The sequence below is a fragment of the Curtobacterium guangdongense genome (genome assembly GCF_049341845.1).
Classification (GTDB): Bacteria; Actinomycetota; Actinomycetes; order Actinomycetales; family Microbacteriaceae; genus Curtobacterium; species Curtobacterium guangdongense.
In genome coordinates this window covers 1-55,714 of the sequence record NZ_JBMPIT010000011.1, presented here as the reverse complement: position 1 = coordinate 55,714, position 55,714 = coordinate 1, and the positions used below count along the sequence as shown (strand labels likewise).

General features: G+C 68.0%; 56 protein-coding genes (1 of these 56 cut by a window edge). 31 read left to right on the top strand and 25 right to left on the bottom strand.

The annotated features are described in order from the left end of the window. Positions 1–17, bottom strand: partial view of a DUF6892 domain-containing protein gene (locus tag ACO0E1_RS16555; RefSeq protein ID WP_422875174.1) — the beginning only. The gene continues 412 nt to the left of window position 1, outside the view; the window shows 17 of its 429 coding nt (coding positions 1–17); its start codon is at positions 15–17; its stop codon lies beyond the left edge, outside the window. 125 nt (positions 18–142) lie between these two features. On the opposite strand from ACO0E1_RS16555, the gene ACO0E1_RS16550 reads away from it, so the two are divergent. After that, the gene (locus ACO0E1_RS16550; protein ID WP_422875173.1) at positions 143–1,615 is read left to right on the top strand and encodes an APC family permease; all 1,473 of its coding nucleotides are present in this window, start codon (positions 143–145) and stop codon (positions 1,613–1,615) included. 84 nt (positions 1,616–1,699) lie between these two features. Beyond that, positions 1,700–2,320, top strand: coding sequence for a hypothetical protein (locus ACO0E1_RS16545; protein ID WP_422875172.1), 621 nt, complete (start codon positions 1,700–1,702; stop codon positions 2,318–2,320). Between the two features lie 38 nt (positions 2,321–2,358). On the opposite strand, the gene ACO0E1_RS16540 is transcribed toward ACO0E1_RS16545, so the two are convergent. The 3 genes from ACO0E1_RS16540 to ACO0E1_RS16530 all read right to left on the bottom strand — a co-directional run bounded on the left by ACO0E1_RS16540 (position 2,359) and on the right by ACO0E1_RS16530 (position 3,692). Then, a complete protein-coding gene (locus ACO0E1_RS16540; RefSeq protein ID WP_422875171.1) occupies positions 2,359–2,796 on the bottom strand; it encodes a hypothetical protein in 438 nt (145 codons plus the stop codon). Between the two features lie 93 nt (positions 2,797–2,889). Further along, positions 2,890–3,210 (bottom strand): hypothetical protein, encoded by a 321-nt coding sequence (locus ACO0E1_RS16535; protein ID WP_422875170.1) that lies wholly within the window; start codon positions 3,208–3,210, stop codon positions 2,890–2,892. 95 nt (positions 3,211–3,305) lie between these two features. Next, the gene (locus ACO0E1_RS16530; RefSeq protein ID WP_420364303.1) at positions 3,306–3,692 is read right to left on the bottom strand and encodes a DoxX family protein; all 387 of its coding nucleotides are present in this window, start codon (positions 3,690–3,692) and stop codon (positions 3,306–3,308) included. A 94-nt stretch (positions 3,693–3,786) separates the two neighbouring features. Here ACO0E1_RS16530 and ACO0E1_RS16525 point away from each other — a divergent pair, with 94 nt between their 5' ends. The 3 genes from ACO0E1_RS16525 to ACO0E1_RS16515 all read left to right on the top strand — a co-directional run bounded on the left by ACO0E1_RS16525 (position 3,787) and on the right by ACO0E1_RS16515 (position 6,145). Next, positions 3,787–4,119: a hypothetical protein gene (locus ACO0E1_RS16525; protein ID WP_422875169.1), complete on the top strand. Its 333-nt coding sequence runs from the start codon at positions 3,787–3,789 to the stop codon at positions 4,117–4,119. Positions 4,120–4,244: 125 nt separating this feature from the next. After that, a complete protein-coding gene (locus ACO0E1_RS16520; RefSeq protein ID WP_422875168.1) occupies positions 4,245–5,669 on the top strand; it encodes an amino acid permease in 1,425 nt (474 codons plus the stop codon). 119 nt (positions 5,670–5,788) lie between these two features. After that, positions 5,789–6,145, top strand: coding sequence for a hypothetical protein (locus tag ACO0E1_RS16515; RefSeq protein WP_422875167.1), 357 nt, complete (start codon positions 5,789–5,791; stop codon positions 6,143–6,145). 97 nt (positions 6,146–6,242) lie between these two features. Here the strand turns inward: ACO0E1_RS16515 and ACO0E1_RS16510 are convergent, their stop codons facing one another. After that, entirely contained in the window at positions 6,243–6,683 is a 441-nt protein-coding gene (locus ACO0E1_RS16510) for a BLUF domain-containing protein (RefSeq protein ID WP_422875166.1), read from the bottom strand. 110 nt (positions 6,684–6,793) lie between these two features. Between ACO0E1_RS16510 and ACO0E1_RS16505 the strand changes: the two genes are divergently transcribed. After that, on the top strand, positions 6,794–10,066 hold the full coding sequence (locus ACO0E1_RS16505) for a DEAD/DEAH box helicase (protein ID WP_422875165.1): 3,273 nt from the start codon (positions 6,794–6,796) through the stop codon (positions 10,064–10,066). A gap of 15 nt (positions 10,067–10,081) precedes the next feature. On the opposite strand, the gene ACO0E1_RS16500 is transcribed toward ACO0E1_RS16505, so the two are convergent. After that, positions 10,082–10,630 (bottom strand): cysteine hydrolase family protein, encoded by a 549-nt coding sequence (locus ACO0E1_RS16500; protein ID WP_422875164.1) that lies wholly within the window; start codon positions 10,628–10,630, stop codon positions 10,082–10,084. A 10-nt stretch (positions 10,631–10,640) separates the two neighbouring features. Continuing rightward, positions 10,641–11,420, bottom strand: coding sequence for an aldo/keto reductase (locus ACO0E1_RS16495; RefSeq protein ID WP_422875163.1), 780 nt, complete (start codon positions 11,418–11,420; stop codon positions 10,641–10,643). Between the two features lie 85 nt (positions 11,421–11,505). Here ACO0E1_RS16495 and ACO0E1_RS16490 point away from each other — a divergent pair, with 85 nt between their 5' ends. The 3 genes from ACO0E1_RS16490 (at position 11,506) to ACO0E1_RS16480 (ending at position 13,870) form a co-directional block, all read left to right on the top strand. Beyond that, positions 11,506–12,285: an HNH endonuclease family protein gene (locus tag ACO0E1_RS16490; RefSeq protein ID WP_422875162.1), complete on the top strand. Its 780-nt coding sequence runs from the start codon at positions 11,506–11,508 to the stop codon at positions 12,283–12,285. Positions 12,286–12,367: 82 nt separating this feature from the next. Further along, positions 12,368–13,153 carry an SDR family oxidoreductase gene (locus tag ACO0E1_RS16485; protein WP_422875161.1) on the top strand — a complete coding sequence of 262 codons (786 nt, stop codon included), beginning with the start codon at positions 12,368–12,370 and terminating at the stop codon, positions 13,151–13,153. A gap of 57 nt (positions 13,154–13,210) precedes the next feature. After that, positions 13,211–13,870 carry a GOLPH3/VPS74 family protein gene (locus tag ACO0E1_RS16480; RefSeq protein WP_422875160.1) on the top strand — a complete coding sequence of 220 codons (660 nt, stop codon included), beginning with the start codon at positions 13,211–13,213 and terminating at the stop codon, positions 13,868–13,870. Positions 13,871–13,934: 64 nt separating this feature from the next. Here the strand turns inward: ACO0E1_RS16480 and ACO0E1_RS16475 are convergent, their stop codons facing one another. The 4 genes from ACO0E1_RS16475 to ACO0E1_RS16460 are packed head-to-tail and all read right to left on the bottom strand — an operon-like array spanning position 13,935 to position 18,152. Beyond that, positions 13,935–14,933, bottom strand: coding sequence for a phosphotransferase family protein (locus ACO0E1_RS16475; RefSeq protein ID WP_422875159.1), 999 nt, complete (start codon positions 14,931–14,933; stop codon positions 13,935–13,937). A gap of 44 nt (positions 14,934–14,977) precedes the next feature. Further along, on the bottom strand, positions 14,978–15,847 hold the full coding sequence (locus tag ACO0E1_RS16470; protein WP_422875158.1) for a carbohydrate ABC transporter permease: 870 nt from the start codon (positions 15,845–15,847) through the stop codon (positions 14,978–14,980). Then, on the bottom strand, positions 15,847–16,806 hold the full coding sequence (locus tag ACO0E1_RS16465) for a carbohydrate ABC transporter permease (RefSeq protein ID WP_422875157.1): 960 nt from the start codon (positions 16,804–16,806) through the stop codon (positions 15,847–15,849). Before ACO0E1_RS16465 ends, ACO0E1_RS16470 begins: the two co-directional genes overlap by 1 nt. Further along, entirely contained in the window at positions 16,803–18,152 is a 1,350-nt protein-coding gene (locus ACO0E1_RS16460; protein ID WP_422875156.1) for an ABC transporter substrate-binding protein, read from the bottom strand. The genes ACO0E1_RS16465 and ACO0E1_RS16460 overlap by 4 nt, the downstream gene beginning before the upstream one ends. Positions 18,153–18,297: 145 nt before the next feature. On the opposite strand from ACO0E1_RS16460, the gene ACO0E1_RS16455 reads away from it, so the two are divergent. Next, on the top strand, positions 18,298–18,726 hold the full coding sequence (locus ACO0E1_RS16455; protein ID WP_422875155.1) for an SseB family protein: 429 nt from the start codon (positions 18,298–18,300) through the stop codon (positions 18,724–18,726). A 323-nt stretch (positions 18,727–19,049) separates the two neighbouring features. Here the strand turns inward: ACO0E1_RS16455 and ACO0E1_RS16450 are convergent, their stop codons facing one another. From ACO0E1_RS16450 to ACO0E1_RS16435, 4 genes are all read right to left on the bottom strand, one after another. Then, entirely contained in the window at positions 19,050–19,817 is a 768-nt protein-coding gene (locus ACO0E1_RS16450) for a nuclease-related domain-containing protein (RefSeq protein ID WP_422875154.1), read from the bottom strand. A gap of 82 nt (positions 19,818–19,899) precedes the next feature. Continuing rightward, positions 19,900–20,256, bottom strand: a complete 357-nt coding sequence (locus ACO0E1_RS16445; RefSeq protein ID WP_422875153.1) for a DUF4190 domain-containing protein — start codon at positions 20,254–20,256, stop codon at positions 19,900–19,902. A 131-nt stretch (positions 20,257–20,387) separates the two neighbouring features. Then, positions 20,388–20,762, bottom strand: a complete 375-nt coding sequence (locus ACO0E1_RS16440; protein WP_422875152.1) for a PH domain-containing protein — start codon at positions 20,760–20,762, stop codon at positions 20,388–20,390. A 50-nt stretch (positions 20,763–20,812) separates the two neighbouring features. Then, positions 20,813–24,268 (bottom strand): TM0106 family RecB-like putative nuclease, encoded by a 3,456-nt coding sequence (locus ACO0E1_RS16435; protein ID WP_422875151.1) that lies wholly within the window; start codon positions 24,266–24,268, stop codon positions 20,813–20,815. Between the two features lie 82 nt (positions 24,269–24,350). Between ACO0E1_RS16435 and ACO0E1_RS16430 the strand changes: the two genes are divergently transcribed. The 6 genes from ACO0E1_RS16430 to ACO0E1_RS16405 all read left to right on the top strand — a co-directional run bounded on the left by ACO0E1_RS16430 (position 24,351) and on the right by ACO0E1_RS16405 (position 28,865). Beyond that, entirely contained in the window at positions 24,351–24,629 is a 279-nt protein-coding gene (locus ACO0E1_RS16430; RefSeq protein WP_422875150.1) for a hypothetical protein, read from the top strand. Then, entirely contained in the window at positions 24,626–26,431 is a 1,806-nt protein-coding gene (locus ACO0E1_RS16425; RefSeq protein ID WP_422875149.1) for an alpha/beta hydrolase, read from the top strand. Before ACO0E1_RS16430 ends, ACO0E1_RS16425 begins: the two co-directional genes overlap by 4 nt. Positions 26,432–26,435: 4 nt before the next feature. Further along, on the top strand, positions 26,436–26,930 hold the full coding sequence (locus tag ACO0E1_RS16420; RefSeq protein WP_422875148.1) for a hypothetical protein: 495 nt from the start codon (positions 26,436–26,438) through the stop codon (positions 26,928–26,930). Between the two features lie 385 nt (positions 26,931–27,315). Continuing rightward, a complete protein-coding gene (locus ACO0E1_RS16415; protein WP_422875147.1) occupies positions 27,316–27,789 on the top strand; it encodes a hypothetical protein in 474 nt (157 codons plus the stop codon). Positions 27,790–27,843: 54 nt separating this feature from the next. Next, entirely contained in the window at positions 27,844–28,344 is a 501-nt protein-coding gene (locus ACO0E1_RS16410) for a hypothetical protein (protein ID WP_422875146.1), read from the top strand. Positions 28,345–28,400: 56 nt separating this feature from the next. Continuing rightward, positions 28,401–28,865 carry a hypothetical protein gene (locus tag ACO0E1_RS16405; protein ID WP_422875145.1) on the top strand — a complete coding sequence of 155 codons (465 nt, stop codon included), beginning with the start codon at positions 28,401–28,403 and terminating at the stop codon, positions 28,863–28,865. Between the two features lie 515 nt (positions 28,866–29,380). Here ACO0E1_RS16405 and ACO0E1_RS16400 read toward each other — a convergent pair. From ACO0E1_RS16400 to ACO0E1_RS16390, 3 genes are all read right to left on the bottom strand, one after another. After that, positions 29,381–30,181 carry a hypothetical protein gene (locus tag ACO0E1_RS16400; protein WP_422875144.1) on the bottom strand — a complete coding sequence of 267 codons (801 nt, stop codon included), beginning with the start codon at positions 30,179–30,181 and terminating at the stop codon, positions 29,381–29,383. Positions 30,182–30,221: 40 nt separating this feature from the next. After that, positions 30,222–30,746: a GrpB family protein gene (locus ACO0E1_RS16395; protein WP_422875143.1), complete on the bottom strand. Its 525-nt coding sequence runs from the start codon at positions 30,744–30,746 to the stop codon at positions 30,222–30,224. Positions 30,747–30,829: 83 nt separating this feature from the next. Next, entirely contained in the window at positions 30,830–31,774 is a 945-nt protein-coding gene (locus ACO0E1_RS16390) for an ADP-ribosylglycohydrolase family protein (protein WP_422875142.1), read from the bottom strand. A gap of 83 nt (positions 31,775–31,857) precedes the next feature. Between ACO0E1_RS16390 and ACO0E1_RS16385 the strand changes: the two genes are divergently transcribed. Further along, positions 31,858–32,493 carry an NUDIX hydrolase gene (locus tag ACO0E1_RS16385; RefSeq protein ID WP_422875141.1) on the top strand — a complete coding sequence of 212 codons (636 nt, stop codon included), beginning with the start codon at positions 31,858–31,860 and terminating at the stop codon, positions 32,491–32,493. Between the two features lie 118 nt (positions 32,494–32,611). Here the strand turns inward: ACO0E1_RS16385 and ACO0E1_RS16380 are convergent, their stop codons facing one another. After that, positions 32,612–33,304: an SDR family oxidoreductase gene (locus tag ACO0E1_RS16380; RefSeq protein ID WP_422875140.1), complete on the bottom strand. Its 693-nt coding sequence runs from the start codon at positions 33,302–33,304 to the stop codon at positions 32,612–32,614. Positions 33,305–33,422: 118 nt separating this feature from the next. Here ACO0E1_RS16380 and ACO0E1_RS16375 point away from each other — a divergent pair, with 118 nt between their 5' ends. Next, positions 33,423–34,235 carry a LysR family transcriptional regulator gene (locus ACO0E1_RS16375; RefSeq protein WP_422875139.1) on the top strand — a complete coding sequence of 271 codons (813 nt, stop codon included), beginning with the start codon at positions 33,423–33,425 and terminating at the stop codon, positions 34,233–34,235. A 44-nt stretch (positions 34,236–34,279) separates the two neighbouring features. Here ACO0E1_RS16375 and ACO0E1_RS16370 read toward each other — a convergent pair whose 3' ends face one another. Next, on the bottom strand, positions 34,280–34,504 hold the full coding sequence (locus ACO0E1_RS16370) for a DUF1653 domain-containing protein (protein WP_422875138.1): 225 nt from the start codon (positions 34,502–34,504) through the stop codon (positions 34,280–34,282). A gap of 128 nt (positions 34,505–34,632) precedes the next feature. Between ACO0E1_RS16370 and ACO0E1_RS16365 the strand changes: the two genes are divergently transcribed. The 7 genes from ACO0E1_RS16365 (at position 34,633) to ACO0E1_RS16335 (ending at position 42,848) form a co-directional block, all read left to right on the top strand. After that, positions 34,633–34,758: a hypothetical protein gene (locus ACO0E1_RS16365; RefSeq protein ID WP_422875137.1), complete on the top strand. Its 126-nt coding sequence runs from the start codon at positions 34,633–34,635 to the stop codon at positions 34,756–34,758. Positions 34,759–34,817: 59 nt separating this feature from the next. Further along, positions 34,818–35,771, top strand: coding sequence for a radical SAM protein (locus ACO0E1_RS16360; protein WP_422875136.1), 954 nt, complete (start codon positions 34,818–34,820; stop codon positions 35,769–35,771). After that, positions 35,758–36,507: a hypothetical protein gene (locus ACO0E1_RS16355; protein WP_422875135.1), complete on the top strand. Its 750-nt coding sequence runs from the start codon at positions 35,758–35,760 to the stop codon at positions 36,505–36,507. Before ACO0E1_RS16360 ends, ACO0E1_RS16355 begins: the two co-directional genes overlap by 14 nt. Positions 36,508–36,509: 2 nt before the next feature. Then, entirely contained in the window at positions 36,510–37,175 is a 666-nt protein-coding gene (locus tag ACO0E1_RS16350) for an ATP-binding cassette domain-containing protein (protein ID WP_422875134.1), read from the top strand. Beyond that, a complete protein-coding gene (locus ACO0E1_RS16345; RefSeq protein ID WP_422875133.1) occupies positions 37,175–37,930 on the top strand; it encodes a hypothetical protein in 756 nt (251 codons plus the stop codon). The genes ACO0E1_RS16350 and ACO0E1_RS16345 overlap by 1 nt, the downstream gene beginning before the upstream one ends. Positions 37,931–38,060: 130 nt before the next feature. Then, positions 38,061–39,314, top strand: coding sequence for an exonuclease domain-containing protein (locus tag ACO0E1_RS16340; RefSeq protein ID WP_422875132.1), 1,254 nt, complete (start codon positions 38,061–38,063; stop codon positions 39,312–39,314). Between the two features lie 273 nt (positions 39,315–39,587). After that, positions 39,588–42,848: an Eco57I restriction-modification methylase domain-containing protein gene (locus tag ACO0E1_RS16335; RefSeq protein WP_422875131.1), complete on the top strand. Its 3,261-nt coding sequence runs from the start codon at positions 39,588–39,590 to the stop codon at positions 42,846–42,848. Between the two features lie 319 nt (positions 42,849–43,167). Here the strand turns inward: ACO0E1_RS16335 and ACO0E1_RS16330 are convergent, their stop codons facing one another. Further along, complete coding sequence (locus tag ACO0E1_RS16330; RefSeq protein ID WP_422875130.1) at positions 43,168–44,112, bottom strand: AraC family transcriptional regulator; 945 nt, start codon at positions 44,110–44,112, stop codon at positions 43,168–43,170. 113 nt (positions 44,113–44,225) lie between these two features. Between ACO0E1_RS16330 and ACO0E1_RS16325 the strand changes: the two genes are divergently transcribed. Beyond that, entirely contained in the window at positions 44,226–44,993 is a 768-nt protein-coding gene (locus ACO0E1_RS16325; RefSeq protein WP_422875129.1) for an SDR family NAD(P)-dependent oxidoreductase, read from the top strand. Positions 44,994–45,159: 166 nt separating this feature from the next. Here ACO0E1_RS16325 and ACO0E1_RS16320 read toward each other — a convergent pair whose 3' ends face one another. From ACO0E1_RS16320 to ACO0E1_RS16305, 4 genes are read right to left on the bottom strand one after another with little or no spacing between them, the layout of a single operon-like run. Then, positions 45,160–46,437, bottom strand: a complete 1,278-nt coding sequence (locus ACO0E1_RS16320; RefSeq protein ID WP_422875128.1) for an MFS transporter — start codon at positions 46,435–46,437, stop codon at positions 45,160–45,162. Further along, complete coding sequence (locus ACO0E1_RS16315; protein ID WP_422875127.1) at positions 46,430–47,155, bottom strand: 2OG-Fe(II) oxygenase; 726 nt, start codon at positions 47,153–47,155, stop codon at positions 46,430–46,432. The genes ACO0E1_RS16320 and ACO0E1_RS16315 overlap by 8 nt, the downstream gene beginning before the upstream one ends. Continuing rightward, positions 47,152–48,336 carry a hypothetical protein gene (locus ACO0E1_RS16310; protein ID WP_422875126.1) on the bottom strand — a complete coding sequence of 395 codons (1,185 nt, stop codon included), beginning with the start codon at positions 48,334–48,336 and terminating at the stop codon, positions 47,152–47,154. The genes ACO0E1_RS16315 and ACO0E1_RS16310 overlap by 4 nt, the downstream gene beginning before the upstream one ends. Continuing rightward, on the bottom strand, positions 48,329–49,261 hold the full coding sequence (locus ACO0E1_RS16305; RefSeq protein WP_422875125.1) for a ThiF family adenylyltransferase: 933 nt from the start codon (positions 49,259–49,261) through the stop codon (positions 48,329–48,331). The genes ACO0E1_RS16310 and ACO0E1_RS16305 overlap by 8 nt, the downstream gene beginning before the upstream one ends. 365 nt (positions 49,262–49,626) lie before the next feature. On the opposite strand from ACO0E1_RS16305, the gene ACO0E1_RS16300 reads away from it, so the two are divergent. From ACO0E1_RS16300 to ACO0E1_RS16280, 5 genes are read left to right on the top strand one after another with little or no spacing between them, the layout of a single operon-like run. Beyond that, positions 49,627–50,463 (top strand): ABC transporter ATP-binding protein, encoded by an 837-nt coding sequence (locus ACO0E1_RS16300; RefSeq protein WP_422875124.1) that lies wholly within the window; start codon positions 49,627–49,629, stop codon positions 50,461–50,463. After that, positions 50,460–51,248 carry an ABC transporter permease gene (locus tag ACO0E1_RS16295; protein WP_422875123.1) on the top strand — a complete coding sequence of 263 codons (789 nt, stop codon included), beginning with the start codon at positions 50,460–50,462 and terminating at the stop codon, positions 51,246–51,248. Before ACO0E1_RS16300 ends, ACO0E1_RS16295 begins: the two co-directional genes overlap by 4 nt. Positions 51,249–51,277: 29 nt before the next feature. After that, the gene (locus ACO0E1_RS16290; protein WP_422875122.1) at positions 51,278–52,492 is read left to right on the top strand and encodes a sensor histidine kinase; all 1,215 of its coding nucleotides are present in this window, start codon (positions 51,278–51,280) and stop codon (positions 52,490–52,492) included. Beyond that, the gene (locus ACO0E1_RS16285; RefSeq protein WP_422875121.1) at positions 52,489–53,112 is read left to right on the top strand and encodes a response regulator transcription factor; all 624 of its coding nucleotides are present in this window, start codon (positions 52,489–52,491) and stop codon (positions 53,110–53,112) included. Before ACO0E1_RS16290 ends, ACO0E1_RS16285 begins: the two co-directional genes overlap by 4 nt. Before the next feature lie 37 nt (positions 53,113–53,149). Continuing rightward, entirely contained in the window at positions 53,150–55,567 is a 2,418-nt protein-coding gene (locus tag ACO0E1_RS16280; RefSeq protein WP_422875120.1) for an excinuclease ABC subunit UvrA, read from the top strand. Positions 55,568–55,714: the final 147 nt, after the last annotated feature.

Here is a 55,714-nt window from a genome sequence, read left to right as displayed (position 1 = left end):
TTCGACTCCTCGTACATGGTGCGCAGCGTATCCGTGCGGTCCACTCGCTGCCCGGTTTCGAGCAGGACACGTTCGTGTTGCGATCGGCGGGGAGAACCCTGTGAAGCCGGACAGGATGCTGTCCTCCAGAAGAGGGTGGTGCATGACCACCACGAACACCGAGACCCCGAAGCAGGAGCAGCCTGAGCTCCGTCGGGTCATCGGCCCCAAACTCCTGCTGTTGTTCATCGTCGGGGACATCCTCGGCACGGGCGTCTACGCCCTCACCGGTCAGGTCGCGGCCGAGGTCGGCGGAGCAGCGTGGCTCCCCTTCCTCATCGCGTTCGCCGTCGCCCTGCTCACCGCGTTCTCGTACCTGGAGCTCGTGACGAAGTACCCGCAGACCGCGGGAGCCGCGCTGTACGTGCACAAGGCGTTCGGCATCCACTTCGTCACGTTCATCGTCACCTTCATCGTGATGTGCTCGGGGATCACCTCGGCGTCGACGGCATCCCGCGCGTTCGCGGCGAACCTCGGTGCCGGCTTCGGGCTCGAACTGCCGAACGTGGTCGTGATGCTCATCGGCATGGGCTTCATGCTGCTGGTGATGGCGGTCAACTTCCGCGGTGTCAGCGAGAGCGTGAAGACCAACGTGGTGCTGACGCTCGTCGAGCTCAGCGGTCTCGTCATGGTGATCATGATCGGGTTCTGGGCCATCGCCGGGGGCAACGCGGACTTCTCGCGCGTGGTCATGTTCGACACCCCCGAGGACAAGGGCCTGCTGCTGTCGGTGTCGACCGCGACGTCGTTGGCCTTCTTCGCCATGGTCGGGTTCGAGGACTCCGTGAACATGGCCGAGGAGACGAAGGACCCGTCCCGGATCTTCCCGAAGGTGATGTTGACCGGCCTCGGGATCACCGCCGTGATCTACGTGCTCGTGTCGATCTGCGCCGTCGCGGTCGTGCCGATCGGGCAGCTCGCCGGCAACGAGACGCCCCTCGTCACCGTCGTCCAGACCGCCGCGCCGGACTTCCCGATCGCGGACCTGCTGCCCTTCATCTCGATGTTCGCCGTCGCCAACACCGCCCTGATCAACATGATGATGGCGTCCCGGTTGCTGTACGGCATGAGCAAGCAGGGCGTCCTGCCCGGCTTCCTGTCGAAGGTCTCCCCGACCCGTCGCACCCCGTCCACCGCGATCGTCTTCACGACGCTCATCTCGCTGGCACTGATCGGCTGGGTCTCGCTCAGCCCGGACTCCCCCATCGTCGTCGTGCTCGGCGGCACCACGTCCCTGTTGCTGCTCTCGGTGTTCGCCGTCGTGAACCTGTCCGTGCTGGTGCTGCGCCGCGACAAGGTCGGGCACAAGCACTTCCGAGCCGGTGTCGTGATCCCGGTCATCGGTGTCGTCACGTGTCTGTGGCTCGTCCTGCCGTTCTCGTCCGGACGTGACATCGAGCAGTACCAGATCGCCGGTGCGCTGCTGGCGCTCGGGATCCTGCTGTGGATCGTGACGTGGTTCACGCACGGCAGGAAGCAGGCGGACAAGGCGCCGACGGGCCTCGTCACGGAGCCGACGAGCGTGGTCCGCGACGGAGCGCAGGGCGGCTCGCACGAGGGAGACCACCGGAACTGACCCGAATTGGGGCGGGCACGAGGGCGGCGCTTCCCAGGTCGCCCTCGTACCCTTGTTCAGGCACCCGGACGAGAGGACCCCCGCATGCACCGCGTCGGCATCACCCTGGCGTCCGTGTTCGGTGCTGGGATCGTCGCCGTCGGGATCGGTGTCGTCGTGCTCGTGGTCATCGCGGTGAACTCCCTGTCCGGCATCGGTGGCTCGTCGTCCACGCCGCGAGCCGTCACCTGCCCGGCCGCCGCCACGAAGACCGTCGGCGGCATCGCGGTGCCCGAGGGACCGGTCGCCGGCTACTGCCAGGACCGGCTCGTCAACGCCGCGTCCGTGATCGAGGCCGCACGCGCGCTCGGCATCGGCCCGCACACGCAGGCTGTCGGCGTGATGACCGCGATCGGCGAGTCCGGGCTGCAGAACCTGGACCACGGCGACGCCGTCGGGCCCGACAGCCGCGGACTGTTCCAGCAGCGGGACAACGGCGCATGGGGCACGTACGAGCAGCGGATGGACCCGTACACCGCGGCGTCGATGTTCTACGCGAAGCTCGTGAAGGTCCCGGGCTGGAAGACGATGACGCCGACCCAGATGGCGCACGCGGTGCAGGTGAACGCCGACCCGGACCACTACGCGAAGTTCTGGCCGACGGCGAAGCAGGTCGTCGAGGGTCTGACGGGCGAGACCGTCCCCGACACCGCACCGCAGGGCTGACCCAGGGCGCAGCACCGGGACCGCCGGCACCACCGCTGTCACGCGGCGGCCTCGGTCACCTCGTCCTCGTCGAGCTCCACGAACGCCGCGCCGCCGTCGTGCACCACGACCTGCCCGCGGACCCGGACACGGTGTTCGTCGAGCGTGCACGCCATCGCGTCGACCCACTCCCAGTCGACCGGGTACAGGTGCAGGGCACCCGGCCGTTCCCAGGCCAGGACCACCTCGGCCGCGCCGACCTGTTCGACGATGTCCGCAACGAGGGCGCCGAAGTCCTCGACGTGGTCGTCCGGTTGGTACGGCAGGTCCCCGATGGGGATGACGAATCGGATCGGCACGGCATCGGCGCCGAGGAACAGCACCCAGCACTGTCGGCGGTGCGGGCGTTCGAGGAGCGCGACGACGAGGTCGACGACGTCGTCATCGGTACGGACTGCGGTTCGCTCGAGTCGGTCGAGCACGTCGGTGTCTGGCATGGCTCAACGCTCGCGGAACGAGCCCCGTGCAGGGCGCCAGGATCGGACCCGGTGGACGGACCGAGCAGAACGACCCCCTGTGGAGGAACCGGTTCAGATCCCGTGGGAGATGGCGCTGTCCACCAGCAGCAGCGCCGCGAAGAACGCCGCGACGACCGCCGCCAAGCCGATCACCGCGATCGGCCACGCCAACCGTCGGCGAACCATCCGCAGCACCGAGAAGACGATCGCGAGCACCAGGACCAACGCGACCGCGACCGGCCCGGCGTAGACCACGACCCCGCCGAGCGTCTCGTCACACCGGTTCCCCGGTGCGGTGCACGAGTGGAACGCGAGCGAGAGGAACACGATCCCCCACCCCGCGACCACCGCAGCCGCCGTCGCGATGGTGAGGACGGCGATGGTGGCGACCATGTCCGCGACGCGGCGCCCACCCGTCAACCGGTGCCGAGCCTCCAGTCCGGACGGGAGTCCGGGCGGAACCGCACCGGACTGCACGCGCGCAGCCATCACGACCGCTGACGCGACCCGCCGCGCGTGGACCACAGCGCGGCGGCGACCAGCAGCGGCTGGCCGAAGAGACGGGCGATGCGCTTCTCGTCGGAGTCGAGGCCGAAGCCGTCCCGACGGTTCAGCCACTGCGCGATGTTCCCCGGGAAGACCGCGACGAAGAAGAGCGCGACGACCGTCCCGACGAGCCGACGACGGCGCGAGGCCAGCACCAGCGCCGAACCCAGACCGATCTCCGCGACGCCGGATGCCAGGACGGTGGTGTCCTCGTCGATCGGCACGAACTCGGGGACCTGCGCGCGGAACTCCTGCCGGGCGAAGGTGAGGTGGGACGTGCCGGCGAACACCAGCGCGAGACCGAGCAGGACACGGACGAACGAACGCATGCACCCAGCATGCCCGTGTCGGTGGCCGGACGCCCGGTGCTGCCCCCTGAACCGGCGTCTCCCGGACATCCGCGAGCCCGGGTACGGTCAGCACATGGCTGCACGCACCCGCGATCAGGAGCCACCAGCCGCCCCGGCGTTCGTCGCCGTGGTCCTCGGCCTCGTCACCGCCTACCTCGGCGTCGTCATCCCCGCCGAGTCGATGGTCCGTCACGTGGTGCTGTGCGCCGTGTTCGGCATCGTGGCGGTCCTCAGCGGGTGGCGGGCGATCGCCATCGCCGGCAGGCGGATCGGCCCACGCGTCTGGGCGTGGGTCGGCATCGTGATCGGTGGCGCCGGTCTCGTCTCCCTCGTCTGGCAGATGCTGGCCATGGCCACCAACGGCGCAGTCCCGCCGCCACCCTGGGCTCCGTACCTGGCCGGCTGACGGCCTGGAGGCTCGTGGCGGGCCCGCGAGGAGCCTCCCGTCCGCCGTCCGCGCACCGTGACCGCCCCCGGCGGGCCGGGCGCGCAGTGCGCGCGCAGGAGCGCCGCAGGGTGCAGAGTGGCCGGGTGACAACGACGCCGCAGCCCTCGCTCTTCCGCCGCAAGCCGATCGACCAGATCGACGACGAAACAGGGGGCGAGGACGGCCTGAAACGCCACCTCGGCCTCTGGCAGCTCACCGCCATCGGCATCGGCGGCATCATCGGCGCGGGCATCTTCACCCTCGCCGGCACCGTCGCGCACGGCATCGCGGGTCCGGCGGTGCTCATCTCGTTCCTCGTCGCGGGGGTCGCGAGCGCCGCCGCGGCGCTGTCGTACGCGGAGTTCGCGGGGATGATCCCGAAGGCCGGCAGCGCCTACACCTACGGGTACGCCGTCCTCGGCGAGATCGTCGGGTGGTTCATCGGCTGGGACCTGCTGCTCGAGTACACCGCGATCGTGGCGGTGGTCGCGATCGGCATCTCCGGCTACGTCGGGTTCCTGGTCGGACAGTTCGGCATCGACCTGCCCGCGTGGATGCTCGGCGCACCGGGCACCGGAGACGGCCACGTGATCGACGTGTTCGCGATCATCCTCTGCCTGCTCACCGCGTTCGTGCTGACCCGCGGCATCCGGAGCGCCGCCCGGTTCGAGTTCGTCGCCGTCGGCATCAAGGTCCTGCTCGTGGTGCTCATCGTCGTGCTCGGCGTGTTCCACATCAACAGCGCCAACTACTCGCCCTACTTCCCGTTCGGCTTCGGCGGCGTGATGACCGGCGCCGCGACGGTGTTCTTCGCGGTGTTCGGCTACGACGCGATGTCCACCGCCGCCGAGGAGTCGAAGGACGCCCGCAAGCACATGCCGAAGGCGATCCTGCTGTCCCTGGCGATCTCGATGGTGCTCTACGTGCTCGCGACCCTGGTGCTCACCGGCATGCAGAAGTACACGGACATCGACCCCGCCTCCGGGTTCTCGTCGGCGTTCGCATCCGTCGGGCTCGGCGGCGTCGCGAACATCATCGCCATCGGCGCGATCGTCGGCATCGTGACGGTGCTCGTGACGTTCATGCTCGGCGCCTCACGCGTGTGGTTCTCGATGAGCCGCGACGGCCTGATGCCGAAGTGGTTCTCGAAGACCGACCCGAAGCGCCACGTCCCGACCCGCGTCACGTGGATCCTCGGCATCGCGTCGGCGGTCCTCGCCGGGGTCCTGCCGATCGGCGTCGTCGCGGAGCTGACGAACATCGGCATCCTGCTCGCCTTCGTCGTGGTCTGCACCGCCGTCGTCGTGCTCCGCTACACCCAGCCGGACCTGCCGCGGCAGTTCACGCTGCCGCTGATGCCGATCGTCCCGATCATCGGCGTCATCGCGTCACTGTGGCTCGTCACGTTCCTGCAGTGGGAGACCTGGGTGCGGTTCGCGGTGTGGTTCGCGATCGGGCTGGGGGTGTACTTCGGCTACAGCCGCAAGCACAGCAAGCTCGCGGGATCCGAGGCTCCCACGAGCCGGTAGTCCGCAATTCGTCCGCAGGATCCGCCAACCGACCCAAACGGTCGGTGTCCCGGTGACTGTTGCCGCTGACGACGCGGTTGCAGTTGACGACTCCGACGCCAACGCGGTCAACTGATCGCATGTCCTCAGCCGCGAACGTCGATCTCGCGTACACGAACGAGTTCCTCGAACGGACGCACGAACGGTTCGACCGTGATGAGTTGTTCGGTGGTCGTTTCGGATGGGTCGCTGGGCGGGCGTACCGGGAGGATGTTGCGATCCTGCTGTTCCGTGACACTCGTGACGGAGTTGTTCACGGGATGCGGTGGAACTTGGCAGAATTCAGCCCGCTGTTCGATCCGAACTCACCGGCAGACCTCGCGGAGACTGTCTGGGTGAATGAGATCAACGACCCCTCCGGGCCCGGAGAGGTCCGACACGTCGATTGGGCGAACGGACTGATCGATGACCCGGAGAGCGTGCGCTGGCTCGACTAGCTCGGCGCCTGCGCTCGGAGCAGGAACAGACCCTCATCGGCGACATCGCTGGTCAGCTGGTCGCGAATCGCAAGCCGAGCTCGCGCAGCGGTAGCCGTCAGCGTCGGTGCTTGCCCGCCGCTGCCGTCGGATCGGCCAGCGGGTGGTTCCGGAACCAACGGAGCAGCTCGCGCGCTCGGCTCTGGTCGGCGCTCGAGTCCCCCGCGCCGAGGAACGAGCTGAACCCATCCGGCAACGCTGACGACTCGTCGCGGTCGAACGCCATGGTCCACTCCGGGAAGCGCCGCGTGTGGATCGACTCCTCGACGAGCAGGGAGACGTCGTGGTGCCGATCGTCCTCGAGGATCCGCCGGTACGTCGCCATCACGGCGTCGTACGGCCCCTCGAGGAGCTGCATGAACCGACCGGCGCGGTAGACCAGGAGGCCGGAGAGACCGTCGCCGGTGTTCCGCTCCCGCGCGTACGACAGGACCGCCCCCAGCTCGTCGTCGTCGAAGCGCTCGCGAGCAGAGCTCATGTAGACCAGTGAATGCAGCATCGTGCCTCCGAGCATGCCCTGCCGACGCCGCCGTTGACAGCCCCTGTCCGGGTGGCTGTGCGCCATCGGCTCCGACCGCGGGAGTCAGTGGTAGCTGGCACGATGGACCCGTGCCAGCCGCCCCGATGATCGACGCCGTCGACGTCATCCGATTCGTCGGGCCGCAGACCTTCGGTCGCGCGCGGGACATCGTCCGCCGCGGGCTCGTCGACGACGCCACCTGGCACGACGACGGCACGATCACCGGGGTCGTGGCCGGCTCCGCCGACGAACCGTACGAGGTCCACGTCGACACCACCGCCGCACGCGGCGAATTCGTCCGCCCCGTCCGGTCCCGCTGCGCGTGCCCGATCGGCGGCGAGTGCAAGCACGTCGCCGCCGCGCTCCTCACCATCAACGCCCGTGCCGTGGCCGCGCACGCCGGCCCACGACCGGAAGAACCGGCTCCGCCGGCCCCGGACTGGAGGCACGAGGTCGCCCGCCTCGCCGGCGACACCCCGCCACCGGTCACGTCCACCACCTCGACCCCGCTGGGGCTGCAGTTCGAGCTCCGCGACGCGGTGCCCGCCCGCATGGCTGCGCGCGCTCGATCGGCCGGTCGGGCGCTCCCGACGGCGTCCCGGTCGGTACGCCTCGGCGTCCGACCCGTGACCCGCAGCGATGCCGGCAACTGGGTGCGTGGGCAGCTCACCTGGGGCACGCTCCCGTACTCGATGAACCGGCTCGGCCTCGGCGCCGAACAACACGCGTGGTTCCTGCAGTTCGCCGCCCTGCACCGTGCGGGAGCCCTCGCCGGGCTCCCCGGGGAGAGCGACTGGATCCACCTCGACGACTTCCAGAGCCCGCTCCTCTGGCCATTGCTGCGACAAGCTCCGTCGCTCGGCGTCGCGTTCGTGACCGGGAAGCGCGAGGGGGGCGCCATGCTCGGCACCGAAGCCCGCGTCCTGCTCGACGTCGCTCGCTCGGACGCCGGGCTCGTGATCGGCACCAGCGCCGTGCTCGACGGCCGCCCCGTGGTGGACGGCGCCGCTCGGCTCATCGGCGACCACGGGCTCTACGTCTTCCGCGAGTCTCCGGAGTTCCGCGTCGAGCTCGCTCCGACGCCGGAGCCCGTGCCCGAGGACCAGCGGCGCATGCTCGTCGAGGGCACCCGGATCCAGGTCCCCGCGGCCGAGGTCTCCGAGTTCCTGGCGGACTGGTCACCACGACTCCGTGGCGCACTCGGGCTGGTCAGCTCGGACGGCTCGATCGAGCTCCCCGAGCGGACTCCCCCGGAACTCGTGCTCACCGTCACGTTCGAACCGGCCCGCGCGCCGCGGACCGACGACGTCGCACACCTGCAGTGGCGCTGGCACGTCGACGGCCGGAAGGACCCGGTGTCGATGCACGGGCCGCTGCCGGACCTGACCGGTGTCCGCGCCGCCGACGACGCGGCGGAGTCGCTGGACTGGTTCGTCGACGGCACGGTCGAGGGCGCAGACGTCGCGGTGCTCGCGAACGAGCTCCTCCCCGCGCTCCCCGACCACGGCGTGCGGGTCGTCGTGCAGGGCGAGCGCCTCGACTACGAACGGCTGACCGGCAAGCCGAACATCCGCGTCACGACGATGCCGTCCGACAAGCACGACTGGTTCGACCTCGGGATCATCGTCAGCGTCAAGGGCAAGGAGATCCCGTTCACGCCGCTCCTGACCGCGCTCGCGAGCAGGCAGCGGCGGCTCAAGCTCGTCGACAACTCGTACCTGTCGCTCGCGGACCCGGCGTTCGACCGGCTGAAGGAGCTCATCGACGAAGCCCGGGACCAGAACGAGTGGGAGCCGTCGCAGCCGATGACGGTCACGCCCCTGCAGGCCGGGCTGTGGTCCGAGTTCGACCAGCTCGCCGACGAGACCGACCACGACGAACGGTGGACGGCCATGGCGTCGCGGCTCCTCGACGCGTCTCCGCCCGGCGACGTCGCCGTGCCGGACACCGTCCACGCCGATCTGCGGCCGTACCAGCTGTCCGGGTACGCCTGGCTGTCGTTCCTCGTGTCGAACGGCATCGGCGGGGTGCTCGCCGACGACATGGGACTCGGCAAGACCCTGCAGGCGCTCGCGATGATCGCCGCACGCAGGGGTACCGAGCCCGACGCCCCACCGTTCCTCGTCGTCGCACCGACCTCGGTCGTCGGGAACTGGGCGGGGGAGGCAGCACGGTTCGTCCCGTCACTGCGGGTCGCCACGATCGAGACGACCTCGTTGAAGGACCCCGCACTCGTCGCCAGGACCGCGGCGGCATCGGACGTCGTCGTGACCTCCTACGCGCTGCTCCGACTCGACGCCCGTGCCTACACGGACCTGCCGTGGTCGGCGCTGCTCCTCGACGAGGCGCAGTTCGTGAAGAACCCGCAGTCGCAGACGCACCGGGCGGCCGCCGAACTGCAGGCTCCCGTGAAGATCGCGATCACCGGCACCCCGCTCGAGAACGGGCTGACCGACCTGTGGGCGCTGTTCTCGATCGTCGCGCCCGGGCTGCTGTCGTCGTGGACGCGGTTCGGCGACGACTACGTGAAGCCCCTCGCCTCCCCCGACCTCCGTGGCGCCGCGCGGCAGGAGCTCACCGCACGCCTGCGCCGTCGTATCCGTCCGCTCATGCTGCGGCGGACGAAGGAGAGCGTCGCCGCCGATCTCCCGCCGAAGCAGGAGCAGGTCGTCCGGGTCACGCTCGACCCGGCGCACCGGGACGTCTACGAACGCACGCTCAACCGGGAGCGCCTCAAGGTGCTCGACCTCATCGACGACCTCGACCGCAACCGGATGATCGTGTTCCGGTCCCTCACACTGCTCCGGATGCTCGCGCTCTCGCCCGCGCTGGTGTCCGGGGAGTCCGAGGACATCCCGTCCGCCAAGCTCGAGCTGCTGCTCGACGAACTGGAGCAGCTCGCGGCAGAGGGCCGTCGGGCACTCGTGTTCAGCCAGTTCACGTCGTTCCTCCGCATGGTGTCCACGGCCCTCGACGACCGCGGCATCGGGTACGAGTACCTCGACGGCTCGACGCGGGCCCGCACGAAGGTGATCGACCGCTTCCGGAACGGCACCGCCCCGGCGTTCCTCATCTCGCTCAAGGCCGGCGGCTTCGGGCTGACCCTCACCGAGGCGGACACCGTGTTCGTCCTCGACCCGTGGTGGAACCCCGCTGCCGAATCACAGGCCGTCGACCGGACCCACCGCATCGGGCAGACCCGGTCGGTGAACGTCAACCGCCTCATCGCCGAGGACACCATCGAGGAGAAGGTCCTCGCACTCGCGGCCCGCAAGGCCCAGCTGTTCGCCACGATGATCGACGACGACGCCCTGTTCGCCGACGACCTGACGGCCGAGGACATCCGCTCGCTCCTCACCTGATCGGACGTGGCACGGTCAGCCGAGTGACGCGGTCCACTCAGCCGTGGTGACCACGTCGGCCTGGCGCGGGAATACCTTCTCGAGCAGCACCCGGTGCACCTCCGGGTCGGAGTCGATGCACGCATCCGACAGCACCGTCAGCCCGAAGTCCAGGTCGGCCGCCTGCCGCACCGTCGACAGCACGACGCCGCTCGTGGCGATGCCGCAGAGCACCAGGTCCCGGACGTCGAGGCCGCGCAGGAGCACGTCGAGGTCGGAACCCGCGAACGCACTCACGCGCAACTTCGTCACCACGATGTCGTCGCCGCCGACCCCGAACGCCGGGTGGATCTCGGTCGCGTCCGGTGATTGCTGCGCCATCCGCGACGCCATGCTCCCGAACATCTTGTTCGTCGCCGCGGCCTCTGGCGCACCGGGTCGGAACGCGACGCGGACGAACAGCACCGGGATCTTCCGCTCCCGCGCCGCCGACACCGCGGCGGTCGCGGCGGCGAGTCCCTCGTCGGTGCCGAGGCGCTCGACGATGCCGTTCTGGTAGTCCATGACGAGGAGTGCGGTGTTCACTCCGCCGACGCTACCTCCCGAGTCCGTCGATGCGGTCGACCTCGTCGTCGGTGAGCTCGACGCGGGCGCCGGCGGCGTTCGAGGCGATGCGCTCCGGCTGGGAGGACTTCGGGATGACGACGAAGCCGTGTGCCACGTGCCAGGCCACGATGACCTGCGCCGTGTCGACGTCGTGCGCCTCGGCGATGGAGACCAGCGTCGGGTCCTGCAGGTTGCTCGCCTTGAAGGGGCTGTACCCCTCGAGCACCACGCCGCGGTCGCGCAGCCCGTCGGCCACGGTCCGGTCGAACTCGGCCGGGCTCCACTTGATCTGGTTCACGGCCGGGGTGACACCGGTCGCCTCGGTGAGCTCGTCGATCTGGGCGAGCGAGTAGTTGCTCACCCCGACGGCCCTCGTCAGGCCGTCCTGTTGCGCCTGCACGACCTGCTCCCAGACGTCCGGTCGCGCCTCGCCGTTCGGCGGCCAGTGCACGAGCCAGAGGTCGAGGTGGTCGAGTCCGAGCTGGTCGAGGCTCTCCTCGATCGTCGCGCGGACACGGTCGGCGTTGTCCGGCGGGAGCTTCGTCGTGACGAAGACGTCATCGCGGGCGAGCCCGGAGGCCGCGACGGCCTTCCCCACACCACGCTGGTTGCTGTAGCCGGTCGCCGTGTCGATGTGCCGGTAGCCGGCCTCGAGTGCTGCGTGTACCGCGGCGGGAGCGTCGGCGTCGGCGATCTGCCAGGTCCCGAAGCCGAGGAGCGGCATCGCTCCGCCGGTCACCGGTACGGACGGTTCTGCGAAATCGGTCATGCCATCGTGTCTACGCGGCGATGTCGGACGCTGCCACCAGGATCGAGGGACACACCACCGAGCACCACCTGGAGCACCACCCACCATGCCGTCACGTCGACGCCGCAGGACCCGCCTGACCCTGACCTCCGCACTGATCGCCCTCGGCATCGCCGTCGTCGGGTACGCCCTCCACACCACGGACGTCCGGCCGACCGAGGCGGACGCGGCACCCACGGCCACCGCGTCCGTCGGCGCGAGCCCGGTCGGCGGACCGACGAACTCGCCGACCGCAGCGAGCGCGCCGGAGCCGAGCCGAGCCTCCAGTCCGGCCGACGTGGCGCGTTCGCGCGCCCTGCTGGCGGCCCTCCCCGTCAAGGGGAAGGCTCCGGCGACCGGGTACGACCGCACGGCGGACTTCGGCACCGCCTGGCTGGACGTCGACCACAACGGGTGCGACACCCGGAACGACGTCCTCGCACGCGACCTGACCGCGATCACCAAGCGCGGCCCGTGCACGGTCACGAGCGGCGAACTCGTCTCCCCGTACACGGGCGGGACGATCGACTTCGTGCGCGGCGACGCCACCTCGACCGCGGTCCAGATCGACCACGTCGTCGCGCTCGAGAACGCGTGGACCACCGGCGCGCAGCAGCTGCCGCAGGCCGAGCGAGAAGCTCTGGCGAACGACCCGGAGAACCTCTTCGCCGTCGACCAGCACTCGAACGCGCAGAAGCGCTCCGGCGACGCCGCGACCTGGTTACCGGCGAACACCGCGTTCCGCTGCACCTACGTGGAGCACCAGATCACGGTGAAGACGACGTACCGCCTGTGGGTCGTCCCCGCGGAGCGCGACGCCATGTCTCGCGTGCTGCAGCAGTGCTGACGTCAAGACGACAGGTGTAGCGTAAGTCTGAGCCGATGCACACGCATCCACTTCATCGTCGAAGACCGCAGGAGGCCTCCCCATGTCCGAACGTTTCACCGACCGCGTCGTCCTCATCACCGGCGGCGGCTCCGGTCTCGGCCGCGCGACCGCCGTCCGCCTGGCGTCCGAGGGCGCGAAGCTCTCCCTCGTCGACGTCTCCGAGCAGGGCCTCGAGGCGACCAAGGCCGCCGTGCTCGACGCGACCCCCGACGCCGAGGTCCTCACCACCGTCGCCGACGTCTCCGACGAAGCCCAGGTCGAGGCGTACGTCGCCGCGACCACCGAGCGCTTCGGCCGCATCGACGGCTTCTTCAACAACGCCGGCATCGAGGGCAAGCAGAACCCCACTGAGTCCTTCACCGCAGCCGAGTTCGACAAGGTCGTGTCGATCAACCTCCGCGGCGTCTTCCTCGGTCTCGAGAAGGTCCTCGCCGTGATGCGCGAACAGGGCTCCGGCAAGGTCGTCAACACCGCCAGCGTCGGCGGCATCCGCGGCGTCGGCAACCAGTCCGGCTACGCGGCCGCCAAGCACGGCGTCGTCGGGCTCACCCGCAACTCCGCGGTCGAGTACGGGCAGTACGGGATCAGCATCAACGCGATCGCACCCGGTGCCATCTGGACGCCGATGGTCGAGAACTCGATGAAGCAGATCGACCCGGAGAACCCGCGCAAGGCCGCCGAGGAGTTCATCCAGGTCAACCCCACCAAGCGGTACGGCGAGGCCCCGGAGATCGCCGCGGTGGTCGCGTTCCTGCTCTCGGACGACGCCAGCTACGTCAACGCCGCGATCGTCCCGATCGACGGCGGACAGTCCGCCAAGTACTGAACGCGGTCAGCGCCTGGAGGCTCGCCCCGACTCAGCCACGAGTGGCACGATGCTGACATGGCTGAGCAACTCACCGTCCCGCAGGCGTTCGCACTGCTCCAGATCGAAGCCGACGGCAAACGCGCCGTCGACGGCCAACGCCTCGACACCGGTCTCGCGGGCGCGGTCCTGGCGGACCTCGCGCTCCGCGGGGCGGTGTCGCTCGAGGGCAAGGAGGTCCGTGTCGTGGACGGCGCCGCCACCGGTGACCCGGTCCTGGACGGGGTCATGGGCACGATCGCGGCTGCGGGTTCCTCCCGCAAGGCGAAGTGGTGGGTGGCGAAGCTCGGCAAACGGCAGCTCCGCGACGACGTCCTCTCCGGCCTGGTGACGCAGGGACTGCTCTCGACCGAACAGCGGTACACCCTCGGGATCTTCGCCTCGACTGCGTACCCCGAACGCGACGGCGCACCGGAGGCCTTGGTCCGTTCGGCGATCGCGGACGTCCTCGCCGAGCGCACTCCTCCCACTCCGTTCACCGCCGCGCTCATCGCGTTGCTCGACGCCACCGGCACGATCCGCAAGCAGTTCGGCAAGGTCGACAAGGCCCTCGTGCAGGACATCGCCGCCGGCAGCTGGGCGTCCCCCGCGGTCAAGGCCGTCCTCCAGCAGATCCAGACCGCGGCGATGGCGGGGATCATCGCGGCGTCTGCGGCGACCTCGGCCTCCACGTCCTGACGCGTGTTCACCAAGTGCTGCGGCGATCCGGTGCCGGGAACCCGCGTCTCGAGGACCGGATCGGTCACGGCCGGATCCGCGGCTCCGCAGCTCCGGCATCCTCGGATGTCGGCGAGCTCGACGAGCTGAGCGCGGACCGGAGCCGCGGTTCGACCAACGACGCCGAGCCGGTCGGCCCGAGGATGCCGGTGAACACGCGGATCGCCTCGTCGCGACCCGGTCCGACGCCGGCCGCGACGGCCTCGGACATCGTCGAGGTCAGGTCCTCGAGCGCTCGGACGCACGCGAACCGCACCATCCGCCGCTCGTCGACGACCACCGGCCCGTACCCGGCACGGAACGCGTCGAGCTGCTCGGGGGTGGCGGGATCGAACAGCACGCTGAACTCGACCAGGTGCAGGTCGATCTCGCGTGGGCCGACGACGGCCTCGTCCCAGTCGACCAGGACCAGCCCGCCGTCCTCCTCGACGAGCACGTTGCCGAGGTGCGGGTCGCCGTGGCACGGAACCGCGTCGCCCGGCGCTCCCGGCACGAGCGTGGTGCCCTCCAGCAGCAGGTCGATGCGGGCACGCGCCTGCCGCCACAGATCGAGCACCGGATCCGTGCCCGACGCAGCTGCTGCGTCGAGCGCGCGGATCTCGGCCACGTAGCGGCGGCGACGCCGCCGGATGCCGCGGCGAGCGCCCTGTCGGCGAGCCGGCAGCGGGAACGCATGTGCGTGCACGTCCGCGAGTAGCGCGCCGTACGCTCGCCATGCCTCCCGGTCGAGCCCGACCGTCGCCGCGTCCTGACCGTCCGACCACCGCGAGAGTGCGAGCCTGCCGCCGGCGCGACGGCTGCGGCGGCGGCCGCCCTCGGTGGGGCGTGACAGTGGGGTGCTCTCGAGTCCCGCCGCTGCCATCGAGGTGACCAACCGGGTGCCGGTGCGGGTCGGACGCGTCGTCCACTTCGCTGCCCAGGCGACGCCGGCGTCGTCGACCACGCGCCAGACGACCGCGGAGGTGTCGGTGCCGCCGGTGACCTCCTCGACGTCGACGGCGCGCACGCCGAAGTCGGCTGCCACCCACCGCCGGGCATCGTCGACGCTCGGACGGGGTCGAGCCGACGTCACCGCAGGCCGCTCCGGGACAGGCCCTCGACGAAGTAGCGCTGGAAGGCGAGGAAGAGCGCGACGATCGGCAGGATCATCAGCAGGTTGACCGCCATGATCGCGCCGTAGTCCGACGTGTACTGCCCCTGCAGCGTGCCGACGATGCCGATCGGCACGGTGAACAGGTCCTGGTTCCCGGACAGCGCCACGAGGGGCCACCCGAACGCGTTCCACTCCCCCATGAACGTCAGCAGCACGAGGACGGCCAGCAGCGGGCGGCACAGCGGGAGCACCACCGACACGAACGCGCGGAAGGGCCCGGCGCCGTCGAGCTGAGCGGCCTCGATGAGTTCGTCGGGCACGGCCAGGAAGAACTGCCGCGCCAGGAAGACCCCGAAGATCGCTGCGGCCTCCGGAAGGATGACCGCCCACAGCCCGCCGTAGAGGTGCAGGCCGATCGAGATGAAGAACTGCGGCACGATGATGGCCTGCGGCGGGATCATCAGCGTCGACAGCAGCACCAGGAACAGCGCGTTGCGCCCACGGAACCGGAGCTTCGCGAACGCGTACCCGGCGAGCAGGTTGCACACGACGGTGATGACCGTGACGACGACCGCGACGAGGAGCGAGTTCCCGAACCACCGCCAGACCGGGAACTCCTGGAACGGTCGCACGAAGTTCTGGAACGTGAAGTGGGCCGGCCAGAGCTGCAGCCCCGGCGCGTAGAGGTCGGCGCGGGTCGAGAACGCCGTGAGCAGCATCCAGTAGAGCGGGAACGCCATCACGACGGTGACGATCACCGCGACGGTGATCCGCAGCCAGAGCAGGCGACCGCGACGCTTCCGCGGTGCCTCGGCTGCGCCGGTGTCCCAGGTGGAAGAGGTCATCAGTCGGCCTGGTCCCGTCCGGCGTTGAAGCGCCACTGCAGCCCCGTGATCAGCAGGGTCACGAGGTAGATCACGATGCCGACGGCCGCGCCGTAGCCGAGGAGCTGCGGCCCGTGTTCGTCGAACGCCACCCGGTACGCGTACGACACGATCGTCGTCGTGCCGTACCCGGGGCCACCTCGGGTCATCGCCCACACGGTGTCGAACACCTGGAACGAGTAGATGAGGTTCATCACGAGCAGGAAGAACGTCGACGGTCCGAGTAGCGGGAACGTGATCAGCCGGAACCGCTGCCACCCGCTCGCCCCGTCGGTCGTGGCCGCTTCCTGAACAGCCGGATCGACGCCCTGCAGTCCGGCGAGGTAGATGAGCATGTCGAAGCCGATGCGCTGCCACAGCGTCATCAGGATCACCGCGGTCATCGCCCAGCCGCCGCTCGACTGCCACTGCACCTGCGGCAGGCCCAGCACGTGCAGGAACTTGTCGATGAAGCCGTTGTTCTGGTCGAACATCCACGCGCCGAGCACCCCCGTGGCGACACCGGACACGACGAGCGGCAGGAAGATGATCGTCCGGAAGAGCGCCCGCCCCGGCAGCACGCCGTTCAGCAGGACCGCGACGCCGAGGCCGATCGCCATCCCGACCGGCACGGTGAAGAGCGTGAAGACGCCGGTGTTCGCGGCCGACTGCCAGAACACCGGGTCGGCGAGCAGCTTGGCGTAGTTGCCGAGCCCGGCCCACTTCGAGCCGCCGAGCGAGTCGAGGTCCTGGAAGCTGATGACGAGCGCGTAGACGAGCGGCAGCAGCGTGAAGACGACGATGAGCACGACGTTCGGCACCAGGAACGCGGTCGCCGCAGCCCCACTGGAGGCCCGGAACGGCCCGGCGGTCCGCCGCGGTCCGCGCCGCACGGCTCCACCCGCCGTGGCACCTCCGATGCGCTCCGCCGCGCCCGTCATGCGGACACCGCCGCATCGACCGCGGCGTCGATCGCCCGCACTGCGGCATCGGTGCTCCGCCCGTGGAAGGCCAGTTCGAGCTGGTCCTGCAGGGCCGTGTTCACCGACGCGAACCCAGGGACCACGGTCTCACGCACCGCGGTCTCGGTGATCGTCGTCGCCTGCTGCGTGAAGACGTCCATCACGTCCGGTCGCACGGCGTAGTCCAGGTCGGTCGACGCCAGGCTCCGGAGCGTCGGCAGCTCGTTCGCCCGCTGGCAGAAGTCGCGCATCTGGTCCTCCTCCACCAGGAACTTCAGGAAGGCAGCCGCGAGCTCGGGGTTCGCGGTGTCGCGGGTCGCGACGATCGCGTTGCCGCCGAGGTCGGACGCCGCTGCCCGGTCGCGCGGCATGTAGGTCGTCGCCCATTCGCCGCCCTGGTACCCGTTCGCGGTGTCCGCGAGTTCCGGCACCAGGAAGTCACCGATGAACGTCATCGCGACCGTCTGGTTCAGGAAGAAGTTGTCCGAGTAGACCGTCGTCTTGATGGTGTTGTTCGCAGGCACCCATCGCTCGTCGAAGAACCGCTGCGTGAACGCCATCGCCTTCCGGCCGGGGTCACCGTCGACCGCCGAGTGCTTCAGCGACGGCGTCAGGAGCGATCCGCCTGCCTGGTAGAGGAAGCTCGCCCACCGGTAGGCGCCCGCCGCCGTCCAGTCGTACGCGAACGGGTACTTGTCGTCGGGCAGCGTCTTCCGGAGCTTCGTGCTCACCGCCGCGAACTCGTCCCAGGTCCAGGCGTCCTCGAGCCGGTCGGGCACCGCGCCGATGCCCGCCTCATCGAGTGCCTTGCGACTGAACGCGATCGCCGACGTGTCGGTCTGGTGCGGCACGCCGTAGGTGCGTCCCTCGAACCGGACCGCGTCGTACAGCGCCGGCAGGAAGGCCTCCGACTCCGTCGCGCTCAGGTACGGCGTCATGTCGAGCAGCACGCCGTGCGAGGTGTACTTGCCGATGCTGGTGTAGTCGACACGGAACACGTCCGGAGCCGTCCGCGAGAGGATGCCGCGATCGATGCCCGAGAAGAACCCGTCGTACGGCAGCGTCTGAAGCTCGACCGTGGCCTTCGGGTGCCGCGCCTCGAACGCCTTCTTGACCCGGGCGAACCCGGTGTTCTCGCCGTCGCTGCCGCCCCAGAACGCGAAGCGGAGCGTGCCTTCGACCTCGCCGATGTCGGCCTTCGATCCCGCGGCGGCACTGCTCGGCGCCGGGCCGTTGTTCGCGACGCACCCGCTCAGCGCCGTCGCGGCTGCGACTCCGAACGCGCCGGCGAGCAGCGATCGACGGGTCAACTGCGATGGTGGCACGGCACTCCTCGGACGACGTCGGCACTGGATCGGGGCACTGGATCGGACTGTATGCCCCGGCTCCGACACCGGTGTCCGGAGTGCGCATCCAGGCCCGTGGACGTCGCGCGTGGGACCATGGCCGTCCACCACTCGGAGGAGCACGATGAGCAACGACCACTCGACCGGCTCGGCATTCGGCCGCGGAGTCGAGAACACCGCGTCGACCGCAGCGAGCGAGCTCCGGCGGCGCATGGCGTCGTCGGCGGCCGGGTTCCTCGGGAGTGCCGCATGGGTGCCGTGGAGGTCAGCGGATGATCCGGACGGCGGGAGCATCGCCCACGTGATGATCCGCGACCGCCCGTTCGTGCCGGTGTTCACCGACCCAGCTGAGCTCGCCGCGGGTCTTCCGGACGCCGAGGCACGCCCGGTCCGGATGGCCGAGCTCGTGACCGCGGTGCCCGACGAGTTCGGCATCGTGATCGACCCGACCAGCAGCGACGCGGCGAACTTCCTGCACGCAGACGCCCTCGCCGCCATCCGCGCCGAGCTCCGTGGCGCGGCCGCCCTCGACGACGAGGCGGACGAAGGCTGACCCGACGTCCCGGTCGAGGGACGTTTCCGGTCGACGGACGTTTCCGGTCGACGGACGTTTCCGGTCGGCCCGATGACGAATCCGGTTCCCGAACCGCGGGTTTTGCGAACCAGATCCGTCAGAGTTGGTTCTGCATCGCTGATCCACCGGCCAGGTTCTTCGGGCCGGAGCATGACCACCGTCTGCGTCTTCTTCCCGGGGCGCATGCCTGCACGCAACGGCGGACTGACGCGCACGGCGCTCGGTACGAGCCGTGTTGCGGTTTCCGGTTTGGCCGATCCGGTTCTCAGAAGCCGGCGATCCTGAACCGGATCGGCCAATTCTCAAGTGCTTGCGAGCGCCTGCGCCGCTTGAGCCCACCAGTAGCCGAGGACGGCCCCGGCGGGCGCCGCGAGCAGCGCGAGCGCGACCGCTCGACGCATGAACCGCCGTTGGCGCGCGGCTTGGGCGATCTCACGCTCGAGTCGCTCGAAGCGCTGCACGTGCCGGAGGGTGTCGTTGATGACGACCGCCTCCACGTGCCACGTACCGCGTTCCTCGGCGAGCATCGCCAGGTACCGGACCGCTTCATCGGAGTGGATGCGCGCCTGCGAGTTGATGTGGCGGCCGACTTCGTTCGGACGGAGCACCGGCATCGGCGGCGGCGTGTGCCCGAACTTCAGGCTGGCCGACTCGACCACGATCAGCGGCTGCACCCGGACCGGACCACCGGCGACGGCCGAGAGCAACTGACTCGCTCTGGCGCCCTCCTGCAGTGACTTCCGGACGTGCGGCAGCTTCCGGCCGTTGATCGAGAGCGAGTGACCGCCGACCCACACATCGCGATCGGCGTGGTTCTTCGTGTTGATCGAGAACACCCCGGTCGGACCGACGACGACGTGGTCGATGTCACCGTCACCCGTGCCGACCGGAACCGCGTGCAGGACCGTGTACTCCGGTCCGAGCATCTCGAGCTGTGCCGCGACCTGCCGCTCCCCCTGCGCGCCCTTGAACCAGGACTCCGCCTCGGGTTGGAGCGGGCGGTGCCCCCAGAGTCGCGCCCAACCCGACCTTGCCGGTCCGTCGGCCTGGATCGCGAGGCACTGCTGCATGACCGCGTACCCGGGCTTCCGAGCACGAAGCGTCAGTGGCGCCGCTCCACGCGGGCGGGTTGCTTCCAGATCGACTGCCACGTCAATCGGCCGTTCCGGCAAGCCCGGCCATCAGGAGCACGAAGAAAGCGACGGGAATGCCGCAGAGCACGATCGCCGTGATCGCCTGGCCCCGTCCACGGTTCCCGCGGCTCGGCGCACGACGGAGACCGACGATCCCGAAGACGAGACCGAGGACAGCCATGGGCGCGGCGAGCCACCACGTGAGCGCGAGACTGAAGGAGGTGCCGGCTCCGATGATCCCGAGCACCATACCTGCCACGGCGATCCCGTTCGTCGGGAGCGGTGCAACGGCGACCAGTGGAACGAACCCCCATGGCGTCTGGTGCACGGGCAGGCCGTTGATCGACGCGACGCCGGAGCCGGGAATCGGGAACACAATCGGCTGCGCCGACGGAACAGGTCGAGCTCTGAAGTCCCCGCGTGGCACCGAAGCGTCCGCCAACGGTTCGGGTGATGGCAGGTCCCAGCCGTCGGCGGGGATTCGATCGTTCCCGTTCACTGTTCTGCCTACAGCACGTGGTGCGCGATGAGCTTGCCGAGATAGGTGATGTCGAACCTGCCCTTGAACTCGAGCTTCACCTTGCCGAGTCCGCTGAACCAGAGCTCGAGTTCGGCATCGAGGTCGAACGTGCCCGCAGTCTCCACGGAGAACGCCTGGATCTTGCTGTACGGCAGCGAGGTGAAATCGCGCTTCTTCCCGGTCATGCCCTGCACGTTCACCGCGATGACGCGCTTGTCCGTGAAGACGACGAAGTCACGGATGGTCTTCGCAGCCACGAGGATCTGTTCTCCGTCGAGCAGCAGCGCCGAAACCTGGGGAGCGATCTCCGCGGGATCGCACTGCGAGAGCTTGAAGACGGAGCCGTTACTGAAATCGATCACCCCTCAAGATTAGGAGTGACGACGACGGCGGACACGCCCCCGTCTGGGCGTCAGCGCGGGGCGACCAACTCGATGAAACGGGACAGCAGGGACAGGCCGGGGATCGACGGCGGCAGCGCCGTCGTCAACGCCGGCGAGTGCACGAGGTACGCCGCCCACTTCGCACGCGAGAGCGCCACGTTCAGGCGGTTCGGCATGAGCAGGAAGTCGAGCCCCCGTGGGATGTCAGCAGCGCTCGACGCGGCGAGCGACACGATCGACACGACGGCCTCCCGTCCCTGGAACATGTCGACCGTCCCGATCTGCGTGCCCGTGAGCCCAGCTCGGTCGAGCTCCTGACGGATCGCCGCGCCCTGCGCGTTGTAGGGCGCGACGACGATGACGTCCTCGTCGGTCAGGGTCCGGACCGTGTCGCCCTCGGTCCACGACCGGCCGACGACGTCCCTCGCCAGGGACACCACGCGTGCAGCTTCCTCGAGCGACGACGTCGTGTTGCCCGCGTGCACGACCGGCACCGGGTGCACACCGGCGTCGATGCCGTCGAGGTGCCGCCCGGTCGCCATCGACGTGAGCTGCCCGTTGTAGGACAGCCCCGACACGGCCGACGTCAGCGCCGGCTCCATCCGCCGGGTCCGCGCGAGGAAGTACCCGAACTCGGCAGGCAGGACGTGTTCGCCGTCCGCCAGCCACCCGAGTGCCGACTCGTCGACGGGCTCGGGGTGCGATCCCTGCGAAACCTGCGGCAGCTGCTGCGGATCCCCGAGCAGGAGCAGCCGGGTCGCGGCGATCGAGGACGCGATCGTGGGGGCGAGCGAGAACTGTCCGGCTTCGTCGACGACGAGCAGGTCGAGGGAGCGCCGCGCGATCGTCGACTCGTTCGCGAACGTCCACGCGGTGCCGCCGACGACTCCCCCGGTGCCGCTCTGCTCGCACGACTCAAGGAACGCGGCGATCGCGGCACCGTTCTTCACGGGGGTCCACGCCGCCGCCTCGATCTCGTCGGCCTCGGCGCCGGCCTTCGGCTGCTTCACGACGCGGTCGGCCGGCACGCCCGCTCGCACCACCGAGGTCAGGAAGTTCTCGCTCGTCGCGTGCGACTGTCCCACCACTCCCACGCGCCAGCCGTGCTCACGGACGAGCCGTGCGACGACGTTCGACCCGACGTAGGTCTTGCCCGTTCCCGGAGGACCCTGGATCGCCAGGTACGACCGGTCGAGCCCGAGCAGCGTCGAGACCACCGCGGCGACGGTGTCGTCACCGACCACGGGCGCGATCGCACCGCGCGGAGGCACCCGCCGGAGCAGGTCGAACGCCGGGTCCGGCAGCATCGCCGGCAGGGCGTCGAGGACCTCGGCGCCCCACTCGGCGATCGCCTCGGGCTGGGGCTTTGCGCGCGGCGGTGACGACGGGGCGAGCGCGACCGGGAACTCGTGGTGCGGCTCCCCACCGACCGGCAGGCGTTCGAGCACGAGTACCTCTGTCGCGTCGCCGTTGTCGTGGACGTCCAGGATCACGGCGCGGTCCGTCGCTCCCTTCGACCCGGGGCCCGGTGAACCGACCGATGGCGGAGGCGGGTCGTCGTAGACGAGGTGGGGCGAGCCTCCAGGCCGGAGCCGACTGCCGGGCGCGAGCGTCCCCGACAACCGGAGCTCTCGGGACTGCGAGCGGGCACGCGGCAGCATGTCCCAATCGCGCTCCACGCACGCACGCTCCACGACGAGGACGTCGCGAGTGTCCGCCCACTCGTCGACCGGGTTGCGGAGCCGGTCGAAGTGGTCCTGCCAGAAGGTCTTGGCTTCGCGGCGGTGGTAGTCGATCGCGGCCGCGGCGAGCGCCAGAGCGGTCTGGTCCGGCGTGCGGTCGAGCGCCTCGACGTGCTCCAGCTCAGAAGCCAACGCGACGTACACAGGGTTCGGCTCGCGCTCGACGGGGATCGGCGGCAGGTCGAGTTCGGTCGGCGCGTCGGTGGACGGCGGCCGGAGCGACAGCAGCCAGTCGCGCAGCCGCAGGGTCGAGCGGCAGTCGTAGGCGTTGTAGTCCGCGACCTGGTCGAGCATCCGCTGGCCCTCGGCGGCGTCCCCGTTCCGGAGTTCCTCGATCGCGTCGACGTAGGCGGTGATGCTGTCCGCGGCGTTCGTCACGTCGCTGAGGCGCAAGTCCTCGCCCATGTAGAGGGGCTCGAGCTTCTTGATCGAGTAGCTGTGGCTGCCGACGACGAGCGCCTTGCGGACGATCGGGTACAGATCGACGAGCACTCCAGCGCGGAGCAGGTCGTCGACGGCTTCCTCGCCGACGCCGTGCCGCGCGGCGAGGGACAGCAGGTGCGTCCGCTCGTAGGCGGCGTAGTGGTAGACGTGCATGCCGGGGTGCTCCCGCCGACGCTCCTCGATGAACGCGAGGAAGTCCACCAGGGCCTGTCGTTCGTCTCGGATCGTGTGCGCCCAGAACGCCGTGAACTCCGCGCGGTCGTCGACCAGGCCGAAGAGGTAGTCGAGCCCCCAGTGGACGCCGTCCTCGGTGTGGAGCGGGTCCCCCTCGAAGTCGAAGAACACGTCGCCCGCGTCCGGTACGGGGATCGCGTCGAGGGCTGTTGCGTCTGCCAGCTCCCATGCCGGCTTCTTCGTCGCCGTCCGCTCCGACTCGACCTGGAGGCTCGCCTGCCGGACCAGGCGACCTTGCGTCGTGCTCGACATGCCGGGCACCGGTGCGGTGCGGACCGCCAGGTCGTCGATCGTCAGCACCCCCTGCCGGATCAGCTTCGTCCGCTGGTCGAGGCGCATCCCGGCGACGAGGACCAGGTCACGGTGCTGCTCCACCTGGGTCTGGCAGACGGAGCAGCGACCGCAGCTGCTGTACCGCGGATCGCCCCACCGAAGGGGTTCATCCGCTGCGATCCGCTCGGCGATCAAACGTGTGAGCTCGGCGCGCTGCGTGCGGTACACCGGCGTGATGTCGGCCAGGTCGTGCGTGGTCGTCGTCCGGTCGCCGAGGACCAGGTGGACCTGCTCGCCCGTCGGGATGTCATGTGCGCGCATCTGCTCGGCGTAGGCGGCGAGCTGCAGCAGGGCGCTGATCTTGGCGTGGCGGGCGAGCTTGGTGTCGTAGACCTCGTACTCGCCGCGGTCGTTGCGGATGATGAAGTCCGCGAAGCCGATGAAGCCCGCCTCGTCCGCGGTCGGCGGTCGGTGGAACGTCGGCTGGTAGAGGACGTCCGCGCCCGTGCGCATGGTCTGCAGTGTCGCTTCGGCTGCTGCGTTGTACTCGGGCGGCGCCGGGCGGTCGAACTCCACGACGTCGTGGTTCGCCTTGAGGATCTCGACGTAGTCGAGCTCGTGCTTGTCCCCGAGCTTCGCCGTCCGGTCGAGCATGTCGTCGTGCGACTCAGGCAGGGCCTCCCCGCGGCCGAGCTTGGCGTCGAGTTTGCGGAGGAACGCCCACTCGCACGACGCCCACGTGGTGAGGTCGCTCGGGCTGAGGAGCGCGTGGCCCTCGGGCGTGATCTGCATTGCTGCACCGTAACAGCGGCGCCCGACACCTGCGGGCGGGCTGATATGCTGCCGGACGTACCACTTCGGGGGAAGGAACACCGTGACGGACGTCGTCATCGACGCGGGGGCAATCCGCGGCATCGCCGGCAAGATCGAGCAGAGTCAGACGCAGCTCAGCAGCGCCGCGGTCTCCGTTCTCGGCAGCGCGGACTTCGGCGCAGCCGAGGTGCAGTCCGCGTTCGAGATGTCGCTCCGCGTGCAAACCGACATGATCACCGCGCTCGAGCACAACACGGGCGCCGTCGCGAAACAGGCGCACAGCGTCGTCGCTGGCTTCGAGGACTGGGACGCCTCCCGAGCACGGGCGGCCGGCTCGTGAGCGCGGACCCGACCGCAGGCGACCCCCAGTCGATCCGTTCCGTCGCGCAGCGCCTTCAGCAGCGGTCGTCGAAGATCCGGACCGCTTCGAGCCGGGTGCACCGGCAGGCGGAGGTCGTCTCCGACGGAGAGTGGAAGGCGAAGAACAAGGCATCGTTCGTCTCCGCGGCAGCCGAGATCGGTTCCGGCGGCGAGCGCATCGCGGGCCACGTCGATCGAGCTGCGACCGTACTGATCGCCTACGCCGCGAGGATCGAGCAGATCCAGACCGAAGCGCAGACGATCAAGGCGGCGCAGAGCCGAAATCACCAGGACCTGACCTCGAACGCGCGAGCGGTCGACAAGCTGCAGCAGTCGGACGCCGACGACGCCCCGGCCAAGATGCTCGGGCTCTCCGCCGAAGCAGCCGGCCTGCAGGTGTCGAAGGTCGCGCTCGAGCAGTCGTGGCAGGACCTCGTCGCTCGCCGGAAGGCTGCGGATGCGGAGACCGCGTCGAAGCTCGGTGAATCCGAGGTGATCGGAGCGTTCGCGACGAGCGCTGCAACTATCACGGGTATGACCGACGCGCAGCTGCTCGCGTTCCTCAGCGGGCTGAAGCCGGAGGAGGTCGCCGCGTTCGCCGGCGACAAGGCACTCGCCGATCGCTTGGGAAAGGTGAGCGACCCGAAGGCTGTCGCGAAGTGGTGGTCTGACCTCGGCGGCGACGACGGAAAGGGCTCGAAGGGTGCCCACTCGGCCGCGCAGGATGCGTTCATCGCGGCGTTCCCTGCGGTGATCGGGAACCTCAACGGTGTCGCGTACTGGGCGCGGGACACCGCGAACAGGGCCGAACTCCGGCGCCAGAAGCACGAGTCAGACCTCAGGCTTGCTGACCTGCACACACGCGTGAATGCTGCTGTCGAGCGTGGTCTCCACCCCTACGACCTCGCGAACGAACTGCAGGCTGAACGCGACTTGAACAAGAAGCTCGAGAACTTCGCGAGTGCGGCTCGTGGCAGCCAGCTTCCCCACGACGCGGCGTTCCGCAATCAGCCAGTGCAGATCGTGTCCTTCCGGATGGGCAATCCGCCGCTCGGGGCGATCTCGGTCGGCGATCTCGACGCTGCCGCGAACGTGAGCTACGTCGTGCCAGGCATGGCGACCACGATGGGAGACTCGACGGTGCTGCAGCGGGCTGCTCGTAACATCAAGGAAGTCCAGAACGCCTTCACCGGCGATCCCTCCGAAACTGCGGTCGTGGCGTGGATCAACTACGACACGCCGGTGAACGCACTCGTCGATCCGTTCCAAGTCTTGTCAGATGACAAAGCAAACGCTGGTGCTGATCGGCTCGCAGCTGACCTCGAAGGGTTCCGCGCCACTCGGAGCGACGACACGGTGCTGAACGTCATCGGACACTCGTATGGCACGACGACAGCGTCACTCGCTCTCGCACACGCGGCCGACCTACACGTGCAGAGCTTCGTCAACCTGGGCTCAGCTGGTATCCCCACGTCGATCCACGATGCTGGCGACTTGCATGCCGAGCATGTGTACGCGGGGACCGGAGATGAAAGTGTCGCCGGGCTCGGGCGTTTCGGAAGCGGGCGCACTGACCCAAGCTCTCCCTCCTTCGGGGCAGAACCGCTCGGGACAGGATCGAAGACGCTCGGACCCTCCGGCGCCGTCGCGGGCTCGGATGTTCACGGTGTCACAGTTCATGACCCGATCAAGCACAAGGACACCGACGACCCGTACGGTTATCTGGATCGGAAAACATCGTCGCTCCTCGACACGGCGACGGCGACCCTCAATCCATGGTGAGCGCATGATGCAGAAGAAATCGATGATTGCCGCCTTGGCCGTCGCCGTGACCTTGACCATGACAACGTCAGGATGCTCGGCGACCCCGCGAGATGGGAGCACTGTGGACGAAAAGCAGAGCAAGCAGGCCGCCGAGCAGGCACTCCGTCAGGTGTTCGACGTCGCCGGATCCGAGTGGCCAGAGGAAGAGCGCAATGCGGCGCCAGCGCACGCGGAGTGCACGGCCAATGACGATCCGCATGGTGGGCGGCAAGACCATTGGTACGTGATGGGCTCGGCACCGAGCGACCCGAAGGCCTACATCGACGCCGTGGCGAAGACGCTGCGCGAACACGACCGAACTGTCACCGTGCAATCAGCCGACGGCGGGAAGTACGGCACGCTCTACCAGGCGGTTTCTGACGAAGACGGGAAGCCGATGGTCGCAGTGACCGCGAACCCTCGTACGACCACCGTCACCGTTGAATCGTCGTGTGCGCCCATCGACGAAGAAGGTTGACGTCGTCGGCGACCGGGAATCTCCCAAGCCAAGGACGTTCCTCATCCACCGTTCTGCGACCGTCGCAAAGGTCAGTAGAGCAATCCTGACCAAACGATGTTTGTGTCTGCCATGAATCCGACGAGTTGTGCCTCCGCATCGAACGAACCGGGTACATCTGCGAACGCAAGCGCGAGGGAACAACGAAGGGTCGAATCGCTTGCACGATCGGAAGGGCGGCGGTTGGTCGATGATCTCCGCGCCCTCGATGACAAGGCCATCACATGGGCTCGATGGGACTCGTCTCCCGTCGGCGGGTGTACGGAGGGGCCCGAGCATGAATGGTGTCTCCACGCACGATCTACTCCCCAACAGTGACACGCGCCCGAACTCCCACGGTCACACGATGCGCTCCATCGGCGCTGCGGCGCTGATCCTGACGCTCGCCGTCACCGCAACGGCATGCACTTCGACTCCTGGAGGTTCATTGAACGCGAAACAGGTTTCCGGACGGATGCAGACCTTGGTACGCGACACCATGAAGGTCGCGGGCGGGGAGTGGACTAGTGCAAGCGATGGCCCCGCTCCCGATCCCTGTAGCACTCCCGCCGGCGAGGACGGAGTCACGTTCTCGCGGGACCAGACTGCCCCGGGAGTCGACGATCCGAAAGCGGTCATGGAGCGGGTGGATCAGGCCTGGCGTGACGAGGGGCTTCCGACCAATACCCATAGCGTCGAGCGGGGAGACGGCAAGATCCTGCACCGAGTCGGCTCCACAGGCAAAGACGTCGACTCGATCCTGTTCGCGGCGACAACGAGCCGTATGACGATCGAGGTCCAGTCACTCTGCGGCGAAGGCAATGTCGACGACTTCACGTGATCTCGAATCGATCGACAGCACGGCCCGAGCCACGACCGGAGACTCCCCGACCCGATGACTTCCTTCATCCGCGGCAGGGCGATCGCCGCGCTCATCATGGCGATCACGTGTTCCGTCGCCGCATGCTCCTCGACGAAGGAGACCGCAGCTCTGGACGCCACACAGGCTTCCGAGCAGATGCAGTCGCTGGTCCGCGACACGATGAATGTCGCTCGAGGCCAGTGGACGAGCACGAGCAACGGTCCGACCGCGGACCCCTGCACCACTCCGGACGGTGACGAGGGGGTTTGGTTCTCGTGGGATCAAGACGCCGACGGCGTGAGCGATCCAGAGGCCGTGATGCAGGGTGTTGACCGCGCCTGGCGAGACCATGGCCTCGCGACGACGACACAAAGTGTCGAGCGGGCGGACGGCGAGACCTTGCACCGGGTCGGCTCGGCAGGGCATGACGTCGACTCGATTCAGTTCAACGCCACCACGGGCGGGATGTCTATCAACGTCCGGTCGCTTTGCGGGACGGGCAATGTCGACGACTTCACCAACGACGGCGGTTGACTCGAGTGGTCCGTATCCGCCCCGCTACTCGGGTTCAACCATTGAAGACTGTCGTCATGGCATTCGTGCTCGGCGTTTTGGTCCCCCTCTCCGGCTGCGCCCAGCAGAGTAGCGAGGAGAAGGCACTGGATGCAGACCAGGCACGTGTACACATGCGTGCGTTCGTGCAGTCGACGATGGACCTGACGGGCCTCGATTGGATCAGCCACGGTGGCGCGCCGATCGCATTCGAATGCGGCAAAAGCGACGGCGGGGCTGGGGTCGCCTTCTCGTGGGACCAGCACGCGACGGGCGTCGAACAGCCCGGCGAGCTCGTGAAGAAGGTCGGCGCGGAGTGGGAGGCCAGGGGCTTGTCGCCGTCCTACCGGGACGCCAAGCGAAACGACGGCCTCACGCTGTACTCCGTCGCAGCCGAAGGCGACCCCGTTCGAACCATCTCGTTCAACGCCTCCGAACACCGAACATCGATCCAAGTCGACTCGTCTTGTGGCACCGGGAACATTGCCGACTACGAGCAGTGACGCCACTGCGGGACCATCGACCCATGGTGAACGCATGATGCAGCCGAGATCGACCAATGCCGCCTTGGGTATCGCCGTAGAACTGACCATGACGGTGTCGGGGTGCTCGGCGACTCCGCCAGGAGGGGCCGCCGTGGACGAGCAGCAGAGCAGGCAAGCCGCCGAGCAGGTGCTGCACCAGGTGTTCGACGTCGACGGATCCGAGTGGGTAGAAGTTGAACGCAACGCTGAGCCAGCGCACGCGGAGTGCACGGCCGATGACGATCCGCATGGTGGAAGACAGGACCACTGGAATGCCATGGGCTCAGCGCCGAGTGACCCGAAGGCGTACATCGAGTCCGTCGCGGACATGCTGCGCGAACACCACCGAACCGTTGACTGCGAACCCTCGGACGACAACCGTCACCGTCGAGTCGATGTGTGCGTCCGTTGCCGAACAGGGATGACGCCATGGCGGCTGTCTCTCGCACACGCGGCATCGGCAGATGGAGCGTCGGCACCGCGGACTGAGAACCTCAGTCACCCATCGGCCGAGCCGGCTCATCGATCAAGCACCCCGTTTGAGTGACGAAGGTCCGGTTCTCCGGCGTGTACTTGATGGACCCACCGGCGTTCAGCGTGAGGACGAGCGCACTCGGCCCGTCGACGAAGTCGCCCGCGCCAGCAGCCGACTGCTTCGCCCACGTCGCCGACACCTCGGCCTCAGCGCGGCCCTGGTCGACGGACGACGGCAGGGTGAAGGACTCGAAGTAGGTCGTGCACGGGTTTCCCGCGGGACTGGTTCCCGGACGGGGATGATGGGTTGCGTCACCGGGCGCCTTGACGTACGGAATGTCATCGTCCTCGAACCCCAAGTCGTGCGCGACGGCGTCGACCCGCTTCTGCAACGCGTACTGCGCGTCGTCCGGCCTGAAGTCCGAGCCTGGATCGCCGTCGGCGAAGTAGCCGAGGCGGGCGCGCTCGTGGAACACCGCATCGTCGGTTGGCGCGAACCGGAAGACCGTGAGAGCCGGGGGCACGATCAGCACTCCCACGAGCGTCAGACAGACGATGTCAGTGACGAGCAACCACACGGATGACCGACGCCGACCGTGCCGAAGCATGAACCGGATCACGACACCCAACGCGATCACGGACGGCAGGGTTGCGAGGACCAGCGCAGCATACTGGTAGCCCAGGTAGTCCCCGCTCCCGTGGCTGACCGGCCGCAGCGCGAGCACGATCCAGATCCAGAGCTGCAGCGCCAGTCCGATGCAGGTGCCGACCGACGCCGCAGCGGCCCATCCGATCAGGCCGCGAGTGAGCTTCGACGTCACGGCAGCAGCCTGCCAGACGGAACGCGAGTGACGCCGACGCTCACTTGTCCCACGCCGACGTCGGCGGTAGCCCTCGTCGTGCACGCTCGACGTTGAGGACCTCCTCCACGAGATCCCGCTTCCCCGCTGTGTAGTCCCGCCCGTGAGCGGCTCCGGCGAGCGCCCGCTTCAGCTCCCCGTATCGTGCTCGAACCGCGGGATCCCGGAGCAGTGCGTCGCGGAAGAGCCGTTGGTTGCACGTCTCCCATTCGTCCGCAGCGAACACGTGCAGGATGTGCGTCCGTCGCTCCCCTGTCGAGCGGATGTAGACGCCGTGGTTCTTCGGGCCCCGCCGGTGTTGCTCGTACCCGAGCGGTGCCACGAGCGACGACAGCCCGAACGGGTCAACGTCCGTGGCGCTACGAGCCGCGAGGTCGATGATCGGCTTCGCCACGAGCCCGGGGACCGCAGTGCTCCCGATGTGCTCGATCGCAGTGACGGCCGGGCCCAGCGCGGGAGCGAGCCGATGGGCTTCCGAACGAAACAGCGGGCCCCACTCCGCTCGGTGCTCCACCAGCTCGACCATCCCCCGCAGCCTATCGACGTGCACGGCGGCGCCGGAGGCTCCCCCCATCGAAGCCTCCGACACCACCGAGAACACCGCCGAGGTCAGGCCGCTCGGGCCCGCACCGCCTGCGAGCTCAGCGCGACGAGGTCGTCGGCGCGCAGCCCGGGCCAGCCGTGCAGCAGTTCCCGCCAGTCACCCGGCAGCGCAGACTCGCCGTACAGCGCGCCGGCGAGTCCCCCGGCGATCGCCGCCACCGTGTCGGTGTCGTTGCCCGATCGGACCGCTGCGACGAGGGCGCTCTCGAGCGAGTCACTCCGGAGCACCGCGGCGTACGCAGCCTGCAGTGTGGACACGACCCAGCCGTTCGTCGCGGTGAAGTCGACGGGCTGGCCGGCCTCGGCAGCGGACAGTCGCTCGGCCCACACCCGCCGACGGTCCGTCGGCAGCTGGTCGAGTCCACGCCGAACGTCGAGGGCCCCCGTCAGCACCGCGTGCCGGATCGCGACGCACCAGAGCACGCACGCATCGCCAGCGTCGGCCTCGTAGTGGGTCAGGTCACTGACCGCCCGGGCAGCGTCGGCGAGCCGACGACCGGTGTCCTCCGCCGGGTCCAGGTACGCCAGCACCAGCGGCGCCGTCCGCATCAACGATCCGTTGCCAGCGGAACGACCGCTTTGGTCGTGGACGCGCCGGGCGGACGCCCGCGAGGCGGACGCGGTCCGAGCCTCCAGACCGGCCAAGACGCTGCGTGTCTGGATGCCGACGTCGGGCGCGGTCCGCGCCCAGTCCGCCCAGGCCGCGACGAGCCCGTCGAGCGCCGCGTCGTCCGCGAACGAGCCGCCACGAGCTGCGGTCCGCAGGATCGGGACGGCCATGCTCGTGTCGTCGGTCCACTCCCCCGGTGCCCAGTTGAACGCGCCGCCGCCCTTCATGCGGATGGGCGTCGGCTCCGGGACGGGCGGCTGGAACTCGTAGCCGGCGCCGAGCGCGTCGCCCGCCGCGGATCCGAGGACTGCGCCGATGGCTCGGTCAGTGGTGTTCGTCATGGCCCCTCCAGGTTTACGCAGGTTCGCGTAAACTCAGCATGCACCCGTCAACAGGTTTACGCAAGCATGCGTAAACTCGTGCCGTGACCGAGTACCGCGACGCGAACGGCAGGCGCCTGTCCGACTACCCGCGACCATCCGTCGCGGTCGACACCGCCGTGCTCACCGTTCCGGTCGGCGGAGCGCTCTCGGTCGTGCAGGTCCGGGACCAGACGGACGGCGACTGGCGGTTGCCGGGGACGTTCGTGCACGAGGGTGAGCGGCTCGCGGACGCGGTGCTCCGATCGCTTCGCGACAAGGCGGGCGTGACGGGGCTCGCGCCGAGGCAGTTGCACGTGTTCGACGATCCCTCGCGGGACGACCGCGGGTGGGTGCTGTCCGTGGCGCACCTCGATGTCGTGCCTGCGGCGTCGCTCGACCTCGGGGACGACGCGCGTCTCGTGCCGATCGGCGAGGCGACGGGCATGGTGCACGGGCACGACGACATCCTCGGGTTCGCGGTCGCTCGGCTCCGTGCCGATCATCGTGGGGCGCCGGACCCGCATGGGCTCCTGCCCTCGCCGTTCACCATGTCGGCGCTCCGGGGGCTGCACGAGGCCGTCCTCAGTGAGCGGCTGCTGCCGGACTCGTTCCGGCGGGCGATGGTGCCGTTGCTGACGGCGACGGACGCGAAGGCTGCGGAGGGGCCGGGGAAGCCGGCGACGTTGTACGTGCGGTAGGGCGCGCCACTCACCGGAGCCGCCCGGGTCGCTCTGACTGCGTCCGTCACGAGTTCGGCAACCGACCTGGCCGGGAGGCTCGCCCCACCCCCGGCAGGCGCCGCACGTCCCCGGCGGCTCACCCCAGGCGACCGCCGCCGTCGACGTGCAGCGTGGTCCCGGTGACGAACGTGTTGTCGATCGCCAGCAGTACAGCCGACACAACGTCGGCCGGCGATCCGACGCGGCCCACCGGGTTCGCCCCTGCCGTCTCCTCGAACATCTGCCGCTTGGCATCGTCGCCCATGCCGTCCCACACGCCGGAGTCGATGATCCCCGGAGAGACGGCCACCGCGCGCAGCGGAGCGAGCTCGACCGCGAGCGCCTCGACCAGGAACGACACCGCGCCGTTCGTCGTCGCCATCACGGCCAGTCCCGGTGCCGGCTTCCACGCGGCGACGCCCGAGAAGAGCACGAAGACGCCGCCGGGCCGCATCACCGGGGCGAGGTGCTTCGCGAGCAGGATCGGTCCGACGACCTTGGCTCCGAACGCGCCCTCTACAGCCTGGCGGTCGAGGTCGCCGACGGGGCCGTTGGCGTGCGCCGCAGCGAGGGAGATGACCGCGTCGAACGGGCCAGCTTCGGCGAGGGCGGCGATCGAGGCCTCGTCGCCGAGGTCGGCGTGCACCACGTCGAGGTCCGGGACGTCCGCTGCCGTCCGGGCGGTGTCGCGCGCGCCGATGAGCACGTCGTCGCCGCGGGCCGTGAGCTCGCTCGCGAGGGCACGCCCGATACCGGACCCGCCGCCGATGATGAGGATGCGCTTGGTCATGTCGATTCCTTCCGTTCTGGTGCACAGCGCTTGCTGCACATGGACGAGAACCAGCCCTTCCCATACACCAGTCCCAAACATCGGTCGATGTTTGTTCTGACTTCCATAGACTGCTTTTATGCCCAACCTCCGAGCGTTCGAGGTCTTCCTGGCGGTCGTCGAAGCCGGGTCGATCTCCCGCGCCGCTCGGAAGCTGCACCTCACGCAGCCGGCTGTCTCACACCAGGTGTCGAGCCTGGAGCGGGACCTCGGCGTCGCGGTGTTCGACCGAGGACGTCGTGGTGCGACCCTCACGCCCGCTGGTCGTGCGTTCGCTCCTCTGGCGCGTGATGCCCTCGACGCCGCACTCCGGGCCGAGGAAGCAGCGCGCGGCACAGCACCGATCCGACTCGTCGTGGCGCAGACGTTCACGGTGCCGTTCGTGGTGCCGGCACTCTGTTCCGTCGGTGGCCCGCTTCCCGAGCTCAGCGAGGGCTCGAGCGCACTCGGGATGGTGGACGAGGTCCGTCGTGGGACGCAGGACGTCGCGATCGTGCCCGGACCGGTGGACGCTCCCGACCTCGTCGTTCGGGAGGTCGGGACGGAGGAGATCGTCGTCATCGGCTCGCCGGACTCGGACGTGACCCTCAAGACCGTGGCGACCGGTCCGCTCATCGGGATCTCCGGCGACACGGGCTACGGGAGCTGGCTCGCCAGGCTGTTCGTCGAGTGCGGACTCGTGCCCCTCGTCACGACCCTCGTCGGCTCCCCCGCCGCCGCTGCTGCGCTTGCCTCGGCCGGGTTCGGGCTCGCAGTCGTGCCGGAGTCGACGCTGACGGGTGACGCGGAGCGGTCGCGGCTCCGCCCGCGGGTCCAGCGCGACATCGTGGTGGTCGGGCGATCCGGGGCGGCGGTCGATCCGTTCGTGGAGGCGCTGACGTCCGCACGATAGACGTGTTCAGACTGCGGACCGGAGGATCGGGTTGATTCGGGCGGTCAGGTCCGGTCCGGTTGAACGCGGCTGAATCGCGGGCCGTCGTAGTCACCGCGTGTCACGTGCGCGGTGAAGTCGGCAAGTGACCGAACCCAGTGGCCGCGTTGCCCGTAGAGGGCCTGGTACACGACGACGGGCTCCTCGGTCTCAGTGTCGCGGGCGACGAACAGGACCTCGTACTCGCCGCCCTTGAAGTGACGGTAGCGGCCGGGCGTCACATCGTTCATCACCCTCCCGATCGTAATGCGCCGCCGCAACCGGCCACTCCGCTAGAACTTTACATATGACCGAACGGTTCAATAGGGTGGTGGCATCCCCGCCTCGACCAACAACGAGACGTGGGAAGGAGGGGGATATGGAGAACACCAAGAGCATGCTCGAGAGCTTCGTCGTCGACGACACCGTCGCCGAACTCGAAGTGGTCGACGACCTGTGGTACTTCGTCGTCGGACAGGGCGGCGCCGTCATCGTCGGCGGCTGATCGCCGATTCGAGATGTCGAGGCGGGGACCCTCGACGACCTCGATCCCAAGGACTCAGCATGACCACGCCGCGCTGGAGCGTCGGTATCAACTTCGACTCGAAGTGCAACGCTCGTTGTGCGCACTGCTGTGTGAGTAGCTCACCGGATGCGACGGCGAACCTCGACGATGCGCTCGTCGACCGGATCGTCGATCAGTTGCTCGCCCGGGAGGAAGTACGCGACATCGGCTTGACCGGCGGTGAGCCGCTCATCCGACGGCGGCGAACGATGGAGATCATCGGTCGTATCACCGCTGCAGGCAAGAACGCTTCCTGTGTCACGAACGGGTTCTGGGGCGTCACCCCACGCGCCGCCGACCGGGTGCTCGCCGAGTTCGAGGCTGTTGGGCTCCGGGAGCTGACCCTGAGCTACGACGACTTCCATGCCCCGTACATCACGTCCGGCCGCATCAAGAACATCCTCGAAGCATCTCGGGACCGCCGTGTTCGCATCGTGCTCAACATGTGCGTGAGCACGTCGAAGAACTCGAACGGTCTCCTCGAAGAGCTCGGCGACAGCACCGACGGCATCCAGGTGACGAAGTTCCCCGTGGTGCCGGCCGGGGAAGCCCGAGCGCTCGACGAAAGCGAGTTCCGACGGCGTCCGATCACCGAAGGCATGCTCTACTGCCCGGGCACACAGGTCATCTTCCACAACGACGGCCTCGTGTACCCGTGCTGCTCCCCGTCCATCTTCGACACGGACATGACGCTGGGTCGAGTCGACGAGGACTTCCTGGAACTCGTCGGTCGCGTGGAGCGGAACGCCCTGCTCGGGATCATGCGTCGCGAGGGCTTCCGCTGGTTCATCGAGGCCATCCGATCTGTCGCGCCCGAATCCGCTGCGGCGACGGTGACCGAGGTCGTCTCCCCCTGCGAGCTGTGCTCCATCATCTTCCGTGACCGTGCGGCGATCGAGGCCATCAGGCCGCTCGTCATGGACTACTGGACGCGCGAGCATGCGACCGCCTGACATGTCGTTCGCGGACGACCACTGCGAGATCCGCGTGAGCGGCCCGATCGCGGTCGTCCATGACCGCGAACAAGACCGGTACTTCCGTGCCTCTATCGACTCCCTCCCCGTGTCGGTGCAATCGGCGCTTCGAGTGTCCCCGAAGCGCGTCCCGGCCGGGTTCGCCATCGGTGCCGTCGCCCTGACCGTCCTGACGTGGACGGCGGTCGCGGTCACGTCAGCTTCGAACGCGCAGCTGGACGGGCGAGCATTCGCTGCCTTCGCCGCCGTACTCATCCCAAGCCCCGTCCTCCACGAGAGCGCCCACGTCCTGACGCTCCGTGCCCTCGGACGCAGACCAGACCGGATCGGCGTCAAGCTCAATCACGGCGTCTTCCCCGCGGTCTACGTCCGCATGTCGCAGACGATCCTGCTCGACCGCTCGGAACAGGCTGTCGTCCACCTGGCCGGGATCGCGTCGAACGTCGTGTCGCTCGCCGCGTTGCTGGTCCTCAACGAGCTGTGGATCGGGAGCACATCGCTCACCTTTGCGATCCACCTGACCACGCTGCTGCTCGGTTGGAACCTAATCCCCGTGCTCGGGTCCGACGGCTTCCGCGTCCTCCTCGCTCTGGGGCGGATCGATGCTGCTCGGGGATTCCGCCACAACCCGCTCTGGCTGAACGTCCTGCGCGTCGCAAGTATGGCGACCGCGGTGTGCGTCGTCCTCCATCTCGTCCTGACCTATTGGAAGTAACCATGCCCGAACTCGTTTCGATCTCCGGCCTGACCGTCCGCTTCGGGCGGCGCACAGCGCTCGACGCTGTCGATCTGACACTCTCCGATGGCACCGGCGTCATCGGCCTCTTCGGACGGAACGGCGCGGGCAAGAGCACCCTGATCCGTGTCATCTGCGGGCTCATCAATCGCCATGGCGGGACTGTCACGAGGAACGATCGGATCGCCTACCTGCCCGATGCCCCGATGTGGTACCCCTGGCTCCGCCTCTCGGCGTGCATCGCACTCGGCGCCCGGCTCTGGCCGGACTTCGACGTCGACCGGGCGCATGCCCTGCTCGAGAAGCTACGACTTGACGAGTCCTTGCGAGTCCGCGAGCTCTCCAAGGGAATGTCGGAGCAGGTGCACATCGCGCTCACGCTCGCCCGTCGGTGCGACTTGTACGTGTTCGACGAGCCACTCGCGGCCGTCGATCCGCTCACACGGGATCGCGTCATCGACCTCATCCTGAGCGAACGTCAACCCGGATCGACGGTGCTCATCTCGACGCACCTCATCGCCGGACTCGAGGCACTGTTCGACACCGCCATCGTGATCGACGGAGGCCGAGTCCTCCTCCACACCGAGACGTCAGCGATCGCCTCCCGCGGCTCGCTCGAAGCACAGATCAAGGAGGTCCTCGCCTGATGCTCTGGCGCGTCGAGTACCGCAACCACCTGCCGTTTTTCTCCATCGCGATCGGCCTCACTGTCGCCGCCGGTATCGCAACCGCTGCCGCCCCTAACGTCGAGGTGTTCGCCGTCGTCCTGGCGATTACCGGACTCGTAGCGTGGGTCGCCACCATCGTCTACGTCGCGGCCGCCATCTTGCGGTTCCTGACGCTCGGGGACGACACCCTGCTGCACGTGAGTGCGCTGAGTCCATGGCGGTTGACCGCCGGGAAAGCACTTGTCCTCGGGAGCTACATGGTGGCGCAGCACATCACCACGGTCCTCGCGCAGGCACCGCGCATCAGCGACACGGTCGGAGCGCAGAGCGCGCAAGTGTTCGCGTACCTGTTCATGGCGAAGGTCGTGTCGATCGCCGCGTTCCTGATCGCAGTCGTCCTCGTCGCGACACTGGCAAAGACGATGCGACGCCGCGGTACCGCGACGACGCTTTTCGTCGTCGGTCTCGTGGTCGTCGTCACCGCGCAGGCGATCATGCTCTGGCGAGTCGGAGCACCGGACACGCAGTCGTTCTTCGTCGGTGTCGGTGGGGACTTCATCACGGCCAACCTCTACGCGAATGTGCTGCCGCTCGTGCTCACGGGCCCGGCCGAGGGCTTCCTCCCGTCGATCACCGGACTATCCGTCGCGCTGAACGCCGGGGCCATCGCTTGCATGCTTCTGGTAACGCTGGCACTCGTCCGTTGGCGCCGGTTCGACCACGTCGCGCTCTGAGGACGCGCGAACCGGGGTCGGCTCGATTGCACCCCGAACGGGAGCTCGACCGACCGCGAGCAATTCGTGAGGATGGATCGATGTCGAATCGATCGGAGGCGACAGTAGAAATAGGACGGGGAGTGCGCGGATGCACAACGGCTACGCGGTGATCGACTTCGAGACGACCGGCCTCTCCCCCACGTACGGACACCGGATCATTGAGATCGGCCTCGTCCACGTCGCACCGAGCGGAGCCATCGAGCGGTCGTTCGAGACGCTCGTGAACCCCGGCCGCGATCTCGGTCCGGTGCACATCCACCAGATCCGCGGGCGGGACGTCGCCGACGCGCCGACCTTCGCGGAGATCGCAGGGTCGCTCGTCGAGCTCCTCGAAGGACGAGTCCTCGTCGCGCACAACGCACGGTTCGAAGCGGCGTTCCTCGCCGCGGAGCTCGCACGCGTCGGCGTCACGTCGCCGATCAGCGCCGACGAGGCGCTCTGCACCATGCGCCTCGCCGCGACGTTCTTGCCGGGTTCCGGACGCAAGCTCGCAGACTGCTGCAGCGCGTACGACATCGAGCTCGCGAACGCGCACGAGGCTCTCGCCGACGCAACCGCCACCGCGCTGCTGCTGGAGGCGTACCTCGGAGCATCCGAGAACGGTGCGTCGTTCTGGAACGCCTGGGGCGAACTCGCCCACGCGCTCCGATGGCCGCCGGACGGTGCCGGGAGCGCGAAGTGGACCCCGCGGCGGCGCACTTCCGAGCGTGCGCCGGTCACGATGCTCGACCGTGCGACCGACCACCTGCCGCAGCTCAGTGGGAGCGTCCACACGCAGCAGTACGTCGCCCTGCTCAATGCTGCGCTCGCGGACAGACTGTTCTCGGTCCACGAAACCGACGAGCTCACCGAGCTGGCGCGCGACCTCGGACTCACCCATGCTCAACGGGTCACGCTCCACGAGCAGTACTTCGCAGATCTCGCCGCCGCCGCTTTGGACGACACTGTCCTGACGACCGAGGAACGGAACGAGATCGACACGGTCGCGACACTCCTCGACATTGGGCCTTCCACCCTCGAGGCTGCACTCAACGACCCACGCCCAATGGCCACAACAGGTCAGCCGCGCGACGACCACGACCATGGGATCAAGCTCGACGGCTCGAGCGTGGTCGTCCTCACGGGCGAGATGCAACGCCCGCAAGAAGCGATCGAAGCTGACCTTCAGCGACTGGGAATTTCCAACGCACGCGCCGTGACGAAGAAGACCACGCTAGTCTTCGCGGCCGACGTCGGCAGCGTGTCGGGCAAGGCTCGCGAGGCGAAGCAGTACGGAATTCCGATCGCCAGCGAGGAGGAGCTCGAGGGGAACCTCGCGGAAGCTCTACAAACGGTGCGTTGACAGCGCACGGGTGACGGCATTGCCCCCTGAACCGGCGTCATTTCAGCCACGTCAGCGGCGGCGCGCCGGCGGAACGAGCGCCAACCTAAGCCGACCCCAGCCGCGGAGGGCGATTCCATCAATCAGGGGTACCCGTCAGGTCGAGGAGGCCAGGCCAGCGCGCGAGCAAAGCGGCCAAACCTGCGCGCGAGATCGACGCGTCTTCAGATCACGTTTGACCGCCAGCCCTCGATGCGTCAGGTGCTATAGGCTAACTCAAGGGAAAGGGGCGCATTGGCTCAACTATTTGGCCGGAACCGGCTTCGCGAAGAAGCAGCGCGGATTCCGACAGAAGACATTATAGATAAAATCGCAATTCTGAGTCGCTGGCACAAAGACCAGATTCAGGGTACCCTGAAAAAGGATAGCGAGACTCAACGAGAACAACAGTGGAACCAAGACGTTTTCATTGAAATCCTTGGGTACCGGATGAAACCACTCGATCTCGCAACATTTGAGCCGAAAGCCTCAACGGCTTTCAAGAAGATCCCGGATGCGCGCATCGGGAACCTCGGCTCTTCAGAAAATACTGACGATACAATTGCAGTTGTCGAACTCAAAGGCGCAACAGTCGATCTAGACAAACCGCAAAGTCGCAACGGGCATTTGACACCCGTGCAACAGGGCTTTATGTACAGGCCAATGTATCGAGGCGCAAGTTTTGTGATTGTTTCAAACTTCATCGAGACCCGCCTATACAATGACAATCAACTTGATTATGAATCATGGTTCCTCAGCGACCTCGTCAGCGACACGGACGATTTCCTCGCATTCAAGACCTTCTACCTTCTCCTCCGAGCAGACCGCCTCCTGCGCAGAAATGGATATTCAGCAACAGAGCAGATGCTTTCCGACGTTCGCATCGAGCAAGAGCAAATTGGGAACAGCTTCTACGACGACTACAAAACTGTTAGAACGCTTTTGCTGCAAGATCTCTATCGCAACAACGAGTCAGTACAAAAAGACCTGAACTTAGGCATCAACAAGGCCCAGAAGATTCTTGACCGCATTGTCTTCGCTTGCTTCGCCGAAGATGGCGGGCTGCTGCCAGACGACACCCTAACTCGCGCGCTCTCCTCGTACGTGAGCTCGCCATTCTCTTTCTGGTCAGGCCTAAAGACCCTTTTCTCCGCGATCGACAAGGGAGACAGCAAACTCGGCATCGACACTGGGTACAATGGAGGCCTTTTCGCGCCCGACGCCGAACTTGACCAGCTTGTCGTCGGCGATGATGTAGTTCGAAGTCTGATGCGACTCGGCGTCCAGTATGACTTTCAAAACGATCTCTCAGTGACAATTCTCGGGCATATCTTCGAGCAGTCGATTGCCGACCTACAGGAAATCCGAGAACGTGTTGGGGAAAGCGAACACGTGACCGTCGAATCTCTTTCCGCGGGCCGACGACGAAGCGATGGAATATACTACACTCCAGAGTACATTGTGCGCCATATGATTGATCGGACACTCGGTGAGTATTTAAGAGCGCAAGAAGTGCGGATTCGAGCCGAAGAGCTTCTGCATGACGGGCTCAACGCCGACAACTACAGCAAGCGAGAACAACGCGCCTACCTCCGCTATCGTGACGAAGTTCTCATTAGCGTCAAAGTAGTCGACGCCGCCTGTGGTTCCGGCGCGTTCCTGACGAGCGCGTTTGATTTTCTGCAGGCAGACCATAAACGAGTTGCAGCTATCCTCGGAAACGATATCTTCGACAACACCGCCCTCACGGGAATTATCCTGCGCGACAATCTATTTGGGGTGGATATAAACGAAGAAAGTGTCGAAATCACACGTCTGAGTCTTTGGCTGAAAAGCGCGAAGAGGAATACCAAGCTTACCGGCTTGGAGAAAAACATCCGCGTCGGGAACAGTCTTCGTCGGAAAAGCGGCAGCACCGGCGAACCAGCTTTTGATTGGGCGACCGAATTCCCCGCCGTGTTCGCCAATGGGGGTTTCGATGCCGTGGCAATGAACCCGCCATATATCAAGGAGAATACAAACCGAGAAGCGTTTGATGCAATTCGCGACCTGAGCATCTATCAGGGCAAGATGGACCTCTGGTACGCCTTCGGCGCACTTGCCCTTGATATTGTGAAGCCGCAGTCGGGTCGCATCGCCTTCATTGCGCCTTCGAACTGGATTACCAACTCGGGCGCAGCAAACTTCCGAAACGAGGTGTCTCACAAGGGAAAGCTGCTTGAATATTGGGACTTTGGGGATACCTTTATTTTCGATGACGCAGGCATCCAGACGATGATCTACGTCATGGCACGCGATTCTGGTGATTCGGAATATACGTTCCCATACGCGCGCATCGCCGACAATAAAAGACTCAAGGCCAAACGGGTGCAGGAATTCCTGCTTGAAACCGCAAGCGAAGACTTCTTGCGGTTTGAAGCACGGCTGCGAAGGAACTCGCCAGCGGGCGCGGCGTTCCATTTCCGCCCCGCCGCACAAGACGACCTGGTGAAGCGGATCGAGATGGCTGCTCCGAGACGCTTGAGCCCTGCAGAAGTTGCGCAAGGTATCGTTGCGCCTCAAGATACCGTCAACAAGGCCGCTGCCGCGAAACTAGGGGACAGCCAAGACGAGGGGCGAGGGGTTTTCGTCCTGAAACACGCGGAGGTTGAGACTCTCCAGCTGAGTGCAGCTGAACGCGCTTTGCTTAAGCCCTTCTTTACAAGTGAGCAGCTCGGACGTTATTGGGCCCAAGGGCTTAACCAAGCATGGGTCATTTACACAGACTCCCGTTTCCGCGACCCTGATCTGATGAGTCCTTATCCTCGTTTGAAGACACATCTAGATCGTTTCGCGCCAATAATAACAAGCCATAATGCACCCTATGGTCTGCATCGCTCCCGAGATAGGCGATTCTTTGAGGGTGCAAAAATATTGTCGATTCGCAAGTCGGCGCGGCCTGTTTTCACCTATAACAACGTCGACTGTTACGTGTCGCAAACTTACAACGTAATAAAGCCGAATGATTTCAGCACCCTAGGGCTTACTGCCCTTTTGAACACGCGTGCCGCTGCATTCTGGTTCCGATCGGCTGGAAAGATGCAAGGCTCGCTCTATCAGATTGATAAAGACCCTCTCGTCCGCTTCCCCCTTCCCGCCGAGAATGACCTCAGTGAGCTCGCTCCCCTCGCGCAACAGAATTTGAAACTTCGTGCAGACTTAGCAAGGCTTGACACAACGTTCGCGGCAGTCACAGACAGCATCCTCCATGGATGGCATGCGCGCCACAGAGCATGGTGGGAACTTGACGCAGCAAGCGTATTGAGGGGTCTGAGTTCTGCTCTAAGTCTGCCCGAACGGGAAAGCATGGTTGAGGTATTCGAGAAGTTTCGCAACGAAGCGTCGCTCATCGTAAATTCCATCCTCAGCCTGGAACGTGAAGCGGACGAAATTGCGTATCTATTGTACTCGTTGAGCGAAGACGATATCCTGATGGTCGAGAGCAGCATTTCCGCGCCTCCCGTGCGGTTGCCTTGATCAGGTAGCTGGCTCGCTTCACCCCTGCCCCGGCCGCACGCCACCGCACGTTGTTGCCGGGAGGGTGCCGTCTGCCCTTTCCTTCCGTCGCTCGCTTCTGTTGTCGACATATGAACAAGGCGTCACGAGTCTGGGCTTTCAGGGTCCCGACCCGCACCTGGCGTCTCAACTTGAACCGTTCCACCCGGAGTTGCTCATCGACGCTCTTGCGGCTCCGCTGCCCGTGCTGTCGTCGACTCCGCAGCCTCCCGCAGCACGACCATCCCGCTCTCCACCGCGTAACACAGCATCCGGAGTTCGAGCAGGTCCGTCTCCCCCGTTACACCGCCTTCGCCAACGCGAGTTGCGCCCTCGCCGCGACCGCATCCGCCGCCGGCGGACGCCCGTACGCTTCCCGGTAGTCCCGCGAGAAGTGGGATGCACTGCGGAACCCGACAGCGGTGGCCGCGCGAGCGGCGGTGTCGCCGCGGACGACCATCAGCCGTCGTGCCTCTCCGAGCCGCGTCCGCTTCAGGTACTGCGCGGGAGTCATGCCGGTGGCTTCCTTGAAGCGCGCGAACAGGGTGGACTCGCTGACACGGAGCTCGCGGGTGAGGCGCTGCATCGACCACGGCTCCGCCATGCGTCCGGTGAGCAGCGCGGTCGCGGCTGCGACGACCGAGGCTCCGGAACCGTCGAGCGCTGCGGTGATGCGCGGCGCCTGCTCGGTCTGCAGCAGGCGGAGGACGATCTCCCGCGAGACGAGGGGAAAGAGCACCGGGACGTCCTCTGGTGCGTCGAGCAGGGCGAGCAGTCGAGCGAACGCGTCGGCGAGCGGCGCGGTCCAGGTTCCGAGTCGGGGCACCTCGCTGCGAGGCGGGGCGGACGGCGCGGTCATCGACGTCACGACCCCACCGACGACCGCCGGGTCGAGCCGCCAGACTGCGGAGACGAAGCCGTCGCCGCCGGCGGTGTCGACGACGCCAGCCACGACCGGCAGGTCGACCGGGGTGATGATGAAGCGCTCGCGGCCCCAGACTTGGTCGTCGTCTCCGACGATCGAGCGCTTGCGGCCGCGGAGGACGACGGACAACGACGGCACGTAGCGGCGGTCGAACAGGCTGGTCGGCTCGAAAACGCGGGAGACGGTGAGGCCGAGCGCCTCGGCGCGGTGCGCGGAGCCCGCCCGTGCGGGAGCGTCGTGGTGATCCGATCCGAGGACGGCGGCGTGCGTGGACGCGATCGAAGCGGCTCGGTCGAGGTGCTGCGCGGTGAGGTCGTCCACGCCGGCAAACCTATCCAGGCTGCCTGCCGGGAGCGACCCGTCCTGCGGGATCCGGCAAGGTCCTCACGGGACGGGGCAACCCGGGAGTCCGGCAGCGGGCCGAGCATCGAAGCATGAACACGACACCGAACGAATCCCCGCGGACCGCCCTCGTGACCGGAGCCTCGAGCGGCATCGGCGAGGCCATCGCCCGTGAGCTCGCCGCGGCTGGCATGACGGTCGCCGTCGCGGGCCGAGACGAAGCCCGCACCCGTGCCGTCGCGACCGACATCGAGCGCCAGGGCGGCCGTGCCGTGCCACTCATTGCCGATCTGTCCGGCGGTCCCGACGAGGTCCGGGCGCTCGCTGCCGCTGCGATCGAGCAGCTCGGCGGGCACGTGGACGTCCTCGTGAACAACGCCGGCGTGTACCCGGGCGGTCCCACGGAGTCGCTCACGGACGACACCGTCGATGCACTGCTCGCAACGAACATCCGCGCGCCGCACGTCCTCGTCGCAGCGCTCGCCCCGTCGATGGTGTCGCGCGGCGGCGGGAACATCGTGAACATCGGCTCGTGGATGGCACGGGTCGGTGTACCGTTCATGGCGCTCTACCCGGCGACGAAGGCCGCGGTCGAGCAGCTGACCCGGGCTTGGGCCGCGGAGTACGGCCAGCGCGGCATCCGTGTCGTGACGGTCTCGCCGGGTGCGACGGCGACGCCGGGCAACGCGGACTCGGCGGACGTGCTGGCGGCGATGACGCAGGGCACCCCGGCGGGTCGTCCGGTGCAGCCGGTGGACATCGCCCGTGCCGTGCGGTGGGTCGTCTCGGATGAGGCCGTGTTCGTGAACGGTGGCACCATCGACGTCGACGGCGGGATCGCGTCGACGCGGATGCACTGAGCAACGGACTCACTGCTTGTGGTCGTCGATGGTCCCGTCCGCACAGGGGGAGGTCACACGCATCACCACCGCTGCGCTTTCTCGACACCCCATCGAGGAGTGAATGGCTTCCCTCGACCCGGCGGCGCTGGTCTGACGGGCCCGCCGACCACCGCTCCACCGCCCGTCACACGGCGCCGTCGACCGCAGTCTCCGCTCGAACTCCGTCCGACCAATCCGGCACGGTCAACAACCACAGGCCGGCACCGAGCATGCCGATCGAAGCCACCGCCAACGGCAGCACCAGGACGAAAACGGTGCCCAGGATGCCTCCGATCACCGCGCCAGGGATCTCCCCGACGAGAGCGAGCACCCGTTCCGACGCGGCGATCTGGCCGGCCATGTGGGTGGGACTCTTGAGCTGCCGGATCGTGTTGAAGAGCACGACGCACACGACCATGCATGCCGAGAAGACCGCCTGCGCACTGGCGACGAGCAGCAGCGGAACGACGCCCTCGGTCTGACTGGCGAGCATCATCGCACCGACGCAGAATGCAGGCGTCGCGAGGGAACAGACGTAGACGGTCTTCTGCGCCGCGGCAACAGGGGCCGAAGCAGCCAGCGCGGTGCCGATGAGGGCCCCGATTCCTGCAGTGACCGCGACCACCGCAACTGCTGCCGTGTCGAAGTGGAGCTCGCGGATGCAGTAGATCAGGAAGACCGCCTGGAACACGGCGCTGAACAGGTTGAACTGCAGCGACGACAGCGAGAGTCGGCGCAGCGCGTGGTCCTGCCAGATGAAGCGCAAGCCGCCCAGAACCCGTGGTGCGTTCCCTTCGCCCCGCAACGAATCGTCCGATGGATCAACAGTTGGGCCGCGCCTTCTCCGCATGCGCCGAAGGCACAGTGCCGCAGCGATCGCAGCGAGGCCGAAGCCGACCGATCCGACCCCCGCTCCCGCCGCGAACCCGAGAGCCGCCACAAGCAGGCCACCGATACCCGGTCCCGCCAGTTCGGACACCACTGAGCTCCCGCGGAGCAACGAGTTGACCCGGTTCAACCCGTGGCTGGACCGCGTCCCGAGCTGCAGGACCGCTGAAGTGAGCCCGGCGTCGTGTGTGAGGGAAGCGACGCCGATGCAGAACATTGCCACGTAAAGCACCCACATCTGCGGAGTGAAGACAAGCGCCAGCCCGAGCAACGCAAGAACGGCGAACCGCAGGACGTTGGCTGTCGCCATGGCCCGGACACCGCCGACCCGATCGATCCAGTGGCCCGCAGCGATCCCGACCGTGAGGGCAGCGACGGAGTCCACGAGGTTCAGCACACCGATTTCGAGTGGACTCGCGTCGAAGAGCTGTACTGCGGCCAACGGCACGAGGAAGTACGCGACCTGCAATCCGAGAGCTCCAGCCGTCTCAGACGCTGCCAGCCCGCCGACCAGTGTCTTGTTGCGCTCAGTCACCTGCTTGACCGAAGTGCACCGCGAGCGAGTAGCGGTCCCAATTGGTTGAGCGGTTCGGCTCGACCTGGTGGTGGTGTTCGCCGGCGAGACGCATGACCGCGACAGTCCCGGGAAGGGGCTCGACGACTGCGCATCGTCCGTCCGGTTTCTCCGCCACGAGACGCGTTCCCGCGCTCGTCGGCCACGCGTCGTGCAGGAAGAACACCAGCCCGAAGACCCGACCGTCGTAGAGATCGTCATGGCGCCGGAGGTAGTGCCCGGGGCGATACCGAGCAATGTCGGCCGTTCGGTACCGGACTCGTCGACCGTGTACAGCGCTGAAACTCCGCAGCACGTCATCCGAGCGGAGCGCGGAGAGCAGACCTCGCAGCGCGTAAGCGCGAGGGTCAGGCTTTCGAAGCGTGTCGGACCACGAGAATCGCTCCCGGTGCGGAAGAGCCGCGAATTCCGACTCGGTCACGACGTCGACGGCACCAGTTGCGTCAAGGCGCCACCGTTCCTCCTCCCAACCTGCGTCCCGCTGCATGTCGCTGAGCACCGCGGTGGAGTCCACCGTCAACGGCAGCCGCACGGTGGCTGCCAGGGAGTCGTCATGCAGGACCCGATGAAGTGTTGCGGCGAAGGCATCGCCAGCGAAGAACGAGATCGCTTCGTCCCGAAGCTCGAGTCCGGCCTGCCGCGCGGCGTTCGCGGCGGCGGGTTGTGCGGGTGTCGTCATCGAGTCTCCAACTCGTCCAGGGGCAGGATGCCCAGTGCTGAAACGGGCGCGTCCCACCCGTGGTTGTTCGATCGGCCCGCGACGTATCGGGCAAGGGAGCCCACCCCCGCAGACGAGCCCAGGATCGATCGGGCGGCCTGAGCGTCCCACCGCGGCGTCTGTTCTTCGCGTCGGAGCGCAACGGCGAGCGCCTGGCGGGGAACGAGCCCACTCCGGGCAACCCACGGCGTCATTGCCAGGGTTCGCGTCAATCCCGTCGTCGCGGAGTTCATCGGCACCGCGACGGTCAGCGCGAGACCAGCTCCGAACATCTGATCCGCATCCTCGCGATACGGGATGGTCCCTGGCGTCAGCGGCATCTCAGCCAGGTCTGCGGCGGCTGCCGAGCAGATGGCCTTCGCCACCTCCTGGTTCGGCCGGAACGGCGAATACTGCAACAACGTTGGCGAAGCCGACCGCTGGACGTGAACGATTGGGTCGTCCAGGAGTTGGAACGCGCCTCCGGCCGAGGGACATGCGGCGAGTTCATCCTTGAGCGCACGCTTCGGCACCTCCACCAAACGATGACGTGATCCGACAGGAACGGTGATGAACGTCAGGAGTGTCGTCGAGATCGCCTGACTGAACCTCGACGAGGCTGGAACACCCGCAGCGGTCCACCGCCGCCCGGTCGAGATGTGCGCCGCAGCGGCCTGCGACAACACACGGACCTCCGCCCCGTCCGCAAGCTCGTATCGGTCGCAGAAGGGGCCTCGCTCTCGACCGACGGATGCGGCGCTCGCAGCGCGAAGCCCGATCCAGAGGTCGAACGCGTCGAGGAACGGCCTGACATCCGCGTACGGCGCACGAGTCGTGATCCGCAGCGCAGTACGACCGACGGCCACGGCACGGGCGAGGAAGAAGAACGAGGCGACACCGCGCTTGCGCGAGTTCCATCGCCAATCAGCAAGGACGCGCTGAGCAGAGCCGACTCGCTCCGCATCGACGTCGATGATCCACTCCAGTTCGTCGAGTCGGCGAATGGCAGTTGCAGCGATGGCTCGGTAGTGCCCGGTCGCAGCATCGGCTTCGAAGAGTGGCGCACTCCACACCCGTGTGACCTGCATGCCTGCCCAATCGCGGGCGTCGAGCCCGATCGCGTTCGGCCGTCGATCCAGGACGACGTCAAACCCGTCAGTCAACCTCGACCTCGACCTCGACCTCGACCTCGAAAGGAAATCGCATGCCGGTGAGGAACTCGATTGCGCGATGCGCAGCACGGGCTGCCACCATCGCAGTCGTCGTCCCCAGTGAGGCCCGCGTCGTGTCGACCGGTACCGCCGGATCAGGGGCCGAGCAGGCCGCCAGGACTCGACCGTGGCGTATTCCGACACCAGCGATGAGGTACGGCACGCCGAGTCGATCCATGACTGCCGCCAGGTCCCGATCGATTCCAACCGGTTCGTCGACCGCTACGAAGACCAGAGAAGGTCTGTTGACCTCGAGGAGCGAGGCGAAGTGGTCATCAGCGCTGACCGTTTCTTGCCGCACCTCGCAGTCCGCGTTCTGCAATCGGTCACGGACCCAGCGTTCGGCGGCGAGCACCTTCGGGCGCCCGAGATCGGAGTAGCCGTAGAGATTCTGGCGGTTGAAGTTGCTTTCTTCCACGACGTCCTGATCGAGGAGCACGTAACTCCGCACCCCGGCGGCGACCATGTGACGGAGGAACTCGGACCCGGTTCCGCCGAGACCGATGACGAGCAGTCGACATGATTCCAACCGGTGCTGCAGGAGCTGTGCGTCGTTCGTGAACGCGTCGAAGTACTCGAGTTGCCGTGATGCGCGACCGTCTCGATCGCGCTCCGGGTCGTACTCGATGACGGCACCACGCCGCTCGAGGTCTTCGAGCACTCCGAGAAGCGGAGCAGGCGACGGAGAGACCTGCGCAAGAGCGTCCGCCAACGGCGAGGTACCCGTTGGTGAGCGCACGACGATCGCACGATCCTCGTCGACGAGATGGAGCGCGCCGTCGGAGTGAGTGGACATCGACCACCCCGGGCGGAGAGTGTATGAGTTCATGCGTCCTCTTCGTGCCGTGCCGGGAGGGCCGAAGAGTCCTCCCGACACGGCAACTGCCTTACGTGCGGTTCACCACGCGGTGCGTCACGTTGTCGAGCTCGTCGATCTCGAAGACGTCTTCTGACTTCGGTTCCTTGTCGTCGTTCATGTTCACCTCCTCGGCCCATCGGCGGACAACTATCCGGCAACATATTGGTACGACGAGTCCCCGCACAACCAAACTCGCTGAATATCACCCATCCGGGATAGCGGGCTGATGTCCTCGACCGCGCTGCGCCGTGCCGCGGTGGACGAGCGCCCCGAACCCATCGCCGGTCCCGGCAAGGTCCTTCCCGTCCATCCTCCGATCGGAGGACCCGAACCACACCCCACCCGCCGATCCTCCAGCGCCAGGGACTCACCACGCTGGTCTCATGCCCGCCACCCCCGCCATCGAGGTCCACCACCTCACGAAGCGCTACCCCACCGGCAAGCTCGCCGTCGACGACGTCTCCTTCACCATCGAGGCCGGCGAGACCTTCGCCCTCCTCGGCCCCAACGGCGCCGGCAAGTCCACCACGGTCGAGATCCTGGAGGGCTACCGATCGCGCACGGACGGCACGGTCACGGTCCTCGGCCACGACCCCGCCCGCACGAGCCGCAGTCACAACGCCCGGATCGGCATCGTCCTGCAGTCCAGCGCGGAGTCCCCGAACGTCACCGTGGCCGAGCAGCTGCGCCACTTCGCAACGCTCTACCCGAGGCGTCGTGACGTCGAGGAGACCCTGCACGCCACGGGACTCGCGGAACAGCGCAACACCCGCATAGCGAGGCTCTCCGGTGGCCAACGCCGCCGCGTCGACGTCGCCCTCGGCATCATCGGCCGCCCGGAGGTCCTGTTCCTCGACGAGCCGACGACCGGCTTCGATCCGGAGGCCCGCCGCCAGTTCTGGGATCTCCTGAACCAGGTCCAGCAGGAGGGCACGACGATCCTCCTCACCACGCACTACCTCGACGAGGCCGCACACCTGGCCGACCGGGCGGCGGTGATCGCGGACGGCAGGCTCCTCGACATCGCCCCGATCGACGAGCTGGGTGGCGCCGAGGCCCGCACCCCGAGAGTCAGGTGGACGAGCCAGAGCCAATTGCACGAAACACGCACAGAAGACCCGGCAACGCTCATCCGAAGGACGAGCGACCCGATGCACGACCTCGAAGTCATCCGCCCGTCCCTCGAGGACGTCTACCTCGAAATGGTCGAAAAGAAATGAACGCCGCTCGCATCACCTACGAGATCCGCTCCTACTTCCGCGCGCCCGACGCGGTGTTCTTCACGTTCCTCTTCCCGATCATCATGATGGCCCTCTTCTCGGTCGCCTTCAGCAGCGCCACCGACATCAGAGCAGGCACCGCGAGCGTCGACTACGCCACGTACTACCTCCCCGGCCTGGTGGCGACGGGCTTCCTCCTCTCCGGCACGCAGTCGCTCGGCGTCGACATCGCCACGGAACGCAGCGACGGCACCCTGAAGCGCCTCGGCGGCACACCGCTCCCGGTGCTGAGCTACTTCATCGGCAAGATCGGCATGGTCCTCGTTACGACGATCCTCCAGACGGCACTGCTGATCGGCATCGCGAGCATCGTCTTCGGCGTGGATCTGCCGACAGCCCCCGAGAAGTGGGCCCGCTTCGCGGGCATCATGCTGCTCGGCATCGCGACGAGCTGCGTCCTCGGCATCGCGATCTCCGCACTCCCCCGCGAGGGCCGCCGCGCCACCGCGACGATCGTCCCCGTGGTCCTGGTCCTGCAGTTCATCTCCGGCGTCTACCTCCCCTTCACGCAGCTCCCCGGCTGGCTGCAGAACGTTGCGTCGGTCTTCCCCCTCCGCTGGATGGCGAGCGGGATGCGCTCGGTCTTCCTGCCGGACGCGTTCGCGTCCGCCGAGCCGGGAGGCTCGTGGCAGCTCGGCCTCGGGACGCTCGTGCTGGTTGCATGGCTGGTCCTCGGCACGGTGGCCTGCGCGCTCACGTTCCGGTGGAACCGCAAGGACGCGTGATGCCGGCCGCGAAGTGGGATGCTCGGACCATGGGCACAACTCGCATGACCGGTGCGACCTGGGTGCGCAACCGGTTGCTGCACGCCTTCTTCGCCGCGACGATGGCCCTCACGGCGTTCATCACCGCCTACGGCTGGTCCCCGTGGAGCACCCGCTGGCCCGCGTACGCCGCGATCGCCGTCCTGGTCGTCGCGTACGCCGCGTTCGGGTACCGCGGGTACGACGAGCGCCGGGCGGCAGCAGCGTTCCTCCCCCTCCTCGTCGCCGCCGCGCTGGTCCTGCCCGCCGTCGCCCCGAGCACCGCGTTCGTGCAGTGCATCCTGTTCCCGCTGGTCTGGTGCCAGTCCGAACGCATCAGGACCGCCGTCCTCCTCTCGATCGCGATCGGCGTCGCGAGCGGCATCGGCCTGCAGGTCTCCAGCGGTGCCGGGGCACTCGTCAGCACCCTCCTCATCGAGGGCATCAGCGTCGTCGGCGCGTGCGCCATGGGTGTCTGGATCTCGAGCGTCGCCGGCCTGTCGGAGGAGCGCCGTCGGCTCCTCGACGAGCTCCGCGCGGCGCAGACGTCCCTCGCCGAGGCGAACCGCACGGCAGGCATCGCCAGTGAGCGGGAGCGCCTGGCCCGGGAGATCCACGACACCGTGGCGCAGAACCTCGCCGGCATCGTGATGCTGACCGAGCGTGCGCAGAGCGACCTCGCGAGCAACCGCACCGACGCGCTGGAGGAACGCCTCACCGTCCTCGAGGAGTCCGCCCGCGCAGCACTCGAGGAGTCACGCGCTCTCATCGCCGCCGGTGCCGCCGGTGTCACCCGCGACAGCCTCGGCGGCGCGCTGCACCGCCTCGGCGAGCGGCACACGCGCGAGACCGGCACACCCGTGACGGTGGACGCGCCCGACTGCGCGCTGGACCGGGACGCGCAGGTGGTGCTGCTCCGGGTCGCCCAGGAGGCTCTCGGCAACGTCCGCGCGCACGCTCGCGCCGCCTCGGTGCACGTCGCACTGCTCCCCTCGCCGGAGCAGACCGTCCTGCGGATCGCGGACGACGGGGTCGGCTTCGACGCGTCCGACCCGACCGCGGGGCACGGACTCCGCGGCCTGCGGGAGCGCCTCGCCCTGGCGGGCGGGTCCTGCCGGATCACCAGCGGCCCTGGACGCGGCACCGTCGTCGAGGCGACCCTGCCCACCGGGACCGCGCCGAGCCTCCCGGCTGTCCAGCAGCCCGTGGCGGAGGTGACCCGGTGATCCGCGTCGTGGTGGCGGACGACCATCCGATCGTCCGCGCGGGCATCGTCGCGCTCCTGCAGGACGCCGCCGACGTCGAGGTGGTGGGGCAGGCCGCGGACGGCGAGTCCGCGGTGTCGACCGTCCTGGCCGAGCGGCCGGATGTGGTCCTCATGGACCTCCGGATGCCGGGGATCGACGGGGACGCTGCGACCGCGCAGATCCTCGCCGCGGATCCCGGGATCCGCGTGCTGATCCTCACGACGTACGAGTCCGACGACCAGATCCTCGCCGCGATCGAGGCCGGCGCCACCGGCTACCTGCTGAAGGCGGCTCCCGAGTCCGAGATCCTGGCCGGTGTGCGGGCGACCGCGCGGGGCGAGACGGCACTGGCTCCCTCGGCGGCCGCTGCCCTGGTCCGCCGGGCCACCGGCACCGTGCCGACCGGGCCGTCGCTCACGCCCCGGGAGCTCGACGTGCTGCGGCTCGTCGCGCAGGGCCAGAGCAACCCGGCGATCGGTCGCGCGCTGTTCCTCAGCGAGACGACGGTGAAGACGCACCTCGGCCACGTGTTCGAGAAGCTCGGCGTCAACGACCGCACTCGAGCGGTGACGCGCGCGATGGAGCTGCGCATCCTCTGACCGCCGCGGTCAGCCGCGCGCGTCTACAGTCGAACGAATGCCCGCCTCACACGCACGACCCGCTCCGTCCACCGCGACCGACGGCATGATCCACGTCCGCGGTGCCCGCGAGAACAACCTCCGGGACGTCGACGTGGACGTGCCCCGCGACCGGATCGTCGCGTTCACCGGCATCTCCGGCTCGGGGAAGTCGTCGCTCGCCTTCGGGACGATCTTCGCCGAGGCACAGCGTCGCTTCCTGGAGTCCGTCGCCCCGTACGCACGGCGACTCATCGCGCAGGGGTCGACCCCGCACGTGGAGTCCATCACGGGCCTCCCGCCGGCGGTGGCCCTGCAGCAGCGCCGCGGCGCCCCGAGTTCCCGGTCGACGGTGGGCACGCTGACGACCCTGTCGAACTCGACCCGGATGCTGTACTCCCGCGCCGGCACGTACCCGCCCGGGGCCGAGCGGCTCGAGTCGGACTCCTTCTCCCCGAACACCGTCGCCGGGGCGTGCCCCCGCTGCCACGGCCTCGGGACCGCGCACGAGGTCACCGAGGCCTCCGCCGTGCACGACCCGTCGCTGAGCATCCGCGACGGGGCGATCACCGCGTGGCCCGGTGCGTGGCAGGGCAAGAACCTCCGCGACGTGACGGCGGTCCTCGGGTACGACATCGACCGGCCGTGGCGGGAGCTGTCCCGCGCGGACCGCGACTGGCTGCTGTTCACCGAGGAGCAGCCCGTCGTCGAGGTGCACCCGCAGCGGGACCGGATCGCGAAGCCGTACAAGGGGCGGTTCTGGAGCGCACGGCAGTTCGTGCTGCACACGCTCGCCGACTCGCAGAGCGAGACGCAGCGGAAGAAGGTGCTGCAGTTCGTCGAGTCCGGACCGTGCGGGCTCTGCGGTGGGACCGGCCTGACGCAGGCCGCGCTTGCGGTGACGTTCGGCGGGAAGACGATCGCCGAGCTGCACGCGCTCCCCCTCACCGCCCTCGCGGAGGTGCTCCGGCCCGTCGCTTCGATCACCAACGCCGCAGCCGCCACGTCTCGCGCGTCGTCGGGCGAGCGCACCGAGGTCGCCGTCGCGATCGCGAAGGACCTGCTGGCCCGCGTCGAGGTCCTCACCGGGCTCGGCCTCGGGTACCTCGGGCTCGACCGGGCGACACCGACGCTCTCCCCCGGCGAGATGCAGCGACTCCGCATCGCCACGCAGCTCCGGTCGGGGCTGTTCGGCGTCGTCTACGTGCTCGACGAGCCGAGCGCCGGGCTGCACCCGGCCGACGTCGAACCGCTCGTGGAGGTCCTCGACGGGCTCCGCGCCGGCGGCAACAGCGTCTTCGTCGTCGAGCACGACATGAGCATCGTGCGGCAGGCCGACTGGATCGTGGACGTCGGCCCGGGTGCCGGGTCGTCCGGCGGGACGGTGCTGTACAGCGGCCCGGTATCAGGGCTCGCGTCCGTCGAGGAATCCGTCACCCGCCGCTACCTGCAGGCCCGCCCGCCCGTCGAGCGCACTCCGCGGACGCCGACGGGCACGCTCGAGCTCCGGGACGTCACGCGACACAACCTCCGGGGCCTCGACGTCGACCTGCCGCTGGGTGTCCTCACCGCGATCACGGGAGTGTCCGGCTCGGGCAAGTCGTCGCTCGTCGGCGGGGTCCTGCCAGCGATGGCCCTGTCGCATCCGGGCATCGACCGGGTCGTCGAGGTCGACCAGAAGGCGATCGGCCGCACACCACGCTCGAACCTCGCCACCTACACCGGGCTGTTCGACGCGGTGCGCGCCGCGTTCGCCAACACGGAGGAGGCCAAGGCCCGCGGGTGGACCGCGGGCCGGTTCTCGTTCAACGTCGTCGGCGGCCGGTGCGAGGTCTGCCAGGGCGAAGGATCCGTGTCGGTGGAGCTGCTGTTCCTGCCGGGGAGCTGGGCACCGTGCCCGGAGTGCCACGGGTCGCGGTACACGGCCGAGACGCTCGAGGTCCGGTGGCACGACGCGACGATCGCGGACGTGCTCGCGATGACGGTCTCGGACGCGGCGTCGTTCCTCGCGTCGCTGCCGATGGCCTCCCGCGCGCTGGAGACCCTCCGGGAAGTCGGGCTCGGGTACCTGCGTCTCGGACAGCCGGCGCCAGAGCTCTCGGGCGGCGAGGCGCAGCGGATCAAGCTCGCGACGGAACTGCAGCGGGCCCGCTCCGGCCACACCCTGTACCTGCTCGACGAGCCGACCACCGGGCTGCACCCCGCGGACGTCGAGCTCCTCACGACGCAGCTGCTGCGGCTCGTGGACGCCGGCAACACGGTCGTGGTGGTCGAGCACGCGATGAACGTCGTCGCTGCGGCGGACCACGTGATCGACATGGGCCCGTCGGGCGGCGACGAGGGCGGCCGAGTCGTCGCTGCCGGCACGCCCGCCGAGGTCGCTGCGGCACCCGGCAGCCGCACCGCGCCGTACCTGAGCGCGGAGCTCGGGCGCTGACGCCTGGTCCGGGTCCGGGTCCTGGTCCTGGTCCTGGTTCTGGTCCTGGTCCTGGTTCTGGTCCTGGTCAGGGTCCGGGTCCTGGTCCTGGTCCTGGTTCTGGTCCTGGTCCTGGTTCTGGTCCTGGTCAGGGTCCGGGTCCTGGTC

Excerpts from the sequence above, each read along its gene's own strand:
- ACO0E1_RS16525 (WP_422875169.1), top strand. The coding sequence starts at position 3,787 with ATGGCTGCACGCACCCGCGATCAGGAGCCACCAGCCGCCCCGGCGTTC.
- ACO0E1_RS16465 (WP_422875157.1), bottom strand. The coding sequence starts at position 16,806 with ATGACGGGCGCGGCGGAGCGCATCGGAGGTGCCACGGCGGGTGGAGCC.
- ACO0E1_RS16300 (WP_422875124.1), top strand. The coding sequence starts at position 49,627 with ATGCCCGCCACCCCCGCCATCGAGGTCCACCACCTCACGAAGCGCTAC.
- ACO0E1_RS16515 (WP_422875167.1), top strand. The coding sequence starts at position 5,789 with ATGTCCTCAGCCGCGAACGTCGATCTCGCGTACACGAACGAGTTCCTC.
- ACO0E1_RS16435 (WP_422875151.1), bottom strand. The coding sequence starts at position 24,268 with ATGCAGATCACGCCCGAGGGCCACGCGCTCCTCAGCCCGAGCGACCTC.
- ACO0E1_RS16510 (WP_422875166.1), bottom strand. The coding sequence starts at position 6,683 with ATGCTGCATTCACTGGTCTACATGAGCTCTGCTCGCGAGCGCTTCGAC.
- ACO0E1_RS16470 (WP_422875158.1), bottom strand. The coding sequence starts at position 15,847 with ATGACCTCTTCCACCTGGGACACCGGCGCAGCCGAGGCACCGCGGAAG.
- ACO0E1_RS16545 (WP_422875172.1), top strand. The coding sequence starts at position 1,700 with ATGCACCGCGTCGGCATCACCCTGGCGTCCGTGTTCGGTGCTGGGATC.
- ACO0E1_RS16360 (WP_422875136.1), top strand. The coding sequence starts at position 34,818 with ATGACCACGCCGCGCTGGAGCGTCGGTATCAACTTCGACTCGAAGTGC.
- ACO0E1_RS16345 (WP_422875133.1), top strand. The coding sequence starts at position 37,175 with ATGCTCTGGCGCGTCGAGTACCGCAACCACCTGCCGTTTTTCTCCATC.
- ACO0E1_RS16405 (WP_422875145.1), top strand. The coding sequence starts at position 28,401 with ATGGCATTCGTGCTCGGCGTTTTGGTCCCCCTCTCCGGCTGCGCCCAG.
- ACO0E1_RS16370 (WP_422875138.1), bottom strand. The coding sequence starts at position 34,504 with ATGAACGATGTGACGCCCGGCCGCTACCGTCACTTCAAGGGCGGCGAG.
- ACO0E1_RS16420 (WP_422875148.1), top strand. The coding sequence starts at position 26,436 with ATGATGCAGAAGAAATCGATGATTGCCGCCTTGGCCGTCGCCGTGACC.
- ACO0E1_RS16365 (WP_422875137.1), top strand. The coding sequence starts at position 34,633 with ATGGAGAACACCAAGAGCATGCTCGAGAGCTTCGTCGTCGACGACACC.
- ACO0E1_RS16390 (WP_422875142.1), bottom strand. The coding sequence starts at position 31,774 with ATGACGAACACCACTGACCGAGCCATCGGCGCAGTCCTCGGATCCGCG.
- ACO0E1_RS16375 (WP_422875139.1), top strand. The coding sequence starts at position 33,423 with ATGCCCAACCTCCGAGCGTTCGAGGTCTTCCTGGCGGTCGTCGAAGCC.
- ACO0E1_RS16315 (WP_422875127.1), bottom strand. The coding sequence starts at position 47,155 with ATGACGACACCCGCACAACCCGCCGCCGCGAACGCCGCGCGGCAGGCC.
- ACO0E1_RS16295 (WP_422875123.1), top strand. The coding sequence starts at position 50,460 with ATGAACGCCGCTCGCATCACCTACGAGATCCGCTCCTACTTCCGCGCG.
- ACO0E1_RS16380 (WP_422875140.1), bottom strand. The coding sequence starts at position 33,304 with ATGACCAAGCGCATCCTCATCATCGGCGGCGGGTCCGGTATCGGGCGT.
- ACO0E1_RS16530 (WP_420364303.1), bottom strand. The coding sequence starts at position 3,692 with ATGCGTTCGTTCGTCCGTGTCCTGCTCGGTCTCGCGCTGGTGTTCGCC.
- ACO0E1_RS16350 (WP_422875134.1), top strand. The coding sequence starts at position 36,510 with ATGCCCGAACTCGTTTCGATCTCCGGCCTGACCGTCCGCTTCGGGCGG.
- ACO0E1_RS16415 (WP_422875147.1), top strand. The coding sequence starts at position 27,316 with ATGCGCTCCATCGGCGCTGCGGCGCTGATCCTGACGCTCGCCGTCACC.
- ACO0E1_RS16450 (WP_422875154.1), bottom strand. The coding sequence starts at position 19,817 with ATGCAGCAGTGCCTCGCGATCCAGGCCGACGGACCGGCAAGGTCGGGT.
- ACO0E1_RS16480 (WP_422875160.1), top strand. The coding sequence starts at position 13,211 with ATGGCTGAGCAACTCACCGTCCCGCAGGCGTTCGCACTGCTCCAGATC.
- ACO0E1_RS16290 (WP_422875122.1), top strand. The coding sequence starts at position 51,278 with ATGGGCACAACTCGCATGACCGGTGCGACCTGGGTGCGCAACCGGTTG.
- ACO0E1_RS16325 (WP_422875129.1), top strand. The coding sequence starts at position 44,226 with ATGAACACGACACCGAACGAATCCCCGCGGACCGCCCTCGTGACCGGA.
- ACO0E1_RS16535 (WP_422875170.1), bottom strand. The coding sequence starts at position 3,210 with ATGGTCGCCACCATCGCCGTCCTCACCATCGCGACGGCGGCTGCGGTG.
- ACO0E1_RS16455 (WP_422875155.1), top strand. The coding sequence starts at position 18,298 with ATGAGCAACGACCACTCGACCGGCTCGGCATTCGGCCGCGGAGTCGAG.
- ACO0E1_RS16490 (WP_422875162.1), top strand. The coding sequence starts at position 11,506 with ATGCCGTCACGTCGACGCCGCAGGACCCGCCTGACCCTGACCTCCGCA.
- ACO0E1_RS16550 (WP_422875173.1), top strand. The coding sequence starts at position 143 with ATGACCACCACGAACACCGAGACCCCGAAGCAGGAGCAGCCTGAGCTC.
- ACO0E1_RS16410 (WP_422875146.1), top strand. The coding sequence starts at position 27,844 with ATGACTTCCTTCATCCGCGGCAGGGCGATCGCCGCGCTCATCATGGCG.
- ACO0E1_RS16355 (WP_422875135.1), top strand. The coding sequence starts at position 35,758 with ATGCGACCGCCTGACATGTCGTTCGCGGACGACCACTGCGAGATCCGC.
- ACO0E1_RS16340 (WP_422875132.1), top strand. The coding sequence starts at position 38,061 with ATGCACAACGGCTACGCGGTGATCGACTTCGAGACGACCGGCCTCTCC.
- ACO0E1_RS16495 (WP_422875163.1), bottom strand. The coding sequence starts at position 11,420 with ATGACCGATTTCGCAGAACCGTCCGTACCGGTGACCGGCGGAGCGATG.
- ACO0E1_RS16395 (WP_422875143.1), bottom strand. The coding sequence starts at position 30,746 with ATGGTCGAGCTGGTGGAGCACCGAGCGGAGTGGGGCCCGCTGTTTCGT.
- ACO0E1_RS16540 (WP_422875171.1), bottom strand. The coding sequence starts at position 2,796 with ATGCCAGACACCGACGTGCTCGACCGACTCGAGCGAACCGCAGTCCGT.
- ACO0E1_RS16485 (WP_422875161.1), top strand. The coding sequence starts at position 12,368 with ATGTCCGAACGTTTCACCGACCGCGTCGTCCTCATCACCGGCGGCGGC.
- ACO0E1_RS16280 (WP_422875120.1), top strand. The coding sequence starts at position 53,150 with ATGCCCGCCTCACACGCACGACCCGCTCCGTCCACCGCGACCGACGGC.